A 57,671-nucleotide genomic window follows, 5' to 3' on the forward strand; every position below is an offset into this window, starting at 1 on the left:
CGGGAACTCTGCGGCGGCGCGGACGGGTGGATGCGGGTGCTCACCCACCCCGAGACGGGGATGGTGCTCTCCGTCGGCCGTGACCAGTACCGCACCCCGGCGGCGTTACGACGGCTCGTGGAATGGCGGGCGGCGACCTGTATGGCCCCCGGATGCGGAACACCCGCCCGCCGGTGTCAGATCGACCACCAACTCGCGTGGGAACACGGCGGCACCACCGAACTAACCAACCTCGGCCCCCTCTGCGTCGGGCACCACACCATCAAGCACCACGGCGGGTGGCGCGTGAGACAGATCCCCGACAGCGGCGGCGCACTCGAATGGAAATCCCCCGGGGGCAGACGATTCATCGTGCGACCGGAACGGAAAGTCCCCGTCTTCCGACCCGCACCCGACGACGACCGCTCACCCCAAGCCACCGCACCCTTCTGACCCGCGCCCTCCTGGCCCGCGCCCTCCTGGCCCGTGCCCTCCCGGCCCGTGCCCCCGCCCGCGCGAGCCAGTGCCCTTCTGAGCCGTGCCCTTCTGAGCCGCGTACCTCACCTCAACGCGGCCCACCTCACCTCGTGCGCGGGCAGAAAACACCGCGACGCCGCCCCCGGCTTCGAATCGGGGCGGCGTCGCGGTTGTGTTCAGTGTCAGATATTGATCATGTGTCCCGCAAGACCGTGGAACGCTTCTTGCACCGCCTCCGACAGGGTCGGGTGGGTGTGGACGTTGCGGGCGGCCTCGAGAGCGGTGAGATCCCACTTCTGCGCAAGCGTGAGCTCGGGGAGGAGCTCCGACACGTCGGGTCCGATGAGGTGGCCTCCGAGCAGCTCGAGGTGCTCGGCGTCGGCGATGAGCTTCACGAACCCGATGGGTTCGCCGAGGCCGTTCGCCTTGCCGTTCGCCGAGAAGGGGAACTTCGCGACCTTCACGTCGTGACCGGCGTCGCGTGCCTGCTGCTCGGTGAGTCCGAAGCTCGCGACCTGCGGCGAGCAGAACGTCGCGCGCGGCATCATGCGGTAGTCGCCCAGCGTCTGGGTCTCAGCCTTTCCGATCGTCTCGGCGGCCACGACGCCCTGCGCCTCGGCCACGTGCGCGAGCTGCAGCTTCGCGGTGACGTCACCGATCGCGTAGATGTGCGGCACGTTGGTGCGCATGTAGTCGTCGATCGCGATCGCGCCGCGCTCGGTGAGCTCGACACCCGTCTTGTCGAGACCGAAGCCCTCGACGCGGGGCGCGAAACCGATCGACATGAGCACGCGGTCGGCGTCGATGGAGCCCTGGGCGCCGTCTTTCCCTGTGTAGGTGACGGTGACCTTGTCGCCGGAGTCGACCACGGTCTCGACCTTGGTAGAGGTGAGGATGTCGACGCCGTACTTCTTGTACTGCTTCTGGATCTCCTTCGAGACCTCGACGTCCTCGTTGGGGAGGGCACGGTCGAGGAACTCGATGATCGTGACCTTGACGCCGTAGTTCGTCAGCACGTAGGCGAACTCCATGCCGATGGCGCCGGCGCCGACGACGACGATCGATTCGGGCAGATCGCGGTTGAGGATCTGCTCCTCGTAGGTGACGACGTTCTCGCTCAGCGTCACACCCGGGAGGAGGCGCACGGTCGACCCGGTCGAGATGATGGCGTTGTCGAAGGTGACCTTCTCGGTCGACCCGTCGGCCTTCGCGACCTCGATGCTGTTCGCGTCGAGGAAGGTACCGCGGCCCTCGTATTCGGTGACCTTGTTCTTCTTCATGAGGTAGTGGATGCCCTTGACGTGGGTATCCGCGACCTTACGGCTGCGGTCCCAGGCCACCCCGAAGTCGAACGAGACATCGCCGGAGATCCCGAACAGATCCGCCTGCGAGTGGAAGGTGTGAGCGAGGTCGGCGTTGCGGATGAGAGCCTTCGAGGGGATGCAGCCCACGTTGAGGCACACACCGCCCCAGTACTTCTCTTCGATGATCGCGGTGGACAGTCCGAGCTGGGCGCTTCGCACTGCCGCGACATACCCGCCGGGGCCCGCGCCGAGGATGACGACGTCGTAATGAGGCATGGTTCCAGCCTAGTCGTCGGTGGTCGGCCGGTCGCCCGTCGAGCCCCCGCCGTTGCGACCCCGGGGGCGCAGCACGAGCAGGTACAGCACGACACCGATCACGGCGAGCACGACGACGACCCCGATGATCCAGGGGAGGGGGTTCGAGGCGGATGCTTCGCTGTCGGGCGCGGTCGTCGTGGTCGGCTCGTCCGTCTCGGGCGGTGTCATCGTCGTCATGGTCGGCTCGGGAGTCTCGGGAGCCGTGGTCTCGGGAGCCGTGGTCTCGGTCGGCGCGGACGTCGGGGGCGCGGGGGCGTCGACCGTGAACGCGAACTCACCCGAGATCGGGTGTCCGTCGCTCGAGACGACGCGCCAGATCACCGAGATCGCACCGGACGCCGTGCCCGTGAGCGCCTGGGTCACGGTGACGCCGTCGACGACCGCCGTGCCCTCGATGAGCGACGTGCCCGCAGCATCCGTCACCTCCACCACGTTCGATGCGCCGTCGCCGAGCAGTTCGGCGCTGAACGACAGGGTGATCTCCGCCGGCAGCGCCGTGAGTACCGCATCGGCGGCCGGGTCGGTCGAAACGAGCTGATCGTGGGCGGAAACGGGCGACGCGGGCCCGAAGACGGCGAACAGGGCGAGGAGGGCCGCGGCCACCGCGAACGGTGCGCGGCGGCGGGTGCGCAGAGGGGAGGAAGTCACCCGTCCAGCGTATCCGGGGTGCTCGCGCGGGTCTGTGGACACTACTGTCATCGGATAAGGTTTGGGGAGCGAAGGAGGACCTGTGGACGAGACCCGTCGACCTGAGCCGGAGGACGTGCGCCGCGGCTCCGACGAGCGCGCTTCCGAGCGACTCCCGCACGACATGACGCAGACTTTCGGACACGATTCCGACCTGTCGTTCATCCCCTTCGGCGCCGACCTCAGCGAGGCCGAGCTCGAGGCGATCGGGGCGCTGCCGTCGCGCGCCGCTCTGCTGATCGTCCGCTCCGGTCCGACGGCGGGGGCGCGCTACCTGCTCGACACCGATGTCACGACCGTCGGACGCCACCCCGAGGCCGACATCTTCTTCGACGACGTCACCGTCTCGCGTCGGCACTCGGAAATCACCCGAGAGGGCACCCGATTCGACATCGTCGATCAGCGCTCGCTCAACGGCACGTACGTGAACGGCGAACGCGTCGACCGCGCAGCGCTGGTGAACGGCGCCGAGGTGCGCATCGGCAAATTCCGTCTCAACTTCTTCGTCTCGCCCGCCGACCTGCAGCAGGCGGCCGACGCCTGATGCCCGCCGCATCCGCCCGTGGCAGGTCCACGGCGACCGCGGGCCTTCTCAGCATCGGCCAGGTGCTCGCGCGTCTGACTCCCGACTTCCCGGCGCTCACCTCGAGCAAGCTGCGTTTCCTCGAGGTGCAGGGCATCATCACCCCGACGCGCACCGATTCGGGCTACCGCAAGTTCTCGGCCGCCGACCTGGAGCGGTTGCGCCTCGCTCTCACCCTGCAGCGTGATCACTACCTGCCGCTGTCGGTGATCCGCGAGTATCTCGCCGACGTCGATGCCGGTCGCGAGCCCGCCTCGCCGTCATCGGTGCCCTCGATCGTTCCTGCGCCGCGTCGATACCGCCGCGACGAACTGCTCTCCGCGGCCGGAGCCGCCCCTCAGCTGCTCAACGACGCGATCTCGACCGGTGTCATCGTGGGTGCAGACTCGTACACCGAGCAGACGGTCACGCTGTTGAGGGCGCTCGTCGCGCTCGACCGCCACGGCATCGAGCCTCGTCACATGCGGTCGCTGCGCCAGAGCGCAGAGCGCGAGGCCACGCTGATCGAATCGGCCCTGTCCGCGCTCCTGCGCCGCCCCGACACGGCGTCCCGGGCGCGCGCGAACGAGCTCGCGCCCGAGCTCGCCAAGCGCCTCGACGAGGTGCGTGCGATCTTCGTCCGCGGGGCGATCGATCGTCTGTTGTCGTGATGTTCTCGTGACCTTTGCGACACGCCGGGGCCCGGGGAGCGGATGTCATTGCCGGAGGGTCGGGGCTGTTCTAGCGTGGGGAGAGATCACATGAGGAGGCACGACGGCATGAACGCTGGCGACGCTGTCGGAGAACCTGGTTTCTCGGCGGAACTCCTCTTCACCGACGGTCTTCCCGGTCTCGACGACGAGGTGGGATACCGCGGAGCGGTGGCCGCTCGCGCCGCCGGCATCACGTACCGTCAGCTCGACTACTGGGCGCGCACCGAACTCGTCGAACCCACCGTCCGCGGTGCGAGCGGCTCGGGTTCGCAGCGGCTCTATGGTTTCCGCGACATCCTTGTCCTGAAGCTCGTCAAGCGCCTTCTCGACACCGGCATCTCGCTCCAGCAGATCCGCACGGCCGTCGAGCAGCTCCGGGCGTCGGGCATCCGCGATCTCGCGGGCACCACGCTCATGAGCGACGGGGCCTCCGTCTACCTGTGCACCTCCAACGACGAGGTCATCGACCTCGTCAGCCGCGGACAGGGTGTCTTCGGCATCGCGGTCGGCAAGGTGCTGCGCGAGGTCGAGACGACGCTCATCGACTTCGATGCCACCGTGATCGATCCCGTCGACGAGCTCGCCGCTCGCCGCACCAAGCGCACCGCGTAGACCCCCCGCCGGCACGTCGGGGGTCGGCACGTCCGCCTCTTCTTGCGCGCCGTCCAGGCCGTCGTCGATGCCAGCGGTCGCTGGGCGCGTCGAGCGGAGCGGGGGTGCCCGTCGAGACGTCACCGTCGAGTGCTGCTGCTGCCGACCGGGCGGCCGTGACGCCCGTCAGGCGCGGGCGTCGCCCGGTACCGGGATGCGGCCGGTGCGCATGATGCGGTCGAGCAGCGCGTCGAAGTCGGCCGCGAGCTCCTGCGCCGAATCGCCCGGCCAGACGTGCAATGGCTTCGCCGCGCCCTGAGCCTGCTGCAGCGACGTGCGCTCGGGCAGCTGGGGGTTCAGCACGAGGGGGCCGAACATGTCACGCAATTCCTTGATGCGGAACTGGTGCTCGATCGATTGGGGGCGTACGCGGTTGACGACGACACCGAGCGGCTGGAGACGGGGGGAGAGGCCTCGACGGATCTCTTCGATCGCGCGCAGCGCGCGGTCGGCGGCCGCGACGGAGAAGAGCCCGGGCTCGGTGACCACGATCACGCGGTCGGAGGCCGCCCACGCGGTGCGCGTGAGGGCGTTGAGCGACGGCGCGCAGTCGATGAGGACGAGGTCGTAGTCGGCCTCGATCGTCGCGAGTGCCTCCTCGAGCTTCCACACGTCGCGCACGCTCGGGTGCGGTCCGTCGAAGTTGATCGCCGAGGGACTGCCGATGAGAACGTCGATCGTTCCCGGGTGGACCTTCGCCCACCCCGACGAGGTGATCGCCTGACGAACGACCTTCTCTCGCGGATTGGCGAGGACGTCGGCGACATTGAGGCGCCCCGCGACCTGGATGTCCATGCCGGTGGAGACATCCGATTGGGGATCGAGATCCACGACGAGGGTGCGGACACCACGCGCGAACGCTGCTGAGGCGAGCCCGAGCGTCACGGTGGTCTTGCCGACCCCACCTTTGAGCGAGCTGACCGAGAGAACGTGCACGATCCCCTACGTTACCGTCCCCTAGGCTGTGAGCACACTTTGCCCCCTTAGGTCGTCTGCTCAGTGAGGTGCGAATGTTCCGGAAGATCCTCGTCGCCAACCGTGGGGAGATCGCGATCCGCGCGTTCCGTGCGGCGTATGAAGTCGGCGCCCGCACCGTCGCGGTGTTCCCCTACGAAGACCGCAGTTCCCTCCACCGGCTGAAGGCCGACGAGGCCTACCTGATCGGCGAGCGGGGTCACCCCGTGCGTGCGTACCTCGACGTCGCGGAGATCATCCGCGTCGCGAAGGAGTCGGGTGCCGACGCGATCTACCCGGGTTACGGCTTCCTCTCCGAGAACCCCGACCTCGCCGAGCAGGCCGCCGCGAACGGCATCGCCTTCATCGGCCCGCCTGCCGCGGTGCTCGAGATGGCGGGCAACAAGGTCACCGCGAAGCACCACGCCATCTCGGCGGGTGTTCCCGTTCTGCGATCCACCGAAGCATCCGACGACATCGACGCTCTCGTCGCCCACGCGGACGACATCGGATTCCCGCTGTTCGCGAAGGCGGTCGCCGGAGGCGGCGGGCGAGGAATGCGCCGCGTGGCGGATGCGGCGGAGCTCGCACCGGCGCTGGCGGAGGCCATGCGCGAGGCGCAGAGCGCCTTCGGCGACGCGAGGATGTTCCTCGAGCAGGCCGTGCAGCGGCCTCGCCACATCGAGGTGCAGATCCTCGCCGATCAGGCGGGCGAGACCGTGCACCTGTTCGAGCGCGACTGCTCGGTGCAGCGGCGTCACCAGAAGGTCATCGAGATCGCTCCCGCCCCGAATCTCGACGAGGGCATCCGCGACGATCTGCACCGGTACGCCGTGGCGTTCGCCCGGTCGATCGGCTACCAGAACGCCGGCACGGTCGAGTTCCTTCTCGAGACCGCCGGCCCCCGCACCGGCGACGTCGTCTTCATCGAGATGAACCCGCGCATCCAGGTCGAGCACACCGTGACCGAAGAGGTCACCGACGTCGACCTCGTGCAGTCGCAGATGCGGATCGCCGCAGGCCAGACCCTCGTCGACCTCGGCCTCACACAGGGCGACATCCGCCTGCGCGGCGCCGCCCTCCAGTGCCGCATCACGACGGAGGACCCCACGCAGGGGTTCCGCCCCGACACCGGCAAGATCACGACGTACCGCTCGCCCGGCGGCGCCGGCATCCGCCTCGACGGCGGCACGACGGCGGCCGGATCACAGGTCAGTCCCCACTTCGACTCGATGCTGGCGAAGCTGACGTGCCGCGGGCGCGACTTCGGCGCCGCCGTCGCGCGCGCGCGTCGTGCTCTCGCGGAGTTCCGCATCCGCGGTGTCTCCACGAACATCCCCTTCCTCCAGGCCGTGCTCGACGACCCGGCCTTCGTCGCCGGCGACGTGAGCACGTCCTTCATCGACGAGCGCCCCGGACTGCTGCGCGGCCGCGAGTCGAAAGACCGCGGTACGAAGATGCTGAACTGGCTCGTCGACGCCACGGTCAACCGGCCGAACGGGCAGAACCCGCTGTCGGTCGAGCCCCGCTCCAAGCTCCCCGCCCTCGACCTGCTGGCCCCGGCCCCCGCCGGGTCGCGCCAGCGACTGCACGAGCTCGGCCCCGCGGGATTCGCGCGGGCCCTGCGCGAACAGACCGCCCTCGCCGTCACCGACACCACGTTCCGTGACGCCCACCAGTCACTCCTCGCGACACGGGTGCGCACGAAAGACCTCGTCACCGTCGCGCCCTACGTGGCGCGAATGACCCCCGAGCTGCTCTCGGTCGAGGCGTGGGGCGGCGCGACCTACGACGTGGCACTGCGTTTCCTCGGCGAAGACCCGTGGGAACGCCTCGACGCCCTGCGCACGGCACTGCCGAACGTCGCCCTGCAGATGCTGCTGCGCGGACGCAATACCGTCGGCTACACGCCATACCCGTCCGAGGTCACCGACGCGTTCGTGGCCGAGGCCGCAGCATCCGGCGTCGACATCTTCCGCATCTTCGACGCCCTCAACGACATCTCGCAGATGCGCCCCGCCATCGACGCGGTGCTCGCGACGGGCGCGGCCGTCGCCGAGGTCGCCGTGTGCTACACCGGCGACCTGCTCGACCCCGCCGAGTCGCTCTACACGCTCGACTACTACCTCGGCCTCGCGGAGCAGATCGTCGACGCGGGCGCCCATGTGCTGGCGATCAAGGACATGGCGGGGCTTCTGCGACCTGCCGCGGCCTCGCGTCTGGTCACCGCGCTGCGCGAGCGCTTCGACCTTCCGGTGCACGTGCACACGCACGACACGGCCGGCGGACAGCTCGCAACTCTCCTGGCGGCGTCCGCGGCCGGGGCGGATGCTGTCGACGCGGCCGCCGCGCCCCTGTCGGGCACCACGAGCCAGCCGTCGCTGTCGGCCCTCGTGGCAGCGATGGCCCACACCGAGCGCGACACGGGGTTGAGCCTGGAGGCCGTCTCCGACCTCGAGCCGTACTGGGAGGCCGTGCGGCACCTGTACGGGCCGTTCGAGTCGGGCCTTCCCGGCCCCACCGGTCGCGTGTACCGCCATGAGATCCCGGGCGGTCAGCTGTCCAACCTCCGCCAGCAGGCGATCGCGCTCGGCCTGGCCGACGACTTCGAGCTGATCGAGGACATGTACGCGGCCGCGAACGCGATCCTGGGCCGCGTGCCGAAGGTGACACCGTCGTCGAAGGTGGTGGGCGATCTCGCACTGCACCTCGCGGCGGTGCGGGCCGACCCCGCCGACTTCGAGGTGAATCCCGGGAAGTACGACGTGCCCGACTCGGTCGTGGGCTTCATGGCCGGCGAACTCGGCGATCTGCCGGGAGGCTGGCCCGAGCCGTTCCGCACGAAGGTGCTCGCCGGGCGCGACGTGAAGATCGGCGTCACCCCGTTGACGCCCGAGCAGTCCGCAGCTCTGGAGGGCGCGTCCGCCGAGCGGCGCGTGGCGTTGAACACGCTGCTCTTCCCCGGCCCGACGAAGATCTTCCGCGAGATGCGCGACGCCTACGGCGACCTGAGCGTGCTGGACACCCCCGACTACCTCTACGGTCTCGTCCCCGGGGCGGAGCACGTCGTCGAGATCGAGAAGGGCGTTCAGCTCTTCGTCGGACTCGAAGCCATCGGCGAAGCCGACGACAAGGGCATGCGCACGGTCATGACGACCCTCAACGGGCAACTGCGTCCGGTGTTCGTGCGCGACCGTTCGATCGAGGTCGATGTGCGGCAGGCCGAGAAAGCCGACACGACTCGACCGGGCCAGGTCGCGGCTCCCTTCTCGGGCGTCGTGACACTGAAATCCGCGGAGGGCGACAGGGTCGAGGCGGGTCAGGCGGTCGCGTCGATCGAGGCCATGAAGATGGAGGCGGCGATCACCGCACCGGTCGCGGGAGTGGTCGAACGCCTCGCCGTGGGGTCGCCTCAGCAGGTCGACGCCGGAGACCTTTTGGTCGTGATCCGTCCCGCGCAGTAACCTGAGGGGATGGGCGCTCGCGCCCGATCCCCGTTTGGAGTACCCGCAGTGACGCTCGATCGACACGACGAGAACCCGCCCGAAGACGCCGAACACGGCGTCCTCTCCGACGCCGGCAGTCTCGACTCCGCCGGAATCGGCCTTCTCGGAACCCCCACGGCGCAGTTGCGCGTCGTCCTCCCCGTCGGTTCCGGCGACGACGATCTCGACGACGACGACGTCATCGGCGACGAGATCCGGATCGACGAGATCCCCACCGACGAGATCGTCGTGGAGGAGTTGCCGGCAGCCGAGACCGTCGACGACGAAGAGATCGCTGACGCCGAGGACATCGCTGACGCAGAGGACATCCACGACGCCGAGGTCATCGACGCCGAGGTCATCGACGACGAGCACGGTACTCCCGAGACATCCGGCGCCTCCGACGTCGCCGACGCCGAGAACGGATCCGAGGTGCCCGAGTCGGAGACAACGGAGCCCGAGGTGACGGTCGAGTCCGATGGGGCCGATGTCGAGCTCGACGGCGACTCCGACACGGCGGACCGCGCCGACATCGTCGCCGAGACGGATGCGCCGGAAGCGGATGCCGCCGCTGCGCCCGTCGAGCCGGAGCCCGAAACCGAGGTCGTCGATCTCGCGGACGACGCCGAGGAGGGCGCGGATTCGCCGGCCGAAGCGGACGAGCCCGCCGCTACGCCTGGGCCCGCGGCCGCTACGCCTGCCCCTGCTGCCGCTGCGCCTGCGACGGCGGACACGCCCGTCGCCGCCGTCGCGGTTTCCGCCGCGCCGCTCGCGCCGCGCACCGGGAGCGTGCCGACGACCCGCCGCGAGGCGAACAACACCGGCGCCCACCAGCGCATCGACCGCGACCACGCGTCGGAGCGCATCGTCACGCGCGACCCCGAGGTGACGATGGCCTCGAAGCGACTGGGCGAGTTCGACGGCAGTCGTGAGAGCTCCGACCTTCTGACGCCCGATCGTCTGCTCGACCCGTCGCAGCTCTCCCGCCCCGAGCCCGAGGGCCTGTGGCAGCAGCTCGTCTACTCGATCTCGGGCCACCGCATCAACCTGGGCGACGGGCCGAAAGCTCGCGCTCGCAAAGAGCTGGATCGTCTGATCTCCGCGCCGCTGTCGGGTGGGGCGCGTTTCGTCCCCGTGCTCTCGCGCAAGGGGGGAGTCGGCAAGACGACCATCACGGCGCTCCTGGGGATGGCCCTCGCCGACGCCCGCGACGACCGTGTCATCGCCGTCGACGCGAACCCCGACCGCGGGACCCTCGCCGACCGCATCTCGCGCACCAGTTCGCGCACGGTGCGAGACCTCGTGCGCGGCCGAGCCGACGTCACCGGCTACGCCGACATCTCGGCCCTCGTCGCCCGCGACGAGACGCGGCTCGACGTGCTGTCGTCTGATGCCGATCCGCGGGTCTCCGAGGCGTTCAACGACCGCGACTACCGTGATGTCGCGGAGCTGGCCGCCCACTACTACTCCCTCGTGCTGACCGACACGGGTACGGGCATCGTGCACTCCGTCATGGGAGCGACCCTCGACCTGTCCGACCAGCTCGTGATCGTCGCCGGTCTCAGCGTCGACGAGGCGCGCCTGGCGTCGGAGACGCTGACCTGGCTCGAGACGAACGGCTACGCGCGTCAGGCGCGCGAGGCGGTCGTCGTGCTCAACAACGCCCGCCCCGGTGCGCCGCTGGTGCGCGAGAGCGAGCTCGAGGGGCACTTCCGCACCCGCGTGCGTTCGGTGGTGCGCGTTCCCTACGACACCGCCATCGGCACGGGCAGCGCCATCGTGTTCCGCGACCTGCAGCCCGCGACCCGCAAGGCCGCGCGTGAGCTCGCAGCCGCCGTCATCGGCGGTCTCCGCGCCGCCCCCGAGGCCGCCTGACCATGGCCATCCGCACGATCCGCCTCTTCGGCGACCCCGTTCTCCGCGCCCCGAGCGTGCCCATCGACGAGATCGACGACGGCATACGCGCCCTCGTCGGCGACCTGGTCGAGGGGGTGGCCCTACCGAACCGCGCGGGCCTCGCCGCCCCGCAGATCGGCGTCGGCCTCCGCGCGTTCAGCTACAACGTCGACGGCGAGATCGGCTATATCCTCAACCCGGTGCTCGTCGAGACGCGCGGCGAGCCCGAGCTCGTGGGCGAGGGATGCCTGTCGATTCCGAACGTCTGGCACGAAGCGCTCCGCCACCCCTACGCCCGGGTCGTCGGCATGGACGTCAACGGCGACGAGCTCGTCCTGGAGGGCGAGGGGCTCATGGCCCAGGCGCTCCAGCACGAGACCGATCACCTCGAGGGGATGCTCTTCATCTCGCGTCTCCCGCCCGAGACGCGCCGTCAGGCGATGCGCGAGATCCGCGAATCCGACTGGTTCTGACGCGCGCGCAGCACGAGACATCGTTCCCGGCTAAAACCCCCCGTCTGGCGGTGGGTCTCGGCCGGAAACGATGTCTCAGCGGAGGCTGCGCTCAGGCCAGCGAGATGTTCGTGGTGTTGACGGGCGTGGCGTAGAGGTCCTCGATCTCGTCGGCGAAGTCCTCGACGATAACGTTGCGCTTGATGCTCATCTTGGGCGTGAGGTGCCCGCTCGCCTCGGTCCACTCGATGGGCAGGATCCTGAACTTGCGGATCGACTCGGCGCGCGACACGTGCGCGTTGGCCGCGTCGATCGCCCGCTGCACCTCGGCGTGGACGGCTTCGTGCTTCGCCGCATCCGTCAGCGCGATGTCGGCGGGCAGCCCGTTGTTGCCGAGCCAGGTGGGCAGCATCTCGGGGTCGAGGGTGATGAGGGCCGAGATGAACGGCTTCTGATCGCCGACGACGACGACCTGGCCCACGATCGGGTTGGCGCGGATGGGGTCTTCGAGCACGGCCGGGGCGACGTTCTTGCCGCCGGCGGTGACGATGATCTCCTTCTTGCGGCCCGTGATCGTGAGGAATCCGTCGTTGTCGAAGGCGCCGATGTCGCCGGTGCGGAACCAGTCGCCGTCGAACGCCTCGGCGGTCGCCTGCGGGTTGCGCCAGTACTCCTTGAACACGTTGATGCCGCGCACCTGGATCTCGCCCTCGTCGGTGAGACGCACGCCGACGCCCGGCAGCACGGGGCCGACGGTGCCGATCTTCGAGCGGGTGGCGAGGTTCACCGTCGCGGGAGCGGTGGTCTCGGTCAGGCCGTAGCCCTCGAGGATGACGACGCCCAGGCTGTGGAAGAAGTGCCCGAGGCGCGGACCGAGCGGGGCCGACCCGCTGACGGCGTAGACGACGCGGCCGCCCATGGCCTCGCGCAGCTTGCTGTAGACGAGCTTGTCGAAGAGGGCGAATTTCACTTTCAGCCCGAGCCGGATGCGCTTTCCGTCCTGCAGCAGCTGCGAGTGCTGGACGGCGGCCGCGGCGGCGGCGCGGAAGATCTTGCCCTTGCCTCCGGCTTCGGCCTTCTGCTCGGCGGAGTTGTAGACCTTCTCGAAGACGCGGGGGACGGCGAGGAGGTAGGTCGGCTTGAACGATCCGAGCGCGGGAAGGAGCTGCTTGGTATCGGGCTGGTGACCGGTCTTCACGCCGGCGTGCACGTTGAGGATCGAGATGAAGCGCGCGAACACGTGTGCGGTGGTGATGAACAGGAGCGTCGATGCTCCGGGGACGTCGACGACCTCTCGCAGCGCCTTGCCCGAGTTGCGCGACAGCTCGACGAAGTTGCTGTGGGTGAGCACGCAGCCCTTCGGACGGCCGGTCGAGCCCGACGTGTAGATGAGGGTCGCGATGTCGCTGCCGATCGCGAGGTTGCGGCGTCGCTCGATCTCGTCGTCCTCGACGCTCGCTCCCTGCGAGACGAGGCGGTCGAGGTCACCGCCGTGCATGGACCACACGTTGCGCAGGAGCGGGAGCTCGCCGCGAACCTCTTCCAGGCGGGCCGAGTGGTCGGGCGACTCGACGATGATCGCGATCGCGCCGGAGTCCGACAGGATCCACTGGATCTGCGCCGGCGAGCTCGTTTCATAGACGGGCACCATGACCGCCCCGGCGAAGAAGAGCGCGAAATCGACGAGGGTCCAGTCGTAGGTCGTGCGTGCGAGGAAGGCGACCTTGTCGCCGGGCTGGATGCCGACCGCCGCGAACCCCTTCGCCAGCGACACGACCTGGCGGTGGAACTCCTTGGCCGAGATGTCGCGCCACCCGGTGCCGTCGGGCACAGCGAACAGGGCACGGTCGGGGCTGGCCGCCACACGGTCGACGAGCAGATCGCTCACGTTCGCTTGCGGGTCTGCGGGGACGACGGGGGGTGCGTCGAACTGGATCACGGCAACTCCTTTGGTACCGGGCGGGTTTCGCTGGACGCTTCGAGTCTATCCGGAGGGTCTCGGGCATCATCCGGGGCCGCGCGCCTTGGCTAGACTTCACACGCCGTCGCGAGGGCGTCGGCCGGAAGGGACAACGAGGTGCTGAACGTCGGAATCGATATCGGCGGGACGAAGATCGCCGGAGGCGTCGTGGACGCCGAAGGCCGGATCGTCGAGAAACTCCGCGTCGACACCCCGATCGACGGCGAGGCTCTGCTGGATGCCGTCGTCGACATGGCCTCCCACTTCCGCCGCTCTCACCGCGTCGCCGGCATCGGCGTCGCCGCGGCGGGTTTCATCGACCGCGCGCGCCGCACCGTGATCTACGCGCCCAACATCGACTGGCGCAACGAGCCGCTGCGCGCCCGCCTCGAGGCCCGCCTGGAAGCGCCCGTCACGATCGAGAACGACGCCAATGCCGCCGGATGGGGCGAGTTCCGCTTCGGGGCCGGGCGGGGCGTCTCCGACATGGTCATGCTCACGATGGGCACGGGCGTCGGGGGAGCGATCGTGGCCGAGGGCAGCCTGTACCGGGGCGGCAACGGCATCGCCGCCGAACTCGGGCACATGAGATTCATCCGCGGCGGTCACCCGTGCGGGTGCGGGCAGAGCGGATGCCTGGAGCAGTACGCGTCGGGCAGGGCGCTGCAGCGCGAGGCACTCGAGATCGCCGACGATCCCGCGATCGGAGCCGGCCTCGCCGCCCTCCGCGACGAGCAGGGAACGATCGAGGGTCCGTCGATCTCGCGTTTGGTGCTCGCGGGCGACCCCGGTGCCGTTGAAGCGCTTCGCCGCGTGGCGACGGCGCTCGGCGAGGCCTGCGGCGGTTTCCAGGCGGTGCTGGATCCTGAGCTGTTCGTGATCGGCGGGGGAGTGGCCCAGCTCGGCGACGACCTGCTCGAGCCGGTGCGGCTGGCCTACGAGACGTCTCTGCCGGGATTCGGCGACCGGCCCGTGGCCGACTTCGTGATCGCTCGACTCGGCAACGACGCGGGTCTCATCGGCGTGGCCGACCTCGCCGGACGGGATCGCTGACGATGTTCTACTGGCTCATGAAGTACATCGTCATCGGACCCGTTCTGAAAGCGATCTTCCGGCCCTGGATCGTCGGACGCCGCAACATCCCCGCCGAAGGCGCCGCCATCCTGGCGAGCAACCATCTCTCCTTCGCCGACTCGATCTTCCTCCCGCTCATGATCGACCGGCCGATGGCGTTCCTCGCCAAGAGCGACTACTTCACCGGCAAGGGCATCAAGGGCTGGGCGACCCGCATCTTCTTCAAGGCCACCGGTCAGATCCCCATCGACCGGTCGGGCGGCAAGGCGTCGGAGGCGTCGCTCAACACCGGGCTGGCCGTCCTCGGACGCGACGATCTGCTGGGCATCTATCCCGAGGGCACCCGCAGCCCCGACGGGAAGCTCTACCGCGGCCGGACGGGTCTTGCCCGCATGGCGCTGGAGGCGCGCGTGCCCGTCGTGCCCGTCGTCATGGTCGACACCGACACGATCCAGCCGATCGGACAGCGCATCCCGCGCATCGGACGCGTGGGGATCGTCATCGGCGAGCCGCTGGACTTCTCCCGCTTCGCCGGCATGGAGGGCGACCGCTACATCCTGCGCTCGGTGACGGACGAGATCATGGTCGCTCTCCAACGACTGGGCGAGCAGGAATACGAGGACGTGTACGCCTCGACGGTGAAGGACAGACTCGCCGCCGCCCAGGCCGCAGCGACCCCCCTCTCGGCTCGCTAGACTTCAGGGATGCTCCCTCAGCTCGACGCACTCGATCACTGGCGTTCTCTGCCGATCAAGCAGCAGCCGCAGTGGTATGACGCCGACGCCGCCGCCGCAGCATCCGAAGAACTCGCCATCCTCCCTCCCCTCGTCTTCGCGGGCGAGGTCGACCAGCTCCGCGAGCGTCTCGCGCGCGCGGCGTCGGGCAAGGCGTTCCTCCTGCAGGGCGGCGACTGCGCCGAGACCTTCGCCGGCGCGACCGCCGAGCAGATCCGCAACCGCATCAAGACGGTGCTGCAGATGGCCGTGGTGCTCACCTACGGCGCCTCGATGCCGGTCGTGAAGATGGGGCGCATGGCGGGTCAGTTCGCCAAGCCCCGCTCCAGCGACACCGAGACGCGCGGCGACGTCACGCTGCCCGCCTACCGCGGCGACATCGTCAACGGGTACGACTTCACCGAGGCGTCGCGCCGGGCCGACCCCGCGCGACTGCTGAAGGGCTACCACACGGCCGCGTCGACGATCAATTTGATCCGCGCGTTCACCCAGGGCGGCTTCGCCGACCTCCGTGAGGTGCACAGCTGGAACCAGGGTTTCGCGAAGAATCCCGCCAACCAGCAGTACGAGCGCCTCGCGGGCGAGATCGACCGCGCCATCAAGTTCATGGAGGCGGCGGGCGCCGACTTCGACGAGCTCAAGCGCGTCGAGTTCTACACGGGCCACGAGGGTCTGCTGATGGATTACGAACGCCCGATGACGCGCATCGACTCGCGCACCGGAACGCCGTACAACACGTCGGCGCACTTCGTGTGGATCGGTGAGCGCACGCGAGACCTCGACGGCGCGCACATCGACTACTTCTCCAAGATCCGCAACCCCATCGGGGTGAAGCTCGGTCCGTCGACGACGCCCGAGACGGCACTCGCGCTGATCGACAAGCTCGACCCCGAGCGCGAGCCCGGACGCCTGACGTTCATCACGCGCATGGGGGCCGGCAAGATCCGCGACGCCCTGCCGCCGCTCCTGGAGGCCGTCCGCGACTCCGGCGCGACGCCGCTGTGGGTCACCGACCCGATGCACGGCAACGGCATCACCACGCCCACCGGCTACAAGACGCGTCGCTTCGACGACGTCGTCGACGAGGTGCGGGGCTTCTTCGAGGCGCACCGCGCCGCGGGCACGTTCCCGGGCGGCATCCACGTCGAGCTCACCGGCGACGACGTCACGGAGTGCCTCGGTGGTTCGGAGCACATCGACGAGGCGACTCTCGCGACGCGCTACGAGAGCCTCTGCGATCCGCGCCTGAACCACATGCAGAGCCTCGAGCTCGCGTTCCTCGTGGCTGAGGAGCTCGCGAAGATCTGACGCACATGCCGAGGTAGGACACGGCACGGAGGTAGGACGATACCGCGAGGGTCGTCCTACCTCCGTCGCATTTCCTGCACCGGGAACGGCGAACGGATGCTGCGCACCCGGCGTGCGCCGCCGGTCAGAGCGAGGCGGCGATCCGGATCGACACCTCGGTGCCCTTGACCCGCTGCGCTTCGGCGGCGGGCGTCTGCGACTCGACCTTCGTGAACGGGTCGGGGAAGGCGTCCCAGCGGGTGTCGTACTCGAGCGTGAAGCCCGCATTGGTGAGCGCAGCCTTCGCCTGATCGCGGGTCATGCCGACGACGTTCGGGATTGGGAAGAGCGGCGGCCCCTTCGACACGATGAGCGTGACGGTCTCGCCCGGGCGCCAGTTGCCGCCGTCGGTGCGCCCGGCCATGTCGATGACGCGGCCCTCGTTGACCGAGGTGCTGAAGTCTTCGCGTGTGTCGCCGGAGACGACGAGACCGGCCTGCGTCAGTGTCGACGTCGCGTCTCCGATGCTGAGGCCGCGGACGTTGGGGACGGGGCCCTTCGAGACGAGGAGCGACACGGTGTCGCCCTCGAGAGCGGCGCATCCGTCGGTGCACGGCACGGCCTCCCCGCCCGCGCGCGGAATGAGCGTGGCGCCGAGCACCGTGCCCGCGTCGGCGTCGGTGAATTCTTCCGCCCGGTCGCCGACGGCGAGGTTCAGGGCGGTGATGATCCCGCTCGCCTCGTCGGCGGTGCGTCCGTTCAGCGACTCGACCTGTTGCGGCCTCGGCCCCAGCGAGACCTGCACCGACACCGTCGACTCCTTGTCGACCCGCACGCCCGGCAGGGGGTCACTGCCGACAACGACTCCCGCGGGGATGTCGAGGTCGTAGACGTCTTGCTGCACGGCGACGAGCGATTGGGCGGCGATCGCCGCCTCGGCATCGGCGAACGAGCCGCCCTCGACGAACGGCACGGCCACCATCGAGCCCGGTCCGGATCCGAACCACCACCCCGTGCCGGCGGCGAGGCCGGCGAGCAGGATCACGAGGGTGAACAGCCAGGCGCCGCGCGCGGTCCGTCGTCGCGTCTTGCCGCGCAGGCGCGCCGCGTTGTCGATCTCGTCGACCGTGGCGGTGGGCCCGGTCGGCGTGGCGGCGTTCGCCGGCAGCACCTTCGTGTATCCGCCGGAGTCGAAGGCCTCGTCGTCGACGGCCGTCCCCACCGCGACGGCTCGGGCGACCTGCGGGGCGACCCCGAGCTCGCGCTCGATGTCGCGCAGCCGCTGCAGCATGACCGAGGCATCGGTCGGACGGTCGTCGGGCACCTTCTCGGTCGACCACAGCACGAGCTCGTCGAGCTGCTCGGGAACGCTGGGGTTCTTCGCGCTCGGGCGGGGGACCGAGTCGGTCGCGTGCTGGAACGCGATCTGCATGGGCTGCTCGCCCTTGTAGGGCTGCTCACCGACGAGCATCTCGTAGAGAAGGATGCCGAGGGAGTAGATGTCGCTGCGCGCATCGGCGGTGCCGCGGGTGACGAGCTCGGGTGCGAGGTAGGCGATGGTCCCCATGAGCATGGCGCCGCTGGCAGTGTTCGCGGTGGTCGCACGCGCGAGTCCGAAGTCGCCGATCTTGATGCGGCCGTCTTCGGCGAGCAGCACGTTCTCGGGCTTCACATCGCGGTGCACGATTCCGGCCCGGTGGGCAGCAGCAAGACCCGAGAGCACGGCGTCCATGATCGTGATGGTCTGCGGAACCGTCAGGCGCTTCTGCTCGCGCATGAGCTCGCGCAGCGTGATGCCGGGCAGGTATTCCATGACGAGGTAGGCCATCTCGCCGTCCTGGCCCTGGTCGAAGACGTTGACCACGTGCGGGTCTGCCAGCCGCGCGGCCGAGCGCGCCTCTTGGATGAACCGGCTCTGGAACACGGTGTCGTCGCTCAGATGGCCGTGCATCACCTTCAGCGCGACCCTGCGCTCGAGGCGCATGTCGGTGGCCACGTACACGGTAGCCATACCGCCGCGCGCGATGCGCGCGCGAACCCGGTATCGGCCGTCGACGAGACGGCCGATCAGCGGGTCGGTCTGCTGACTCGTGCTCACGCTCAGAGTCTACGGAGCGGCTCCTGTGAGCCGGGGGAGCGGCTCACCTCCGTTATCCACCTGTGCCCGAAGCGGATGCTGCGCATCACCGCAGCGCGGCGAGCCACAGGGCGGCGGGTGCCTCCCACTGCGCGTACCGCTCGGGGTAGGCCGAGATCTGCACGGCTTGCGCCGCGTCGGCGTAGCTCATGGCCTCCCACCCGGGGATGTCGAGCAGCCCTCGCGTGCGCGTGCCGTTCGGATCGGAGGAGCCGCCGTAGAAGACCCGCACCGAGCGCGTCGGGTCGCTGATCTCGGCGGCCGACCCCCAGCCCATGCTCGGTCGCTGCTGGAACAGGCCCAGCGAGTCGCGGTCGCCCCAGTCGAGATTGCGCAACCACGACTCCTGCATCGCCGTACCCAGTGCGATGGCGATCCCGCGCTCGGGCACGCCGAGCTCACGACCCACCCGCACGATGACCTGTGCGTTGGTGACCTGCTCGGCATCGAGTCCGTCGATGACCGGTGCCGCCGTTACCGCGGACACCGTTGCCGCGGTCACGGCGATGACCTGCCCGGGGTAGATGATCGACGAGCGGTCCAGCCCGTTCGCGGCGAGGACCGCATCGATGGTGGTGCCGTGCGTGCGGGCGATCCCGCTGATCGTGTCGCCCGCGCGGATCGTGTAGCCCGTCGCTGCGGGTGGCGCGGGAGCAGCGGCCTCGGGGGTCGGCGCGGGGGCGGGCGCAGCATCCGTGGAGCCCAGCTGGATCTTCTGACCGGGACGGATGATCGACGACCAGCCGAGCCCGTTGGTGCGAAGCAGGTCGGCCGTGGACAGGCCGTGGCGTGCGGCGATGCCGCTGACGGTGTCGCCGGGGGCGACGGTGTAGTCGGCGGCGTGGGCCGCCTCGGGCGCGCTCGCGAGGGCGAGGGCCCCGACGAGGGCGGCGGGCAAGCCCGCGAGGGCGCTCTTCGATCCACGAAGGGCAGGGGGAGCGACAGGTCGACGCATGGGGGGGACATCCGTTCTTCCGACTCCGGGTACCGTGTCACGGATGTGTACGTGTGTCAACGGAAGTGGCGCATGGGGCTGATGTGAAAGCCGGGGCCCACGTGCGGCGGAGGACTCCGCGTACGGATGAGATAGTGGCATCGTGAGCGGTGCGACCTACGAAACGACCTGGCTGTCCCTTCCCGAGCTGGTGGAGGCGACGGGCGAGACGCTCAGCCGCGTCCGGAGAATGCTCGACGAGCGTCAGCTCGTCGGCACGCGACGAGACGGCAAGCTGCTCGTCCCCTCGGTGTTCCTCGTCGACGGCGAGCCGCTCGGATCGCTGCGCGGCACGCTGATCGTGCTGCACGACCGCGGGTTCACCGACGACGAGGCGATCGAGTGGTTGCTCTCCCCGGAGGAGTCCATCGGCGTCTCGCCGATCGAGTCCCTGCTCGCCGGGCGCAAGAGCGAAGTGCGTCGCGTCGCGCAGTCGCTCGGCTGATCCCGGCGGCGGTTCAGGCAGACCGGGTCGTGGCCGCGCGAGCGAGATCGCGCAGCTCGCCCACCGCGGCGTTGCCGAGGCGTGCACCCGAGAGTGCGCGGTCGGCGGTGCGCGCGTAGTCGGCGATCAGTTCTTCGACGCGATCGAGCGCCCCGGTCTCGACGATCGTCTGCTGCAGCGAGGCGATCTGCCCGTCGTCCAGGGTCGGATCGCCGATGAGTTCGTCGAACACCCGGCGCGAACCCGCGGACAGGCCTTCGCGGGCGTAGGCCACGAGCACGGTGCGCTTGCCCTCGCGCAGGTCGTCTCCCGACGGCTTGCCGGTCACGGCCGCGTCGCCGAAGACGCCGAGCACGTCGTCGCGCAGCTGGAACGCCATTCCCACCGGGTGGCCGAACGCCGAGAGCGCGTCGTGCTGCGCTTCGTCTGCTTCGCCCAGGGCGGCGCCGATGAGCAGGGGCTGCTGGATGCTGTACCGCGCCGACTTGAACGATGCCACCCGCAGCGCGCGTTCCGCGTGGTGCTCATCGGGTTGGCGGACGAACGCCGATTCCTCCGCGATGTCGAGGAACTGCCCGATGGTGACGTCGCGGCGCATGCGCGCGTATTCGGCGCGGGCCGATGCCGCGGCCGCGGGGGGCCGCGTGGCGAGTCCTTCCTCGAGCAGGTCGTCGCTCCACGCCACGAGCAGGTCGCCGAGCAGGATCGCACCGGAGCGGCCGAAGGCGGCGGCGTCGCCGTGCCAGCCCGATTCGCGGTGCACGGATTCGAGGGCACGATGGGTCGCGGGGCGTCCGCGACGGGTGTCGGAGTTGTCGATGATGTCGTCGTGCACCAGGGCGGCGGCGTGGAAGATCTCCAGCGACGCGGCGGCGGCGATGATGCCGTCGGGGGCGGATGCGGCGGGGCGCCCGCCTGCCTCGACGACGGCCCGCCAGCCGGTCAGGCAGAAACGGGCGCGGAGGCGCTTGCCGCCGCGGAGCGCATCGGCGGCGACGTCGACGAAACGGCCCGCCTCGTCGCCCATCTCGTCGGAAGAGCGGGTCTGCGAACCCACGAAGTTGTCGAGTCGCTGGGAAACAGCCTCGATGGGATCCGGGGAGGGCAGCACGGGCCTAGCCTAGTGATCAGCGGCACGCGTACAATCGATGCCACGAGGACAAGAGGGGGATGCATGCCACTGTCAGAGCAGGAGCAGCGTCTGCTGGACGAGATGGAACGCCATCTCATGCGAAACGACGCCGATGTCGTCACGGCCCCGGGCCGTGCCCTCAGCTATCGGAACATCGTCTACGGCACGATCCTCGTGCTCGTCGGGATCGGCGCCCTCATCGCGGGCGTCGCGATCAACGTGCAGGCCGCGAGCATCGCGGTGGGTGTGATCGGCTTCGCCGTCATGCTCGGGGGAGTCATCCTCGCCCTGACGCCGCTTCGCGGATCGGCCCCGTCCCCGACCTCTCCGACGGCCGCCCCGTCGGCCGGCGCCTCGAAATCCCGCGCCGGCTCGTCGTTCATGGACCGGATGAACGACCGCTGGGATCGCCGTAACGATCCCTCCTAATCCACCCTGAGAAACCCCGACTCTGCGGAGTCGGGGTTTTTCTTTGCCCGGATCTTCCTCCACGATCCTCCCCGCACCTCCCTCTGCGAACCCCCGCCCCGGAACGGCGGGGGTTTTCCGCGTTCCGGGGTGCGCAGCATCCGCGTACCACATGGCCGAACTTCCCCGGAATATCGCCGGACATGATGGTCAAGTGGAGGAGAGTGGAGTAAAGTGGGGAACACTTCGCAGGCCGGACGAAGGGGGGAGAGCGGATGCTGCTCGGCACGCACACCCCCAAGCTCGACGACAAAGGGCGCGTCATCCTTCCGGCGAAGTTCCGCGACGACCTGAGCGGCGGCGTGGTGGTGACGCGTGGGCAGGAGCGCTGCCTCTACGTGTTCAGCGAGGCGGAGTTCGAGCGGGTGCACGAGCGCATCCGCGAGGCGCCGCTCAGCAACAAGCAGGCTCGCGACTTCCTGCGCATGTTCCTCTCGGGGGCCAGCGCCGAGAAGCCCGACAGCCAGAACCGGATCACGGTGCCGCCGGCACTGCGCACCTACGCCGGGCTCGAGCGCGAGCTCGTCGTGACCGGAGTCGGCGCCCACGCCGAGATCTGGAACGCCGACGCGTGGAACGCCTACGCCGAAGCGAACGAAGACACGTATTCCGAGATGGGGCAGGAGGTGATCCCGGGCTTGTTCTGATCCTCGGCCGTGATTCCCAGCCGCTCGCCCTGACGCACTTCCCCCGCGCCAGGTCGATGCGGAGGGGGATCAGGGTCCGGGACCACGAAGCCCTTCTTCCCATGGAAGCTCGCGATCTCCACACCCCCGTCCTCCTCGACCGCTGCGTCGAGCTCCTCGCCCCCGCCCTCGAGCGCGACGGAGCCGTCTTCGTCGATGCGACCCTCGGCATGGGAGGGCACTCCGAGGCGTTCCTCGAGCGCTTCCCCGGCGTCCGGCTCATCGGCCTCGACCGCGACACCGACGCCCTGCGCATCGCCGGTGACCGCCTCGCGCCCTTCGGCGACCGGGTGACACTCGTGCACACGGTCTACGACGGCATCGCCGAGGCGATCGCGTCGGCGGGCGCCGACCGCGTGGACGGGATCCTCTTCGACCTCGGCGTCTCGTCGCTGCAGCTCGACCTGGCCGACCGCGGTTTCGCCTACGCGCAGGACGCCCCGCTCGATATGCGGATGGATCAGAGCGGGGGAGTGACGGCGGCCGAGATCCTCGCAACCTACGGCGAAGGCGCGCTCCGACGCATCTTCGAGCGCTACGGCGAGGAGAAGCTCGCCGCGCGCTACGCCCGGGCGATCATCGCGGCGCGTCAGCAGGAGCCCATCCTTCGGTCGGGGCGCCTCGTCTCGATCCTCCACGACGCGACCCCCGCGGCCGTCCAGCGCGCGGGGCACCCCGCCAAGCGCGTCTTCCAGGCGCTGCGCATCGAGGTCAACCAGGAGCTCTCCGTGCTCGAGCGGGCGATGCCCGCCGCGCTCGACGCGCTTGCGGTGGGCGGGCGCATCGTCGTCATGGCCTATCAGTCGCTCGAAGACCGGCTGGTCAAGCACGTGCTGGCGGATGCTGCAGCCTCGACCGCCCCGCGCGGACTCCCCGTCGAGCTCCCCGAGCACACCCCCCGTTTCCGCCTGCTGGTCAAAGGCGCGGAGATCGCGAGCGACGAAGAACGCGCACGAAATCCCCGAGCCACACCGGTGCGTCTGCGCGCCGCCGAACGATTGAAGGAGGCCGCATGAGCGATCTCGCCTACGAGCTCTTCCCGGCCTCACCGCGCCGCGTCGAGAATCCCGAACGACGTCTCCGCCCGCTCGAAGCGCCGAAGCGTCGTCGTCGGCCCAAGCTCGCGTACGGCATCATCGCCGTCGCCGGCGCCGTGGCGATCGCGCTGGCGCAGATGACGTTCTCGATCCTCACCACTCAGGGCACGTTCGAGGTCGCCGCGCTCAACCAGCAGCAGCGCGACCTGAACTACGAGAAGCAGATGCTCTACGACGAGGTCGCCGGCCTCGGCTCGCCCCAATACCTCGCCGCGAACGCGTCGGCGCTGGGCATGGTGGTCGCCGACACGCCTTCCTACCTCCGACTCAGCGACGGCGCGCTGATCGGGGCGGGCCAGCCCGCGTCGGGCACCTCCTCCGTCGACGCGATCGGCCGCGGGGCGGTGCAGAACGCCCTCATCGCCGACACCCCGCTCGTCACGGCGCCCGACGCCACGATCCAGGGAGCGCCCATGGCCGAATCGACGGGCGATTCCGCGACACCCCCGCCCATCGCCGACGGTCTGCCGACTCCGGCGACACGCTAGCTCCATGACGACGCGCAGCACTCGCAGTTCACGCCGTCGCACGGTGGTCGCCCTCTCGGTCGTCCTCGCTGTGCTCATCGTCTTCGTCGTGCGACTCGTCGACATCCAGGTCGTCAACGCGCGCGAGCACATCGACGACTCGCTCGCCCTCGGGTTCGGCGCCTCGCAGACCCTCTACGGGGCGCGGGGCGAGATCGTCGACGAGAACGGCGACACGCTCGCCGGCAGCATCCTGCTCTACGACGCCCAGCTCGACCCGATGCTCGCGCAGGACGGCATCACCCGCAAGGACGAGAACGGCAAGCCCGTCAAGGTCTCCTGGCCCGACCTCGCGGCGCAGATGGCGCAGATCACCGGTCAGACGGCCGAGGAGGTCGAGAAGATCGTCACCGACGCCCTCGCCGTGAACGAGGAGTCGCGCTGGGCCTACCTCAAGCAGGGAATCACCACCGAGCAGCGCCTCGCGCTGGCCGACCTCGGTGCGCCCTTCCTGACCTTCGTGACGCACCCTGCCCGCACGTACCCCGACGGTGCGGTCGGCGGCAACCTCGTCGGGTTCGTCGGCCGCGACGGCGAGGCGCTCGCGGGTCTGGAACTGGCGCAGAACACCTGCCTCTCGTCGGAGAACGGCACGCGGAAATACCAGCGCGGCAAGGACGGCGTCATCCTGCCCGGCACCCAGGTGGACGACCCCGCCGTAGATGGAGGCACCCTCCAACTCACGATCAACCGCGACCTGCAGTGGTACCTGACGCAGCTGATCGCCGAGCAGGCGCAGAACGTCGGAGCGAAATCGGGAACCATCACCGTCGTCGACGCGAAGACCGGCAAGGTGCGCGCCGCCGCCGAGTGGCCCACCGTCGATCCGAACGCCTACGACGCCTCTGCCCCGGAGGACAGGTACAGCCGCATCTTCTCAGGGACGTTCGAGCCCGGCTCGACGTTCAAGGCGCTCACCGCCGCGATCGCGATCGATGCGGGGGGACAGAACCCCGGGTCGACGGTGACGGCCGCCAACCGCGAGACGTTCCCGAACGGCGCGACCGTGCGCGACCCCACGGCGCACCCCACGAACAACTACACCCTGACCGGGGTTCTCATCGATTCGTCGAACGTGGGTATCTCGAAGTTCGGCGACACCGTCTCGGCGCAGACGCGCTACGACTACCTGAAGAGCTTCGGCATCGGCGGGAGTGAGAACTTCGGGCTCGGCCAGGGGATCGGTGAACTGCGCACCCCTGACACGTGGGACAACCAGACCTTTTACAACACGAACTTCGGTCAGGGGCTCACCACGACCGTCCCCGAGCTCGTCGGCGCGTATCAGACCCTCGCGAACGGCGGGACGCGCATGCCTCTGTCGATCGTCGAGGGGTGCACCGCCTCGGACGGCACCGTCACCGACGTTCCGGATGCGACCGGTCAGCAGGTCGTCTCCCCGACGGCGGCGGACGACGTGTCACTGATGCTGGAGAACGTCGCCACCCAGGGCTCGCTCGCCAAGCAGGTGGCCGTACCCGGATACCGGCTCGCGGTGAAGACCGGAACCGGTGAGAAGAGCGATGGCATGGGCGGCTACAAGGCCGGCGCGTACTTCACGACGATGATCGGATTCGCCCCCGCGGAGGACCCGCAGTACGTCGTCGCCGTCACCCTCGACGAGCCCGTGACGGTAAAGTCGTCTGCGGCCAACGCGCCCGCATTCCAGAAGGCCATGACGCAGGTCCTCAAGACCTACCGCGTCATGCCGTCGGAATCGGAGACCCCCGAACTGCCCAAGTTCGGCTGACCGCTGCGGACCACGCACCTATGATCTCCCTCACACTCTCCCAGCTCGCCGACGCCGTCGCGGGCGACCTCCACCTCTTCGGCGACGACACGCCCGAGACGGTCGTCGCCGGACCCGTCGACACCGACTCCCGAGCCATCGTGAGCGGCGGCGTCTTCGTCGCCAAACCCGGCGAGCACACCGACGGCCACCACTTCGTCGACGCCGCGGTGGCCTCCGGTGCCGCGCTCGCGATCGTCGAGCGGACGGTCGACGCCGCCGTGTCGCAGATCGTCGTGGCCGACGCGGTCGCCTCCCTCGCCGACCTGGCGCGGTTCGTCGTCGCGCGCGTGCGCGAGCGCGGTGGCCTCCGCATCGTCGGGATCACCGGCTCCAACGGCAAGACGACGACGAAGAACCTCCTCGCCCGCATCCTCGAGGACGACGGCGAAACGGTCTCGCCGCACGCCTCGTTCAACAACGAGGTCGGCGCTCCGCTGACGATGCTGCGGGTGACCGAAGACACGAAATACCTTGTGAGCGAGTTCGGCGCGAGCGGCCCCGGTGAAATCGCGCGGCTCGCCGGTCTCGTCACCCCCGACATCGGGGTCGTCCTGATGGTCGGCATGGCCCACGCGGGCGGCTTCGGCGGCATCGAGGCCACGTTCCAGGCGAAGTCCGAGCTCGTGCGGGCCGTGCGCGCCGGCGGCCTCGCGATCCTGAACGCCGACGACCCTCGCGTCGCTGCGATGGCCCCGATCGCGGCCGAGAAGGGCATCGACGTCCGCTGGTTCGGACGAGGCGAGGCCGCCGAGGTGCGCGCCGTCGACGTGGAGGTCACCGCGACCGGCACGCGCGCCGAACTCGTCGTCGACGCAGACCCGCTGACCCTGAACCTGCGTGTGCTCGGCGAGCACCACGTCATGAACGCCCTCGCCGCGCTCGCGGCGGCAACGGCGCTCGGGATCGACGCGGCGACCGCGGTCGCGCGGCTCGAGACGGTCGAGCTGGCCGAGCGGTGGCGCATGCAGCCTCTCGGGTCCGAGCGCGTGCGCATCATCAACGACGCCTACAACGCCAGCCCCGACTCGATGGCGGCGGCGCTGCGCACCCTCGCGCAGATCACGGGTCCGCAGGAGCGCACCGTCGCCGTCCTCGGCGCGATGAGCGAGCTCGGCGAGTACGCCGAGGAGGAGCACGACCGTGTCGGACTCCTCGCGGTGCGCCTCGGCATCCAGCGCATCGTCGTGATCGGCGCAGACGCGCGGCGGATGTTCCTCGAAGCCGTCGCCCAGGGCTCCTGGGACAGCGAGGCGGTGTTCTTCGCGACCGCCGACGAGGCCTACGACTACCTGGTGACCGAGCTGCGAGACGGAGACCGCGTGCTGGTGAAGTCCTCCAACTCGGCGGGGCTGCGCTTCCTCGGTGACCGTCTCGGGGAGTTCTTCGCATGATCTCGTCATCCATGAAGACCGCGCACCTCGGGGCGCTCGGCGATCGTCTGGGAGAATCGTCCTCGTGAGATCACTCCTGACAGCGGCGGCGATCTCGCTCGCATTCACGCTTTTCCTGACCCCGGCCTTCCTGCGCCTGTTCCGCGCGTGGGGATGGGGGCAGGTCATCCGCACCCCCGAGAACATCCACAACCCCTCGCACGGCGCGAAGCGCGGCACCCCCACGATGGGTGGCACGATCTTCATCGCCGGCACGATCGTCGGCTATCTCGTCGGATCGTTCACCGGGAACAACCCGCCCACGATCTCGGGCATCCTCGTGCTCTGGATGATGGTCGGATTCGGAGCGGTCGGTTTCATCGACGACTACATGAAGCTGCGCCGACAGCGCAGCCTCGGCCTCGAGGGCTGGCCGAAGGTCATCGGCCAGGTGCTCGTCACCGTCCCGTTCGCGATCGTCGCGCTGAACTTCCCCAACTCCGTCGAGCAGACCCCCGCCTCGGCGTACATCTCCGTCTTCCGCGACGTTCCCGGCCTGTGGTTCATGGCGCTCGGCCCGATCATCGGCTGGCTGCTGTACCTGGCCTGGATCTCGCTCATCGGCGTCGCGTCGTCGAACTCGGTCAACGTCACCGACGGTCTCGACGGTCTCGCCGCGGGCTCGGGCATCTTCGTCGTCGGCGCCTACAGCCTCATCGCGTTCTGGCAGGTGCAGCAGGTCTGCACCAACGTGGCCTCGGCGGTGCAGTCGGCCTGCTACGGAACACGAGACCCGTTCGACCTCGCGATCATCTCCGCGTCGTTCGTCGGCGCTCTCGTCGGCTTCCTCTGGTGGAACGCGCCCAAGGCGAAGGTGTTCATGGGCGACGTCGGGTCGATGGCGATCGGTGGCGTCGTCGCGGCCATGGCGATCCTGACCCGCACCGAACTGCTCCTCGTGCTCGTCGCCGGCGTCTACGTGATCGCCTCCGGTTCGGTCATCCTCCAGCGCGTCTACTTCAAGCTCACCCGCGGCAAGCGGTTGTTCCTGATGAGCCCGCTGCATCACCACCTCGAGATGCGCGGGTGGTCGGAGATCACGATCGTCGTACGCATGTGGATCATCGCGGGGCTCCTCGCCGTGTCGGGCGTCGGCTTCTTCTACGTCGAATGGCTCACGCGCGCATGAGTTCGGCCCGGCTCGATCCGCTCACCAGCTGGCACGCCGACTGGCGGGGGCTCCGCGTCGCCGTGCTGGGCCTGTCGGTCACGGGCTTCTCGGTCGCCGACACCCTCGCCGAGCTCGGCGCCGACGTCCTCGTCGTGACCGAGTCGGCCGACGGCGAGTACGCGCGCCTGCTCCCGGTAATCGGTGCGGGCCTGCACGTCGGTTCCCTCGACGCCGTACCCTCCGAGCTCGTCGACTTCGCACCCGAGGTGGTCATCGCCTCACCCGGGTTCTCGCCGCAGCATCCGCTCGTCCTCTGGGCGCAGGAGTCGGGCGTGGCCCTCTGGGGCGACGTCGAGCTCGCGTGGCGCGTGCGTGACAAGGTCGTGCGCGCAGACGGTACGCCCGCGGACTGGGTGCTCGTCACCGGCACGAACGGCAAGACCACGACCACCCGACTCGCCGCGACCATGATGGTGCACGGCGGTCTGCGTGCGGCGCCGTGCGGCAACATCGGCGTACCGGTGCTCGACGCGGTGCGCGATCCGGCGGGCTTCGACGCGCTGGTGGTCGAGCTCTCCAGCCACCAGCTCTGGTACCTCGGTCTGCAGACGGGGCCCGAGCCCCTCTCGCCGCACGCCGCCGTCTGCCTGAACCTCGCCGACGACCACCTCGAATGGCACGGGTCGTTCGAGGCCTACCGTGACGCCAAAGCCGTCGTCTACGCGAACACGCGCGTCGCCTGCGTCTACAACAAGGCGGATGCGGCGACCCGCGCGATGGTCGAAGACGCCGAGGTGGTCGAAGGCGCCCGAGCGATCGGTTTCGACCTGGGCGTTCCCGGACCGAGCGATCTCGGGCTGGTGGACGGGATTCTCGTCGATCGCGCCTTCCTCGAGGAGCGCGGCACCTCGGCGCTCGAGCTGACGACGGTCGCCGATCTCGCGGCGCGCGGCCTCGCCGCCCCCCACGTCGTCGCGAACATCCTGGCGGCGTCGGCGCTGGCGCGTTCCGTCGGAGTGGAGCCCTCCTCGATCCGCGAGGCGCTGGACGAGTTCGCCCTCGACCCGCACCGCATCCAGGTCGTGGCCGTGTCCGGCGGCATCACCTGGGTCGACGATTCCAAAGCCACCAACCCGCACGCGGCGGCCTCCTCGCTCGCCGCCTACCCCGGCGCCGTGTGGGTCGTGGGGGGCCTGCTCAAGGGCGTCGACATCGGTGGGCTGATCGCTTCCCGAGGTGCGATCGCGAAGGCGGCGATCGTCATCGGGGTCGACCGCGGCGAGATCGTCGCGGCTTTCGCGCGACACGCCCCCGGGGTGCCGCTGTTCGAGGTCGACCACGCCGAGACTGAAGACGTCATGGCACGGGTCGTCGAACTGGCGGCGGGCGTCGCCGCGGACGGGGACGTCGTTCTCCTGGCTCCCGCGTCGGCATCGTTCGATCAGTTCGACTCCTACGCAGACCGCGGCAGGCGCTTCGCCCGGGCCGTGAACGACCGGATCGACAACGGGAAGGCACCGCGTGACAGCGATCATCCCGCCGAGGACGCCCCCGAGCAGTCCGGCTCCTGATCCGGCCGGACGGCGCGGACTGTCCGCCCGGGTCTCGCTGGGCAAGGTGTTCGCGCCCGTGCCGAGCGAGTTCCTCCTCATCGCCTCCACGGCGCTGCTCCTCACCGGCTTCGGGCTGGTCATGGTGCTGTCGGCGACCTCCGCGCTGAACGGCGGCACCGACCCCTACGATCACGTCATCAAGCAGGGCGTGTTCGCGCTTCTCGGAATCCCATTGATGTTCGTCGCCAGCCGCATGCCGGTCAGCTTCTGGCGCAAGATCGCCTGGGTGGCCCTGATCGGGGCGACCGCGTTCCAGCTCCTCGTCTTCGTGCCGGGACTCGGCGTCGAGTCGTACGGAAACCGCAACTGGGTGGTCATCGCGGGCTTCCAGTTCCAGCCCGCGGAGTTCCTGAAGATCGCCCTCGCCCTGTGGATGGGCGCCGTGCTCTACCGCAAGCGCACGCTCCTCACGTCGTGGAGCCACGTCTTCATCCCCGTCGTGCCGGTGGGGATCATGGTCGTCGCGACCGTGCTGGCCGGTAAAGACCTCGGTACCGCGATGATCCTCGTGCTGGTCATCCTCGCCGCGTTGTTCTTCTCGGGGGTCAAGCTCCGGATCTTCATCCTCCCGGCGATCGCCGCACTCGGCGCGGTCGCGTTCTTCGCCGTCAGCAGCCCCAACCGCATGGCGCGCATCATGAGCTTCCTCAACGCCGGCACGCTCGACTGCTACTACGACGACTGCTATCAGGCGCTCCACGGCGTCTGGGGGCTGGCGGGCGGCGGTGTGTTCGGTCTCGGTCTCGGTAACTCGAGGGAGAAGTACGACTGGCTCCCGGCCGCCGCGAACGACTACATCTTCGCCATCGTGGGCGAAGAGCTCGGACTCATCGGCTGCGCGGTCATCCTCGCCCTGTTCGCGCTGTTCGCCGTCGGTGCCTTCCACATCATCCGCAAGACCGACGACTCGTTCGTGCGCATCGTCGCGGGCGCGATCACGATCTGGATCGTCGGTCAGGCCCTCATCAACATCGGCGTCGTGCTGCGCGTGCTCCCGGTGCTCGGTGTGCCCTTGCCCTTCATGTCGCAGGGAGGCACCTCGCTACTCTCGGTGCTGCTCGCGTGCGGAGTGCTGTTGTCGTTCGCGCGCTCGCTTCCGGTGCAGGCCCGCTGACGCATCCGTCGGCGTCGGCCGCGCCCGTTCGGGCCGGCTGCGCCCGTTAGGGTCGATAGGTGACGACGTACCTTCTCGCCGGCGGTGGCACCGCCGGTCATGTGAACCCGCTGCTCGCCGTCGCCGACGGGCTCCGCGCACGTGATCCCGAGGCGGTCGTGCGGGTGCTCGGCACGAAGGAGGGGCTGGAGGCGCGCCTTGTTCCGCAACGCGGCTACGAGCTGCTGGTCGTCGACAAGGTCCCCTTCCCGAGGAGACTGGATGCTGCGGCCGCCGCCTTCCCGAACCGGTTCCGGCGAGCGATCTCCCAGGTGCGTCGGCACATCCTCGACCACCGCGTCGACGTCGTCGTCGGTTTCGGCGGCTACGCCTCGGCGCCGGCCTACATCGCGGCTCGCCGCGCGGGAATCCCCTTCGTCGTGCACGAGGCCAACGCGAAGCCGGGTCTGGCGAACGTCCTCGGCGCGCGCGCGGCCGCCGAGGTGGGCGTCGCCTTCGACGGAACGCCGCTGCGTCGATCCACGGTGGTCGGCATGCCCTTGCGCCGCGAGATCGTCGACCTCGACCGCGGCGCCCTGCGCGCGGAGGCCGCCGCACACTTCGGGCTCGATCCCGAGCGCCCGACGCTGCTGGTCTTCGGGGGGTCGCTCGGTGCTCTGCGGCTGAACGAGGCGTTCGGAGGAGCGTGGCGCGACGTGCTCGACGCCGGGTGGCAGCTCCTGCACGTCACGGGCGATCGATCCCAGCTGCCCGATCCGGGTGTCGACGGGTATGCGCTCCGTCGCTACGTCGACCGGATGGACCTGGCGTTCGCGATCGCCGATCTGATCGTCTCGCGCTCCGGCGCGGCCACGGTCAGCGAGATCAGCGCACTGGGAATCCCCGCCGTCTACGTCCCGTACGCGGTCGGCAACGGCGAGCAGAGCCTGAACGCCGCCTCCGCCGTCCGCGCCGGCGCGGCTTTCGTCATCCCCGACTCCGCGTTCACCCCCGAGCGCGTGCGTGCCGAGGTCGTGCCGCTCCTGACCGACGGCGACCGCATCGCCGCGATGCGCGACGCCGCCGCATCCGTCGGCACGCGCACCGGAACCGAGAACGTCATCGCCCTGATCGATCGCGCGCTCGCGCGCTGACGAGGCGTCACGCCTTCAGTGCGGCCGTGGCCAGGGCGAGGGCGTCGGCGGGGTCGATCCGCAGTGTGCGCATCTGGTCGGCGAAGACGGCCGCGGCGCGCTGAGCCTGCTCGCGGGCCGGGTCGTCCGAGAACGAGACGTAGGTGCCGTTGCGACCTCGGGTCTCGATGATTCCGGATGCCTCGAGCTCGCGATACGCGCGGGCGACCGTGCCGGGGGCGACCCCGAGGTCTTCCGCGAGGCGACGCACGGTGGGCAGCCGGTGCCCCGCGGCGAGGTCACCCGTCGACACGGCCGCGACGATCCCGGCGCGCAGCTGCTCGAACGGAGGGATGGCGGAAGCGGGGTCGATGTCGATCACGCCTTCGATTGTGCGGTGTTCGCGCCGGATGCGCGACGCGCCCCTCGCCCCGCGTGCCGCCGGTCCCCTCCCAGCAGCCCCGACTTAGGATTGACGCGCCATGATCAGACCCGACCTCAGCCTGCCCATCCCCGAGAACATCGAGGCGGCCCACTTCATCGGGATCGGCGGTTCCGGCATGTCGGGTCTCGCGCGGATGTTCCTCGCCCGCGGCATCCGCGTCTCGGGGTCCGATCGCGCCGACAGCCCGGGCCTGCGCGAACTCGCCGCCCTCGGCGCCACGGTCTTCGTCGGCCATGATGCGGCGCACCTGGGCGATGCCGACACCGTCGTGCACACCGGCGCGATCTGGCCGGAGAACCCCGAGTTCGTCACGGCCAAGGAGCGCGGCCTCGCCGTGATCCATCGCTCGCAGGCGCTGCACTGGCTGATCGGCGGGCGCCGACTCGTCTCGGTCGCCGGTGCCCACGGCAAGACGACCTCGACGGGGATGCTCGTCACCGCGCTGCGGTCTCTCGACGCCGACCCGACGTTCGTCAACGGCGGCGTCATCGCCGACCTCGGCGTCTCCAGCGGCACGGGCTCCGACGAGCTCTTCGTCATCGAGGCCGACGAGTCCGACGGCACGTTCGAGCTGTACGACACCTCGATCGCCCTCATCACGAACGTCGATCCCGACCACCTCGACCACTACGGCTCCGACGACGCGTTCTACGCCGCGTTCGCGCGGTTCGCCGACGGCGCGAGCGAGGGCGTCGTGATCTCGGCCGACGACACCGGTGCGCGACGGGTGCGCGAGGCGATGCAGCATCCGCGCGTGCTGACCTTCGGCGAATCGGATGCGGCCGACCTCCGCGTCAGCGACATCCGCACCGTCGGACCGGTCCGCTTCACCGTGACCCACGAGGGGCGCACCGTCGAGGCGTCGCTGCGCGTCCCGGGTGCGCACAACGCGATCAACGCCGCCGGTGCGGTCGGCGTGCTGCTGCAGCTGGGGTTCGAGCTCGAGGCGGCCGTTCGGGCGGTCGAGGGGTTCGGCGGCACCGCGCGGCGTTTCGAGCTGCACGGCGTCGAACGCGGAGTGAGCGTCTACGACGACTACGCGCACCACCCGACCGAAGTGGCCGCAGCGCTGTCGGCGGCGCGCACGGTCGTGGGTGAGGGGCGCATCATCGCCCTCCACCAGCCGCACACGTACTCGCGCACGGCAGCCATGTACCGAGAGTTCGCGAGAGTGCTCGAGTCGCACGCCGACCACACCGTGGTGCTCGATGTCTACGGTGCGCGCGAAGACCCGATCCCCGGGGTGACCGGCGAACTCGTCAGCGACGCGTTCACCGATCCGTCGCACGTGCACTTCGTGGCCGACTGGCAGGACGCCGCCGACTACGCCGCCGCGACGGCGCGTCCGGGCGATTACATCGTGACGCTGGGCTGCGGCAACGTGAACCTCATCATTCCGCAGGTGGTGGAGGCGCTCGGCCGGATCGAGCCCGCTGACGGCGAGAGCTGAGCCAGGGTGCGCCGGCCGACCCCGCTGCCCCCGCCGCCCGAGCCGCGCCCGCCCGCGCCGCCGGAGCCGTCCGTCGTCGCCCCCGGGGGCGACGCCGCGCCGGTGCTCCCGTTCGAGGCCGACCGCCGACGCCCCGCACCGATCGAGACCTCAGCCACCGCGCCGTCCGACGAGGCGGCCGACCTCGGCTTCCGCGACGTGTGGCGCGCCGCTCGTGCCCGGCGTCGCGCGCTACGTGCCGAGGTGCGGCGATTCACCGTGCGCCAGCGCCGTCGACGCATGGTCTGGCTGGGCGTGCTCGGGGCGTTCGTGGTGCTCGTGGCCGGCAGCTTCGGCGTGGCGTACAGCCCCCTGTTCGCCGTGCAGCGGATCGAGGTCATCGGCACCTCGCAGCTCGATCCCGCTGCCGTCGCGGCCGCCCTCGACGATCAGATCGGCACACCGCTTCCGCTGATCGACGACAGCGAGATCAAGGCCGCGCTGGTGACGTTCCCGCTCGTCGAGTCGTACAGCCTCGAGGCCCGCCCGCCGAACGACCTGGTCGTTCGCGTCGTCGAGCGTCAGCCTGTCGGCGTGGTGCAGTCGAGCGCGGGCTTCACGGTCGTCGACGCGGCCGGCGTCGCGCTCTCGACGAGCCCCGAGGCGCCCGCGGGGCTCCCGGCGTTCGACATCACCGGTGGCACGGGCTCCGAGGCGTTCCGTGCCGCGGGCCAGGTGATCCGTACGCTCCCCGACAGCATCCGCGCGCAGGTGACCGCCGTGACCGCCTCGACTCCCGACGACGTCTCGTTCACGCTGGGTGCGACGAACACGCGGGTGGTGTGGGGGAGCGCGGAGCAGTCGGCGCTCAAAGCCGAGACGCTTCTGAAGGTCATGATCAACCGTCCGCCCGACGGCGTGCGCAGCTATGACGTGTCGTCGCCCGAGGCCGTCGTCGTCAGTTGAGCGATCCGTCCGATGGATTTTGTCGCGACACGCCCGCCGCCTGGCGGCACGGCGCGGAAGCGCGGCTTACCTTCGGAATCAGGAATTGCATACCGGGCAATTCTTTAACCCTTTAGCTGAGGTTGAGGGTTTCGGGGTTCGATACAACGGAGGCCGGCATGAGCCAGAACCAGAACTACCTCGCCGTGATCAAGGTCGTCGGCGTGGGCGGCGGCGGCGTCAACGCGGTCAACCGCATGATCGAGCTCGGACTGCGCGGGGTCGAGTTCATCGCGATCAACACCGATGCGCAGGCACTGCTCATGAGCGACGCCGATGTGAAGCTCGACGTGGGCCGTGAGCTCACTCGCGGACTCGGCGCGGGTGCCGACCCCGAGGTGGGCCGCCGCGCCGCAGAAGACCACGCCGAGGAGATCGAAGAGGCCCTCTCGGGCGCCGACATGGTCTTCGTGACCGCCGGAGAAGGCGGCGGCACCGGCACGGGCGGCGCGCCGGTCGTGGCGCGCATCGCGAAGTCCATCGGTGCGCTGACCATCGGTGTCGTGACCAAGCCCTTCTCATTCGAGGGTCGTCGTCGCCAGAGCCAGGCCGAGGCGGGTGTCACGAAGCTCAAGGAAGAGGTCGACACCCTCATCGTGGTCCCGAACGACCGGCTGCTGGAGATCAGCGACCGCGGCATCTCGATGATCGAGGCGTTCGCCACCGCCGACCAGGTTCTCCTGGCCGGTGTGCAGGGCATCACCGACCTCATCACGACCCCCGGTCTGATCAACCTCGACTTCGCCGACGTCAAATCGGTCATGCAGGGGGCGGGGTCGGCCCTCATGGGCATCGGCTCGGCCCGGGGCGCCGACAGGGCGATCAAGGCCGCCGAGCTCGCGGTCGAATCGCCTCTTCTCGAAGCATCGATCGAGGGTGCGCACGGCGTGCTGCTGTCGATCCAGGGCGGTTCGAACCTCGGCATCTTCGAGATCAACGACGCCGCGCAGCTCGTCAAGGAGGCCGCGCACCCCGAGGCCAACATCATCTTCGGAACGGTCATCGACGACACCCTCGGAGACGAGGTGCGCGTGACCGTCATCGCCGCCGGCTTCGACGGGGGAGAGCCGTCGTTGCGGATCGACCCGGTCGTCGCGCAGCGCACCCCGGTGCCACCGGCGCTGCCCACGGTCCCCGCCGCCGACGAGGCGTCGCGCGAGCGCGACACCGTCGTCGAGGAGAAGAAGAAGGAGTCCGTCCCGGTCACCGCCAACGTGCCCGAGCCGGCGTACGACTCGGCGTTCGGTGACGACGACCTCGACATCCCCGACTTCCTGAAGTGACCCCGGGCGCCGCGGGCGTGGAGCCCGCGGCGATCGAGAAGGAGTGACGTGGACGATCAGCTCGCCGAGCGGCTCGCCGCCGTCGACGCGCGCATCGCCGAGGCGGCGCGCGCGGCGCATCGCGATCCGGCGGAGATCACCCGCATCGTCGTGACGAAGTTCCACCCGGCCAGCCTCGTCGAGGCGCTGTACGCCCTCGGGGTGCGCGACGTCGGAGAGAACCGTCAGCAGGAGCTCACGTCGAAGAGGGCCGAGGTCGGTCCGCTCGGCGGGCTCTCGTGGCACTTCATCGGGCAGGCGCAGACGAACAAGGCGCGAGCCGTGCGCGACGCGGCCTCTGTCGTCCACTCGGTCGATCGCGCACGGATCGCCGACGCCCTGGATGCTGCGGGCCAGCCGGAATCCGGCGTGCTCGACGTCCTCGTGCAGGTCAACCTCACCGACGACCTCGGCCGGGGCGGGGTGTCTCCCGAAGGCGTCGTCGAGCTGGCCGAGCGCGTGGCCGGTCTCGCCGGGCTCCGCCTCAGGGGAGTCATGGCGGTCGCCCCGCTCGACGAGGAGCCCGCTCGTGCGTTCGAGCGTCTCGCCGAGGCCAGTGCCAAGGTGCGCACGATAGTTCCCGATTCCGACTGGATCTCAGCCGGAATGACCGCAGATTTTCCCGAGGCGATCTCGATGGGTGCGACACACCTACGGATCGGCTCGGCAATAACGGGTCCGCGCCCTACTCGCGGATAGCCTCAAACCACACGAGCGAACGGAGGATGCGATGTCGAACCCGCTCAAGAAAACCATGGTGTACCTGGGCCTCGCCGACGAGGAGGAGACGTTCGATGAGCCGGCACCGCAGCCCACGAGCCGCAAGCAGCAGCAGCCCGCAGTCGTCGAGAAGACGGCGACGGTGACCCCGTTGCACCGGCCGACCGTCGTGCGCCAGCCCACCGCCGGACCGATCAGCGAGATCCTGACGGTGCACCCCAAGCAGTACCGGGATGCCCAGACGATCGCCGAGAACTTCCGCGACGGCATCCCCGTGATCATCAACCTCTCGCAGATGTCCGACGCCGACGCCCGTCGTCTCATCGACTTCGCGAGCGGTCTGTCGTTGGGCCTCTACGGTCGCATCGAGCGCGTCACCAGCAAGGTCTTCCTGCTGTCGCCCGAGAACGTCGCCGTCTCCGGCGAAGGCGCGGTCGCACAGGCCGACCCCGAGGCGACGCCGTTCGCCCCGGCCTCGTTCGCCCCGTAATCCACGGTGAACGTCGTCGGCCTCGTCGCCTCGATCCTCAACGTCCTGTTGTTCCTGTACGTGCTCGTGCTTCTCGCGCGGCTCGTGCTGGAGTACATCCCGATGTTCAACAGATCGTGGCGACCGACCGGAGCAGGTCTCGTGGCGGCGGAGCTCGTTTACACCGTCACCGACCCGCCCATCAAGCTGTTCCGCCGGTTCATCCCGCCCCTGCGGGTCGGGCCGGTGGCGATCGATTTCGCCTTCATGCTGACGATGCTGCTCTGCTTCATCCTGCTCAGCGTCACCCGCGCTCTGGCGTCGTGAACTGACGCGTCGTCGACGCGCCGCATCACGGATTCGCACTTCGACATGCCGTTGAGGCTGAGACTATGCTGGTCCGAAGCGGCACGCGGCGGTGTGCCACCCCCGACATCGGCCCCGCGACCAGATCTCTCGGAAGAGGAACCACCATGGCATTGACACCCGATGACGTCGTCACGAAGCAGTTTCAGCACGTCCGCTTCAAAGAGGGTTTCGACCCCGACGAGGTCGACGACTTCCTCGACGAGATCGTCGTCGAGTGGCGCAAGACGATCGCCGAGAACGAAGAACTGAAGGCGAAGCTCGCCGCGTTCGAGTCCGGCGAGTCGGCCCCCGCTGCCGCGCCCGAGGCCGTCGAGGAGCCCGCCGCGGCTGAGCCCGTCGCCGAGGCGGAGGTCATCGAAGAGGTTCCCGCTCCGGCGCCCGCAGCCTCGAACGAAGGCCCCGCCGCCGCATCCGCCGGAATCATCGAGCTGGCCCAGCGCCTGCACGACGAGCACGTCGCCGAGGGCAAGGCGCAGCGCGACCAGCTCATCTCCGACGCGCAGTCGCAGGCCGCGAGCATCGTGAACGAGGCCGAGGCGAAGGGCCGCGAAGAGATGGCACGCCTCGACCGCGAGCGCGCCACGCTCGAAACCCGCATCACCGAGCTGCGCACGTTCGAGCGCGACTACCGCACGCAGCTGCGCAGCTACATCGAGGGCAAGCTCCGCGACCTCGACACCACCGCCACGCCGTCGGGTTCCACCCCGGTTTCGGCGATCGGTCTCTAGGCCGGCTCGGTGCCACGCCGAGACCCCCTGCGTAAGGCGGCGGCCGGCGCCATCATCGCGATCCTCGCGGTGCTGGTGCTGGCCGCCGACCAGTTCGCGAAGTACCTCGCGATCGAGAACCTCCCGCCCGAACGGGTGGTTCCGGTGCTGGGCGACTTCCTGCAGCTCTACCTGATCCGAAACCCCGGAGCGGCGTTCTCGCTGGGCGAGGGCGTCACCTGGATCTTCACCATCGCCCTTGCTGCCGTCGCCGTGGCGATCGTCTGGATCGCCGTCACCCGCCTGCGTTCGCGGGCGTGGGCGATCGTGCTCGGTCTGCTGCTCGGCGGCGTGCTGGGCAACCTCACCGATCGGCTCTTCCGCGAACCGGGGTTCGCGGTCGGTCACGTCGTCGACTACATCTCCACGCCGTGGATGATGCCGGCGATCTACAACATCGCCGACATGTTCATCGTGACGATGATGATCGGCGTCGCCATCATCGTTCTCGTGGGTCTGCGATTCGACGGCACCCGTGAGCCGCGTCGCGGATCCGACGACGCCGAGGCCGAAGCATCCGACCCCGCCTCCGACACGACGGTGGCCGGAACCGGCGCTCCGGCACGCGGCGCGGCCGAACCCGGCGACCCGGCCGAGCGCTGATCGTGGAGTCACGCTCTTTCCCCGTTCCCGACGGGCTCGACGGCACGCGCGTCGACGCGGCCCTCGCCAAGATGCTCGGCTTCTCGCGCACCTTCGCCGCGGACGTCGCCGACGCCGGTGGGGTGACCCAGGACGGCCGCGCGGTCGAGAAGTCGGATCGACTCCGCGCGGGTGCCTGGCTGAGCGTCGAGTGGACGCCCCGGCGCGAACCCGAGATCGTGCCGACCGCCGTCCCCGACCTCGGCATCGTGTACGACGACGACGACATGGTCGTTGTCGACAAGCCCGCCGGCGTCGCGGCGCACCCGTCGGTCGGGTGGGAGGGGCCGACGGTGCTGGGCGCCCTCGCGGCGGCGGGCTTCCGCATCGCCACGACCGGCGCCGCGGAACGGCAGGGCGTCGTGCACCGCCTGGACGTCGGCACGAGCGGGCTCATGGTGGTCGCGAAGAGCGAGACCGCCTACACCGCTCTGAAGCGCGCGTTCAAAGAGCGTGAGGTGGAGAAGATCTACCACGCCATCGTGCAGGGGCACCCCGACCCTCTCTCGGGCACGATCGACGCCCCCATCGGCCGACACCCCACGCACTCCTGGAAGTTCGCGGTCACCCCGTCGGGCAAGGACTCCGTCACCCATTACGAGACGATCGAGGCGTTCCCGGGGGCGTCGCTCCTCGAGATCCACCTCGAGACCGGTCGCACTCACCAGATCCGTGTGCACATGGCCGCCCACCGTCATCCGTGCGTCGGCGACCCGCTGTACGGCGCCGACCCCACGATCTCCGCCCGCCTCGGGCTCACCCGGCAGTGGCTGCACGCCCACCGTCTCGCCTTCGCGCACCCTGCGACCGGCGAGTGGTCGACCTTCTCTTCGGACTACCCCGCGGATCTGGCCCGCGCGCTCGAGATCCTCCGCGCCGACTGACCCGCCCTTTCGCAGGAATGTGGCGCATTCCGGCGAATGACCGCAGCGGACTCCGGTGTCATACGCAGGGACGTGGCGCAGTCGCCCGGCGAAGAGTCTGGCGGATGCTGCGCATGGCGACGAGGTCGTCGGATCGAGGTCGTCGGATGCGCGCCGACGCTCAGGCCCCCTGCTCGAACCTCGCCTCGGGGCGGTCGGCGAGGGCCGACGCGATCCGGGCGCGCATCTCGTCGCCGACGTCGGCGAGGTCGTCGAGGCGGTACCAGCCGACCTCGGTCATCTCGCCGTCCGCCGGGTACGGGTCACCCGAGACCCAGGTGCAGCGGAAGGTCAGGTCGAGGTAGTCGCTCTGGTCGCCGTTGTCGTAGGTGACCCGCGGGATCTGGTGCACCCAGGCCAGGCGATCGGCGCGGATCACGACCCCTGCCTCCTCGAGAGCCTCGCGGCACGCGGCGTCGGCGGGTTCTTCTCCGGGGTCGACGATGCCGGTCACGGGTGTCAGCGCGCCGTTGTCGGACCGGCGGCCGAGGAGCACCTCGTCGTCGCGGACGACGACGGCGGTGACACCGACGAGGGGGAGCGGGCGCGTGCCGACCAGCTCACGCAGTTCGAGGACGAAATCGGGGGTGGGCATGCCACAACGGTAGCGGGGGAGGGCGACCGTGTCAGAGCCCGAACGTAGACTCGGGGCGTGGCAGCAGACTCCTTCGTTCACCTCCATGTGCACAGCGAGTACTCGATGCTCGACGGCGCGGCCCGGATCGGGCCGATGGTCCAGGAGGCGGCCCGGCTCGACATGCCGGCGATCGCCGTCACCGACCACGGCAACACCTTCGCGGCCTACGAGTTCTACAAGACCGCGAAAGATGCCGGCATCAAGCCGATCATCGGCATCGAGGCCTACGTCACCCCGGGCACGCACCGCTCCGACAAGGCCCGCGTGCGGTGGGGCAGCCCCGAGCAGCAGAGCGACGACGTCTCGGGCTCGGGCGCGTACACCCACATGACTCTGCTCTCCGAGACGACCCAGGGCATGCACAACCTGTTCCGGTTGTCGTCGAAAGCGAGCATGGAGGGCTACTACTTCAAGCCCCGCATGGACCGCGAACTGCTCCAGACCTACTCCAAGGGGCTCATCGCCACCACCGGCTGCCCCTCGGGCGAGGTGCAGACCCGCCTGCGTCTCGGCCAGTACGACGCCGCGAAGGCCGCCGCCGCCGAGTTCCAAGACATCTTCGGCCGCGACAACTACTTCGTCGAGCTGATGGACCACGGTCTCTCGATCGAGCGCCGCGTGATGGGTGATCTGTTGAAGATCGCCAAGGAACTCAGCATCCCGCTCGTCGGCACGAACGACCTCCATTACACGCACCAGCATGACGCGACGAGTCACGCCGCCCTGCTCTGCGTGCAGTCCGGATCCACCCTCGACGACCCGAAGCGCTTCAAGTTCGACGGCGACGGCTACTACGTCAAGACCGCCGCCGAGATGCGGCAGGTCTTCCGCGACCACCCCGAGGCCTGCGACAACACGCTCCTCATCGCCGAGCGCTGCGACGTCGAGTTCGACACCTCGGCCAACTACATGCCGCGCTTCCCCGTGCCCGCGGGCGAGACAGAAGAGTCGTGGTTCGTCAAAGAGGTCGAGAAGGGCCTCGAGTACCGCTACCCCGAGGGCATCTCCGACGAGGTGCGCAAGCAGGCCGAGTACGAGACCGGCGTCATCGTGCAGATGGGCTTCCCCGGCTACTTCCTCGTCGTCGCCGACTTCATCAACTGGGCGAAAGAAAACGGCATCCGCGTGGGGCCCGGGCGAGGTTCCGGTGCGGGATCGATGGCGGCGTACGCGATGCGCATCACCGACCTCGACCCGCTGCAGCACGGTCTCATCTTCGAGCGCTTCCTCAACCCCGACCGCGTCTCGATGCCCGACTTCGATGTCGACTTCGACGACCGTCGCCGCGGCGAGGTCATCCAGTACGTCACCGAGAAGTACGGCAGCGAGCGGGTCGCGCAGATCGTGACCTACGGCACGATCAAGGCGAAGCAGGCGCTGAAAGACGCCGGGCGCGTGCTCGGCTTCCCCTTCAGCATGGGGGAGCGGCTCACGAAGGCCATGCCCCCGGCGGTGATGGGTAAAGACATGCCCCTCGGCGGCATGTTCGACAAGAACCACCCCCGGTACAAGGAGGCGTCGGAGTTCCGCACCGTCATCGAGACCGACGCCGAGGCCAAGACGGTCTTCGACACGGCGGTCGGCCTCGAGAACCTGAAGCGCCAGTGGGGCGTCCACGCGGCCGGCGTCATCATGTCGAGCGAGCCGCTCATCGACATCATCCCGATCATGCGCCGCGAGCAGGACGGCCAGATCGTCACGCAGTTCGACTACCCCGCGTGCGAGTCGCTCGGCCTGATCAAGATGGACTTCCTGGGGTTGCGCAACCTCACGATCATCAACGACGCACTCGACAACATCGAAGCGAACCGGGGGCACCCGCTCGTTCTCGAAGACCTGCCCCTCGATGATCGCGGCGCCTACGACCTGCTCACGCGCGGTGATTCGCTCGGCGTGTTCCAGCTCGACGGCGGCCCGCTTCGAAGCCTCATGCGGCTCATGCGGCCCGACAACTTCGAAGACATCTCCGCCCTCATCGCGCTGTACCGTCCGGGCCCCATGGGCGCGAACTCGCACATCAACTACGCGCTGCGCAAAACGGGTCAGCAGGAGATCACGCCGATCCACCCCGAGCTCGAAGAGGCGCTGTCCGACATCCTCGACACGAGCTACGGCCTGATCATCTACCAGGAGCAGGTGATGGCGATCGCGCAGCGCGTGGCCGGCTTCACCCTCGGCGAGGCCGACATCCTCCGCCGAGCGATGGGCAAGAAGAAGAAGTCCGAGCTCGACAAGCAGTACGCGGGCTTCGAGGGCGGCATGAAGAAGAACGGCTTCAGCGAAGCGGCCGTGAAGACCCTCTGGGACATCCTGCTGCCGTTCTCCGACTACGCCTTCAACAAGGCGCACTCGGCCGCCTACGGGATGATCTCGTACTGGACCGCCTACTTGAAGGCGCACTATCCGGCCGAGTACATGGCCGCGCTCCTCACGAGCGTCGGTGACTCGAAAGACAAGATGGCCGTCTACCTCAACGAGTGCCGTCGCATGGGCATCAAGGTGCTGCCGCCCGACGTCGGTCAGTCGATCCGCTACTTCGCGGCCGTCGGTGAAGACATCCGCTTCGGACTCGGCGCCGTGCGCAACGTCGGCGCGAACGTGGTCGACGGAATCGTCGCAGCCCGCGCTGACGGACCCTTCACGTCGTTCCACGACTACCTCGCCCGCGTGCCCGGACCCGCGGCGAACAAGCGCACGGTCGAATCGCTCATCAAGGCGGGCGCGTTCGACTCGATGGGGGCGACGCGCCGTGCGCTCCACGAGATCCACGAGGATGCCGCGGAGGCGGCGGTCGACGTGAAGCGGAAGGAAGCGACGGGGGCCATCGGCTTCGACTTCGACAGCCTGTACGACGAGGCCGAGGAGGCCGTGCCGGCCAAGGTGCCCGATCGCCCGGAATGGACCAAGAAGGACAAGCTCGCCTTCGAGCGCGAGATGCTCGGGCTCTACGTGTCCGATCACCCGCTGGCCGGCCTCGAGGTACCCCTGGCCAAGCACGCGTCGACCAGCATCCACGACCTCCTGGCCTCCGAGAGCATCGAAGACGGCGACCAGGTGACCGTCGCGGGCCTTGTGACGAGCGTGCAGCATCGCGTGGCGAAGGCGAGCGGCAATCCCTACGGCATGATCACGGTCGAGGATTTCGACGGTGAGGTCACGGTCATGTTCATGGGCAAGACCTACCAGGAGTTCTCACCCGTCCTGCAGCAGGACTCGATTCTCGTGGTGCGCGGGCGCGTGTCCCGACGGGATGACGGGCTGAACCTGCACGCGCAGTCCGCCCTGTCTCCCGACCTCGGCGCCGTCGATGCCTCCGGCCCGCTCGTGCTGCTGATGCCCGAGCAGCGGGCCACGGAGGTGCTCGTGAAAGACCTCGCGGAAGTGCTCGAGCGGCATCGCGGCGAGACCGAGGTGTCTCTCCGACTGCACCGCGGAGGCACCGCGAAGGTCTTCGAGGTGCCCATGCCCGTGCGAGTCACGGCCGATCTGTACGGCGAGCTGAAGGGGCTGCTGGGCCCGAACTGCCTCGGCTGAGACCCCGCTCGCGCGAACCCCGAGAGCAGCCAGACCGTCGTCGTCGAGAGTGACGTCGAACGTCGCGCCGCGCAGGGATTCGACACAGCGCGCGACTAAGATCGGACGGCGCGCACCCCCGGCGCGACAGCGGAGAGGACCATCGTGACCGACGAGAATCTGAACGACAAGACCCTGGCAGACACCTCCGTGGACGAACCCACGGCACAGGCGAACGACCAGGTTGCGGCGACCGAGAGCGCGAGCAGTGAGCCCGAGGCCGCGTCGTCGACGGATGCCGATGACGCGAAGGCCACGGGTGCTCCGCCGCAGTACGGCGTCGGACCCTTCTCGGTGCGCGAAGTCGCCCTGGGCGGGGTGTGGCTCGTCGCGTTCATCGTGTCGTTCTTCCCCGTGAACCTCCTCGTCGGGGCGCCGGCCGCTCTCGTCGGAGGACTGAACGTGTGGGTGTCCGGCCTGGCTTGGATCCTCTCGATCGGCGTGCCGACGGTCGCCGTCTTCCTCGTCATCCTCCGACGACTCTCGCCGCAGGGCATCCCGCGCGTCGGGTCGCTCGGCATCGACCAGTTCGCCTCGGTCGCCTTCTCCGTCGCCGCGATCTACTGGCTGCAGTCGGTGTGGGAGACCGTCGCGATCTCGATCGAGACGGGCGCCTGGGTGCGTTCGTGGGTGATCTGGGTCGAGCTCGTGCTGATGCTCGCCGGCGTCGTGCTCACCGTCTTCGCGCCGTTCATCCCCTCCCTCGAGCAGGACTTCCAGGATCGCCGCGAGGTGCCCGCCCACCGCAACGCCCGTCCGATCCGCGCGGTCGTCGCCCGGCCGAAGACCCCGCGTCCGGAGCGCCCCACCCCGGCACCCGCCGAGCAGCACGCGGCTCCGGCCTACGTTCCGCCGGCATCGCACGACACCGGCTCGTACGACACCGGCGTCCAGCCGGCCGCCGATCAGTCCGACACCGGCGCTTTCAGCAGCCCGACCGCCGACACCGGCGCCTACGGCACCGACGTCTTCGCCCCGCTGCACACCGGGGAGACGACGCAGATCTCCGACGACGACGGGGCTCCCGCGAACGACGACACCGTCCGCACCACCCAGTTCCCCGCACAGGCGCAGACGCAGGCCTTCTGGGCGCTCGTGCCGGTGGAGCGCGACGTCGTCGACGACTACGGCAACCCGCTCTTCCGCATCGGCCCGACAGCCTGGGCGCTCGTCATCGAAGACCGGGGCGAAGCCTTCGTCGTCCGGCACGAAGACGGTCGCGTGGGCTATCTGCACGACGTCACCGGCGTCACGCGCGGCTGAGGGCCACCGGCTCCAGCCGGTAGCCTTGACGGATGCTTCGAACCATCGATCTGCGCGGTCGCACCCTGTCACCGGCCGAGTTGCTCGCCGCCGTTCCGCGTGCCGAAGGAGCCCGTGACGAGGCGCTGAGTGTCGCCTCGGAGATCGTCGCCGACGTCGCGGAGCGCGGAGAGGCCGCGCTCCGCGAACAGGCCACCGCGTTCGACGGGGTGAGCGACCACGACCTCCGGGTTCCGGCATCCCACCTCGTGGAGGCACTCGGCCAGCTCGCCCCTGATGTGCGAGCCGCTCTCGAGGAGGCCATCGCGCGGGTGCGCCGGGCATCCGCCGCGCAGGTGCCCGCACCGGTCGTGACCGAACTCGCGCCGGGCGCCCGGGTGGCGCAGCGCTGGCAGCCCGTGCGCCGGGTGGGCGTCTACGTGCCGGGCGGCAAGGCCGTGTACCCGTCGAGCGTTGTGATGAATGTGGTTCCCGCGCAGGTCGCGGGCGTATCCGAGGTCGCCCTCACGTCGCCGCCCCAGCGCGAGTTCGGCGGACGGGTGCACCCCACGATCCTCGCGGCCGCCCACCTCCTCGGTGTCACCGAGGTGTACGCGCTGGGCGGTGCCGGCGCGATCGGGGCTCTCGCCCACGGTGTGCCGGCCATCGGGCTCGAGCCCGTCGACGTCGTGACCGGCCCGGGAAACAACTTCGTCGCCGCCGCCAAGCGCGTTGTCGCCGGTCGGGTCGGCACGGACTCGGAGGCCGGTGCGACCGAGATCCTCGTCGTCGCCGATGCCTCGGCCGATGCCCGGTTGGTCGCCGCCGATCTCGTGAGCCAGGCCGAGCACGACGAACAGGCCTCCGCGGTGCTCGTGACCGATTCTCCCGAGCTCGCCCTCGCCGTCTCGGCCGCCGTCGACGCGCGAGCCGCCGCGACCCGCCACAGCGCACGAGTGGCGGCTGCGCTCACCGGTCCGCAGTCGGCGATCGTCCTCGTCGACGACATCGATGCGGCAACCGCGTTCAGCAACGCCTACGCACCCGAGCACCTCGAGTTGCAGCTCGCGGACGCCCGCCCGGAGGAATTCGTGCACGCCGGAGCGATCTTCGTCGGCCCGCACACCCCGGTCAGCCTGGGGGATTACCTCGCGGGCAGCAATCACGTGCTCCCGACGGGCGGTCAGGCGCGCTTCCAGCCGGGTCTGTCGGCCGCCACGTTCCTTCGTCCGCAGCAGGTCATCGAGTACGACCGTGCCGCTCTCGCGACCGTGCGCGACGGAATCGTCGCCCTCGCCGAGGCCGAGGCCCTGCCGGCGCACGGCGAGGCCGTCGTGGCCCGGTTCGAGGCGTAGTCTTTCGGTGCCATGCACTGCCCCTTCTGTCGCCACCCCGATTCCCGTGTCATCGACTCCCGAACGAGCGATGACGGCCTCAGCATCCGTCGTCGACGCCAGTGCCCCCAGTGCGGCGGTCGGTTCTCGACCGTCGAGACGGCGAGCCTTAACGTCATCAAGCGCTCCGGCGTGATCGAACCGTTCAGTCGCGAGAAGGTCATGTCGGGCGTTCGCAAAGCCTGCCAGGGCCGCCCCGTGACCGACGCCGATCTCGCGATGCTGGCACAGTCGGTCGAAGAGGCCGTACGCCAGACCGGTTCGTCGCAGATCGACGCGAACGAGATCGGTCTGGCGATCCTGGGTCCTCTCCGCGAGCTCGACGAGGTGGCGTTCCTGCGCTTCGCCAGCGTCTACCAGGCGTTCGAGTCGCTGGAGGACTTCGAGACGGCCATCGAGCAGCTGCGTGTGGATCACCGTGATCGTCGCCGGGCGCGCGACGCGGCGCAGGTCGACTGACGCGGTCCAGTAATCTGGCGGGGATGTATCCCCTTCTCTTCCGGCACGTGCTGTCGCGGATCGATCCCGAGCGCGCCCACCACCTCGCCGTGCCGGTGATCCGGCTGTTCGGCGTGCGCCCGTTCTCCTGGGCCGTGCGCGCCGTGACGGCACCCGCCCCCGAACTGCGCACGCGGGCCCTCGGCCTCGAGTTCGATTCGCCGTTCGGCGTGGCGGCCGGGTTCGACAAAGACGTGCGCATGGTGCGCGGCCTCGGAGCGCTCGGCTTCGGACATGTCGAGGTCGGCACGCTCACGGCTCTCGCGCAGCCAGGCAACCCGCGTCCGCGCCTGTTCCGCCTCGTGGCCGATCGAGCCGTCATCAACCGGATGGGGTTCAACAACTCGGGTGCCGCTGCGGCCGCGGAACGCCTGGGCCGGCTGCGCCGGCGTGGCGGGCGCACCGTCGTCGGTGTGAACATCGGCAAGAGCCGCGCGGTCGACGTCGAGGCCGCGACCGCCGATTACGTGCGCAGCACCGAACTCCTGGCGCCGTTGGCCGACTACCTCGTCGTCAACGTGTCGTCACCGAACACCCCCGGCCTGCGCGGTCTGCAGGCGGTCGAGACCCTGCGTCCTCTGCTGCAGGCGGTGAGGGATGCTGCGGGCGGCACGCCGTTGCTGGTCAAGATCGCCCCCGACCTCCCCGACGACGAGGTGCACGCGGTCTCGCGTCTCGCGGTGGACCTGGGCCTTGCCGGCCTCATCGCCACGAACACGACGATCTCGCGAGAGGGTCTCCTCACCCCCGCGGGTGTCGTCGAGGCGGCGGGCGCGGGCGGGCTCTCGGGAGCGCCGCTGAAGGAACGTGCTCTCGCGGTGCTGCGTCTCGTGCGCGAGGTCGTTCCGGCGGAGTTCGCCGTGATCTCGGCCGGCGGGGTCGAGACGGCCGACGACGTACGAGAGCGCCTCGCCGCGGGCGCGACCCTGGTGCAGGGCTACACGGCTTTCCTGTATCGCGGGCCCTTCTGGGCTCGACAGATCAACCGCGGACTGCGCCGCGGGTGAGCGGGATCAGACCGGGTAGCCGCCGCGCTTGACCTGGGGCTTGGGCAGGCGCATGAAGCGCATCTGCACGGTGCGCATCGCCGCGTACCAGCCGAGGCCCTTCTCCATGCGGGCCTCGCCGAACTTGTTGCGGGCTTCCTTCTTCACGCGGCGCCCGGTGAGCACCATGTCACCGATCGTCAGCAGCACGAAGACCATGAGCACCGGGTAGGCGAAGAGCTGGATGTAGACGTTCGGGATCAGGGTGAACAGGATCACGAGGATCGCCATCGGCATGAGCGCCTCACCGAGGTGCCAACCGGCGTCGACCCAGTCACGGGCGAACCGGCGCTGCGGGCCCTTGTCGCGCAGCGGGAGGTACTTGTCCTCACCGGCTGCCATGCCGGCTCGAGCGCGGTCGCGTGCGACGGCGAGTTCGGCGCGGGCGCGGGCGCGGGCTTCCTTCGTGTCGGCCACGAGCGGGCGCTTGCGCGCGGCCTCCTGCTCGGCGCGCGTGGGCGTTGCGCGGCCCTTGCCGCTGCCGGAAGCGAACTCCTCTTCGGGAGCTTCGTTCGATGCGGGGGCGGGGGACTTGGCCACGGTGAACCTCGAAAACGTCGTTGCGGGAGCCTTAAGATTACCCGCATGACCCCCGAAACTTCCCGACAGGACGCTGTGCGCTCCGCCGCGACCGAAGGTATCCCGACCGCTCTCGCCGATCTCGGCGCCCTGGTGCGGATCCCGTCCATCGCCTGGCCGGCGTTCGACCAGACGCAGCTGGAGCGCAGCGCCGAGGCCGTGGCGGATCTCGCCCGTGAGATCGGGGTGTTCGATTCCGTCGAGATCGCCCGCGCGGCGATCCCCGGAACCGACGAACTCGGCCAGCCCGCCGTCCTCGCGGTCCGCCGCGCGCGCAACGGCCGCCCGACCGTCCTGCTCTACGCCCACCACGACGTGCAGCCCCCCGGAGACGAGTCGCTCTGGGAGTCGCCGCCGTTCGAGCCGACGGTGCGCGGCGGCCGCCTCTACGGTCGCGGTGCCGCCGACGACAAGGCCGGCGTCATGGCGCACCTGGCCTCCCTGCGCGCGCTCACGGCCGCCGTTGGGGGCGACTTCGACCTCGGTGTCGCGCTCTTCATCGAGGGGGAGGAGGAGTACGGTTCGCGCTCGTTCGCGACGTTCCTCTCCGACCACGCCGACGTGCTGCGCTCCGACGTGATCGTCGTGGCCGATTCGGGCAACTGGGACGAGAAGACCCCGGCCCTCACGGTGTCCCTCCGTGGCAACGCGCGGTTCACGCTGCGCGTGCGCACGCTCGACCACGCCTCGCACTCGGGCATGTTCGGCGGCGCCGTCCCCGACGCGATGCTCGCCACGGTCAAGCTCCTGGCGACCCTGTGGGACGACGACGGCGCGGTCGCGGTCGAGGGATTGCAGGAGAGGGATGCTGCCACCCCCGACTACACGGAGCAGACGCTCCGCTCGGAGACGGGGCTCCTCGACGGCGTCTCGCCGATCGGTACGGGCTCGTTCCTCGGCCGCATCTGGAACAAGCCGTCCGTGACGATCACGGGCATCGACGCCACGAGCGTGGAGGCGGCGTCGAACACGCTCGCGCCCGAGACCTCGGTCGTCATCAGCGCGCGCGTCGCGCCCGGGCAGCGCGCGGAGGACGCCTATGCCGCGATCGAGGCGCACCTGCGCGCGCACGCCCCCTTCGGAGCGCAGCTCGAATTCACCGACGTCGACTGCGGTGACGCGTTCCTCGTCGACACCAGCGGATGGGCCGTCGACGACGTGCGCGACGCCTTCCGCGAAGGGTACGGCGTCGAGCCGGTCGACGTGGGCGTGGGCGGTTCCATCCCGTTCATCGCCGACCTGGTCCGCGAGAACCCCGGCGCGCAGATCCTCGTCACCGGCGTGGAAGACCCGCACTCCCGGGCGCACAGTCCGAACGAGTCGCTGCACCTCGACACCTTCCGCAAAGCCGTGGTGTCGGAGGCGCTCCTGCTCGAGAAGCTCGACGCGCGGACGATCTGATCGAGCCCGCGCCGCCGGGGGCGGCGTACAATTGCAGCATCCGTTCGCCCCACACGCCTGAGGAGAGTCATGACCGACACTGCCCTGTCGACCGAGCCGACCGTCCGTGACCACGGTGTGTCGCTGACCGATACCGCCGCCGAGAAGGTCAAGAGCCTGCTCAGCCAGGAGGGTCGCGACGACCTCCGCCTGCGCGTGGCGGTCCAGCCCGGCGGCTGCTCCGGACTCATCTACCAGCTCTACTTCGACGAGCGCTTCCTCGACGGCGACAAGGCCGTCGACTTCGACGGTGTCGAGGTCATCGTCGACGACATGAGCGTCCCGTACCTCGACGGCGCGAAGATCGATTTCAAGGACACGATCTCCGAGCAGGGCTTCACCATCGACAACCCGAACGCTGCGGGCAGCTGCGCCTGCGGCGACTCGTTCCACTGAGACGAGCCCGCGGCCGTCAGGCCGTTCGACGTCGAGAGATCTCGACGTCCCGTCGATAGCAGACGACACGCGCAGACCCGCGGAAGTGCCCGGAAATCCGGCGGCTTCCGCGGGTTTCGTCGTTTCGTACCTGAATGCTTGGCCCGAGAACCATAAGAGGTTGCTCTAGACTGAGACAGCAATATTCTCGACCCGGAAAGGTGCACTGTGCCCTTGAAGACAGCGCCCTCCAGACGACGCCTCCGCCTGGCCGCACTTCCCGTCGGGATCGCCACGGCGCTCGTCCTGGCCGGCTGCACGACGACCGAGCTCAACGGGTTCCTCCCCGGCTTCACCGATGACGGTGTGCAGGCGACGAACCACACCGAGATGATCTCGGGCCTGTGGGTGAACTCCTGGCTCGTCCTCCTCGCGGTGGGCATCGTGACCTGGGCCCTCATGCTCTGGTCTGTCATCGTGTACCGCCGCCGCAAGGGCCAGACCGGTCTCCCCGTGCAGTTGCGCTACAACATGCCGATCGAGATCTTCTACACCGTCGTACCCCTGATCCTCGTGGTCGGCTTCTTCGCGTTCACCGCGCGTGACCAGACCATCCTCGAGACGCAGTACGACGATCCCGACGTCTCGATCACCGCGTTCGGCAAGCAGTGGGCGTGGGACTTCCAGTACAACGGCGACCGCGAGGACAACTCCGACGCCGTCTGGACGATGGGCGTCCAGGCCGAACCCGCCTCGAACGGCGACGTCGACCAGGAAGCACTGCCGACGCTGTACCTCCCGGTGAACAAGACCGTGAAGATCGAGCTGCAGTCGCGCGACGTGATCCACTCCTTCTGGATCATCGACTTCCTGTACAAGAAAGACATGTACATCGGTCGCGACAACTACATGTCGTTCATGCCGACGCGCGAGGGAACCTACGCCGGCAAGTGCGCCGAGCTCTGCGGCGAGTACCACTCGGCGATGCTTTTCAACGTCAAGGTCGTCAGCGAGACGGAGTACGAGAGCTACCTCTCGACCCTCCGTTCCGACGGACAGACCGGCGACATCGATGACGCCTACGACCGGTTGCAGAACAACACCGGCTTCGGCACTGCTGTGGAAGGTTAAGGCTGATGACGACCACACTTCCCCCGGAAGAGGCGACGGGCCCGTCGCGTCCGACGACTCTTCCCCCTCGGCAGGCGGCGCTGCTCACCTCCTCGCGCATCGAGCAGAAGGGCAACGTCTTCGTCAAGTGGATCACCTCCACTGACCACAAGACCATCGGGTACATGTACCTGATCGCCTCGGTGATCTTCTTCTGCCTCGGCGGCGTCATGGCGCTGATCATCCGCGCCGAGCTCTTCGAGCCCGGCATGCAGATCGTGCCCACGAAAGAGCAGTACAACCAGCTCTTCACCATGCACGGCACGATCATGCTCCTCATGTTCGCGACGCCGTTGTTCGCTGGCTTCGCGAACGCGATCCTGCCGCTGCAGATCGGCGCACCCGACGTGGCGTTCCCGCGTCTGAACTCCTTCGCCTTCTGGCTCTTCCTCTTCGGCTCGACCATTGCGGTCGCCGGCTTCCTCACCCCGGCCGGTGCGGCAGGCTTCGGGTGGTTCGCGTATCAACCGCTCGCGAACGCCAGCTTCTCGCCCGGCGTCGGAGGAAACCTCTGGATGCTCGGCCTCGGCATGAGCGGGTTCGGAACCATCCTCGGAGCGGTGAACTTCATCACCACGATCCTGACGATGCGTGCCCCGGGTATGACGATGTGGCGCATGCCGATCTTCACGTGGAACACGCTGATCACCAGCATCCTGATCCTTCTCGCGTTCCCCGTGCTGGCCGCCGCGATCTTCGCCGCCGCCGCCGACCGCGTTCTGGGTGCGCACATCTACGATCCGCAGAACGGTGGTGTTCTGCTCTGGCAGCACCTCTTCTGGTTCTTCGGACACCCCGAGGTCTACATCATCGCGCTGCCGTTCTTCGGCATCGTGTCGGAGATCTTCCCGGTCTTCAGCCGCAAGCCGATCTTCGGCTACAAGACGCTCGTCTACGCGACGATCGCGATCGCCGCCCTGTCGGTGGCCGTCTGGGCCCACCACATGTACGTGACGGGCGCGGTGCTGCTGCCGTTCTTCGCGCTCATGACGATGCTGATCGCCGTGCCTACCGGTGTGAAGATCTTCAACTGGATCGGCACGATGTGGCGGGGCTCGGTGACCTTCGAGACGCCGATGGTCTTCGCCCTCGGCTTCCTCCTCACCTTCGTCTTCGGTGGTCTGACCGGCGTCATCCTCGCGTCGCCGCCGCTGGACTTCCACCTGTCCGACTCCTACTTCGTCGTCGCCCACTTCCACTACGTGGTGTTCGGCACGGTCGTGTTCGCGATGTTCGCCGGCTTCTACTTCTGGTGGCCGAAGTGGACGGGGCGGATGCTGAACGAGCGTCTCGGCTTCGTGCACTTCTGGATGCTGTTCATCGGCTTCCACATGACGTTCCTCATCCAGCACTGGCTGGGCGTCGACGGCATGGTGCGTCGCTACGCCGACTACTCGGCAGCCGACGGCTGGACCTGGCAGAACCAGGTCTCGACCGTGGGTGCGATGATCCTCGGTGCGTCGATGATCCCGTTCTTCCTCAACGTCTGGATCACCTCCCGCAAGGCTGCCCGGATCACGGTCAACGACCCGTGGGGTTACGGCGCATCGCTCGAGTGGGCGACGTCGTGCCCGCCGCCGCGTCACAACTTCACGTCCATCCCGCGCATCCGCAGCGAGCGGCCCGCGTTCGACCTGAACCACCCCGAGGCCGGCATCCCGGTCGGCGTGGGTCCGGCGAAGGATGCACCCGAAGCGCCGGTCGTCGATGCGGACCAGGGAAAGGTCAAGTAAGTGCGTACGAACGTCGGTCTCTGGTGGATGCTGTCCGCCTTCTTCCTCCTCCTCGCGGTCGTCTACACCGTGTGGTCGCTGCTCTACTATCAGGGTGATTTCGTCAACCGCGTCGAGTGGGTCGGCTCGACGGCGCTGCTGTTCACCTCGATCATGTCCGCGCTCATCGCGTTCTACGTGCAGCACGTGCACCGTGCGCAGGGAGGCGAGCTCCCGGAGGACGTGCTCACCGCCGACATCGACGACGGAGACCCCGAGCTCGGCGAGTTCAGCCCATGGTCGTGGTGGCCGCTCGTGCTGGCGGGGTCCGCCGCCGTAGCGGTCCTGGGTCTGGCTGTCGGCACGTTCTTGATGCCCATCGGGCTTGCTCTGTTCGCTGTCGCCATCGTCGGCTGGGTGTTCGAGTACTACCGCGGGTACTTCGCGCGCTGACCTCGTGCCCATCCGGCTGAGAGCGGCCGCCGTCTCCGATGTCGGCGTTCACCGCGAGACGAATCAGGATGGGGCGTTCACCGCACCCTGGGGAGCAGCGGTCGCCGACGGCGTCGGGGGCGGCCCGTCGGGCGATCTCGCGTCAGCCGCCCTCATACATCGGTTGGTGGCAGAGGGAGCCATGATCCCCGACCCTGAGACGCTGGTCGTCCGCATTCGCGAGGCGAACTGGGACATCCGCGCCCACGTGGAGCGCGACCCCGCCCTGCGCGGCATGGCGACCACCTTCACGGGTCTTTTCCTCGGAGCCGCCGGCGATCTGCTGGTGGCTCACACGGGCGACTCTCGCGCCTACCTGCTGCGAGACGGCTGGTTCACGCGCGAGACCCGCGATGACTCGTACGTGCAAGCGCTGGTGGATCACGGGCTCCTCGCCCCCGAGGCCGCAGCATCGCACCCCCGACGCAACATCATCACGGCGTCGCTCGGGGGTGGCGAGGACGACACGATCTCGGTGCTCGAACGCCAGCCTGTCGTCGGAGACCGGTGGCTGCTGTGCAGCGACGGCCTGACCGATTACGTGCCGGAGCTCGACATCGTCGAACTGCTGCGCTCGGCCGGTACCGCGGTCGACGCCGCGGCCGACATCGTCGCTCTCGCTCTCGAAGCCGGCACGCGCGACAATGTGACGGCCGTCGTCTGCGATGTCGTCGACACCGAGGCGGGGGCGGAGCCCCCCGTCTTCTACGGCTCCGCCGGCCGCTACTTCACCGAGGACGTCGAAACGGCCTGAACGCGGCCTTCGCGCGCGGTCCTCACCACAGTGACGAGCGGGTCGAAGACACGGGGGAGCGGACCGTCGTCGTCTTCGGTGGGTTGTCCCTCGCGCACCCAATACTCGTACCCGCCGATCATCTCCTTCACGGTGAATCCGAGTTGAGCGAACGCGAGGGCCCCCCGCACGCCGCCGTTGCAGCCGGGGCTCCAGCAGTACACGACCACGGGGATCGCGGGGTCGAGCTCATCGAGCGCCCGGGACGATATCTCAGCGTGGGGGAGGTGCAGGGCCCCGCTGATGCGTCCCTGGCGCCAGGCCTCGTCGTTGCGGACGTCGACGAGCACGACGTCGCGGCCGGCGCGCTGGTCGGCGTAGACGTCGGCGGGATCAGTTTCGTGCGCAAGCCGGGCGACGAAGAAGGCGGGGTCGGTCATGGTTCGACGTTAGGGCCCGCGTGAGCGCGGCACGAGCGGCCGAGGTGCCAGTCGCCGCAGGATTCCTGACACGGCGGAGGACGGGGGGAGGGGGAGAACGGCGAATGCCCCGGCCCTCGCCTCAGAAGAGGCAGGGACGGGGCATTCGGATCGGGAGGACTACTTCTCGTCGTCCTTCTGAGGATCCTTCTTCTCGGACGAATCGGTCTCGTCGAGGATCTTCGGGGCGCGCATCTCCACGTCGGCGCGCTCGTCATGCGGTGCCATCGCGGGACGGCCGTCTTCGGCTGCGCGCTCGCGAGCGCCCTCGATCTCACGCGCCTCTTCGTCGGCGAGGTGCTCGATCTCATGGTGCTGATGCGCGGCCGCGGCGTCGAGTTCGGCCTGCGAGAGCGGTGCAAGGCGGTCTTCGAAGAACCAGCGCGAGATGCCGGCACGAAGGTTCTCGTGCCATGGGATCTGGCCCTTGGCGTTCGGTCGCACGACGAGCGGCTCATAGCCGTCGTTCGAGACGAGCTTCCACCGGTCGAACTCGTCGACCGGCTGGTGCACCTCGATGTACTCGCCACCGGGGAGGCGGACGATACGGCCCGACTCGTAGCCGTGCAGGACGATCTCGCGGTCCTTCTTCTGCAGCGCGATGCAGATGCGCTTGGTGACGAAGTAGGCGATGATCGGGCCGATGATCAGCAGGGCCTGCAGGGTGTGGATGACGCCCTCCATCGTGACCCAGAAGTGCGTCGCGATGATGTCGGACGATGCCGCTGCCCACAGCACGGCGTAGAACGTGACGCCGGCGGCGCCGATCGCGGTGCGGGTCGCGGCGTTGCGCGGACGCTGGGCGATGTGGTGCTCGCGCTTGTCGCCCGTGACCCACGCCTCGATGAAGGGGTAGATCATGACGAGAACGATGAACAGGCCCAGGACGGCGAGCGGCAGGATGATGTTCCACGAGAAGGTGTGGTCGAACAGCACCGTCTCGAGGTGCGGCGGCACCAGACGCAGCGCTCCGTCGGCGAAACCGATGTACCAGTCGGGCTGCGTACCCGCTGACACCGGCGACGGGTCGTAGGGGCCGTAGTTCCAGATCGGGTTGATCGTGAACATCGCAGCGATCGTGACGATCACACCGAAGACGATGAAGAAGAATCCACCCATCTTCGACGCGTACACCGGGAGGATCGGGTAGCCCACGACGTTGCTGTTCGTGCGGGCGGGGCCGGCGAACTGCGTGTGCTTGTTGACGATCATCAGCATGAGGTGCACGGCGAGCAGCGCCACGAGGATCGCCGGGAGCAGCAGGATGTGCAGCGTGTAGAGGCGTCCGACGATCGCCGTGCCCGGGAACTCTCCACCGAACAGGAGGAACGAGATCCAGGTGCCCACGAGCGGGATGCCCTTGACCATGCCGTCGATGATGCGCAGACCGTTGCCGGAGAGCAGATCGTCGGGGAGCGAGTAGCCGGTGAAGCCCTCTGCCATCGCGAGGATGAAGAGGATGAAGCCGATCACCCAGTTGAGCTCGCGGGGCTTGCGGAACGCACCCGTGAAGAAGACGCGCAGCATGTGCACGCCGATGCCGGCGATGAACGTGAGAGCGGCCCAGTGGTGGATCTGCCGGACGAGCAGACCGCCGCGCATGTCGAACGAGATGCGCAGTGTCGAATCCATCGCGGCCGACATGGCGATTCCGCGCATCGGCTCGTAGGCGCCGTCATAGTGCGTCTCGACCATGGAGGCCTGGAAGAAGAACGTCAGGAACGTTCCCGACAGCAGCACGACGACGAAGCTCCACAGAGCGACCTCGCCGAGCATGAACGACCAGTGGTCGGGGAAGATCTTGCGCCCGAGCTCCTTGACGAGGCCCGAGATGCTCGTGCGCTCGTCGAGGTAGTTGGCTGCGGCGCCGACGAAGCGGCCGCCCAGCGGCTTGCCGTCGCGCCCGGCCTCGGGCTTCGGCGTCTCGGTCACCGCCGGCTCGAGGGTGACGTTATCGGTGGGGTGAGATCCGGTACTCAATGACGCTCCCAGAAGCTCGGTCCGACGGGTTCGGTGAAG

54 protein-coding genes (1 of these 54 running past the window's edge) are annotated in these 57,671 nt (G+C 69.1%); 41 read left to right on the plus strand and 13 right to left on the minus strand.

Features of this window, described 5'->3' with window-relative positions:
• Positions 1-432 (plus strand): HNH endonuclease signature motif containing protein (locus tag DEA06_RS16735; RefSeq protein WP_133241767.1); only part of this gene is annotated, 432 nt, incomplete at its 5' end.
• Positions 433-638: 206 nt separating this feature from the next.
• Here the strand turns inward: DEA06_RS16735 and lpdA are convergent.
• Both lpdA and DEA06_RS12765 read right to left on the minus strand, forming a co-directional pair.
• Positions 639-2,036 carry a dihydrolipoyl dehydrogenase gene (gene lpdA / locus DEA06_RS12760; protein WP_116648392.1) on the minus strand — a complete coding sequence of 466 codons (1,398 nt, stop codon included), beginning with the start codon at positions 2,034-2,036 and terminating at the stop codon, positions 639-641.
• Positions 2,037-2,045: 9 nt separating this feature from the next.
• The gene (locus tag DEA06_RS12765; protein ID WP_240606940.1) at positions 2,046-2,726 is read right to left on the minus strand and encodes a copper resistance CopC family protein; all 681 of its coding nucleotides are present in this window, start codon (positions 2,724-2,726) and stop codon (positions 2,046-2,048) included.
• Between the two features lie 82 nt (positions 2,727-2,808).
• Between DEA06_RS12765 and DEA06_RS12770 the strand changes: the two genes are divergently transcribed.
• The 3 genes from DEA06_RS12770 (at position 2,809) to DEA06_RS12780 (ending at position 4,652) form a co-directional block, all read left to right on the plus strand.
• On the plus strand, positions 2,809-3,309 hold the full coding sequence (locus tag DEA06_RS12770; RefSeq protein WP_116648394.1) for an FHA domain-containing protein: 501 nt from the start codon (positions 2,809-2,811) through the stop codon (positions 3,307-3,309).
• Positions 3,309-3,998: a MerR family transcriptional regulator gene (locus DEA06_RS12775; RefSeq protein WP_116648395.1), complete on the plus strand. Its 690-nt coding sequence runs from the start codon at positions 3,309-3,311 to the stop codon at positions 3,996-3,998. Before DEA06_RS12770 ends, DEA06_RS12775 begins: the two co-directional genes overlap by 1 nt.
• 108 nt (positions 3,999-4,106) lie before the next feature.
• On the plus strand, positions 4,107-4,652 hold the full coding sequence (locus DEA06_RS12780) for a MerR family transcriptional regulator (protein WP_116648396.1): 546 nt from the start codon (positions 4,107-4,109) through the stop codon (positions 4,650-4,652).
• 165 nt (positions 4,653-4,817) lie between these two features.
• On the opposite strand, the gene DEA06_RS12785 is transcribed toward DEA06_RS12780, so the two are convergent.
• Positions 4,818-5,627 (minus strand): ParA family protein, encoded by an 810-nt coding sequence (locus DEA06_RS12785; RefSeq protein ID WP_116648397.1) that lies wholly within the window; start codon positions 5,625-5,627, stop codon positions 4,818-4,820.
• A gap of 74 nt (positions 5,628-5,701) precedes the next feature.
• On the opposite strand from DEA06_RS12785, the gene DEA06_RS12790 reads away from it, so the two are divergent.
• The 3 genes from DEA06_RS12790 to DEA06_RS12800 are packed head-to-tail and all read left to right on the plus strand — an operon-like array spanning position 5,702 to position 11,499.
• Positions 5,702-9,109, plus strand: a complete 3,408-nt coding sequence (locus DEA06_RS12790) for a pyruvate carboxylase (RefSeq protein WP_116648398.1) — start codon at positions 5,702-5,704, stop codon at positions 9,107-9,109.
• A gap of 48 nt (positions 9,110-9,157) precedes the next feature.
• Positions 9,158-11,005, plus strand: coding sequence for a MinD/ParA family protein (locus tag DEA06_RS12795; RefSeq protein WP_240606941.1), 1,848 nt, complete (start codon positions 9,158-9,160; stop codon positions 11,003-11,005).
• A 2-nt stretch (positions 11,006-11,007) separates the two neighbouring features.
• Positions 11,008-11,499 (plus strand): peptide deformylase, encoded by a 492-nt coding sequence (locus DEA06_RS12800; protein ID WP_116648400.1) that lies wholly within the window; start codon positions 11,008-11,010, stop codon positions 11,497-11,499.
• A 91-nt stretch (positions 11,500-11,590) separates the two neighbouring features.
• Here DEA06_RS12800 and DEA06_RS12805 read toward each other — a convergent pair whose 3' ends face one another.
• On the minus strand, positions 11,591-13,417 hold the full coding sequence (locus tag DEA06_RS12805) for an AMP-dependent synthetase/ligase (protein ID WP_116648401.1): 1,827 nt from the start codon (positions 13,415-13,417) through the stop codon (positions 11,591-11,593).
• Between the two features lie 138 nt (positions 13,418-13,555).
• On the opposite strand from DEA06_RS12805, the gene DEA06_RS12810 reads away from it, so the two are divergent.
• From DEA06_RS12810 to DEA06_RS12820, 3 genes are read left to right on the plus strand one after another with little or no spacing between them, the layout of a single operon-like run.
• Positions 13,556-14,491: an ROK family glucokinase gene (locus DEA06_RS12810; protein WP_116648402.1), complete on the plus strand. Its 936-nt coding sequence runs from the start codon at positions 13,556-13,558 to the stop codon at positions 14,489-14,491.
• A 2-nt stretch (positions 14,492-14,493) separates the two neighbouring features.
• Positions 14,494-15,207 (plus strand): lysophospholipid acyltransferase family protein, encoded by a 714-nt coding sequence (locus DEA06_RS12815; protein ID WP_116648403.1) that lies wholly within the window; start codon positions 14,494-14,496, stop codon positions 15,205-15,207.
• Between the two features lie 9 nt (positions 15,208-15,216).
• Positions 15,217-16,554 carry a 3-deoxy-7-phosphoheptulonate synthase class II gene (locus DEA06_RS12820; protein ID WP_116648404.1) on the plus strand — a complete coding sequence of 446 codons (1,338 nt, stop codon included), beginning with the start codon at positions 15,217-15,219 and terminating at the stop codon, positions 16,552-16,554.
• Between the two features lie 124 nt (positions 16,555-16,678).
• On the opposite strand, the gene pknB is transcribed toward DEA06_RS12820, so the two are convergent.
• Both pknB and DEA06_RS12830 read right to left on the minus strand, forming a co-directional pair.
• Entirely contained in the window at positions 16,679-18,631 is a 1,953-nt protein-coding gene (pknB, locus tag DEA06_RS12825; RefSeq protein ID WP_116648405.1) for a Stk1 family PASTA domain-containing Ser/Thr kinase, read from the minus strand.
• Between the two features lie 85 nt (positions 18,632-18,716).
• Positions 18,717-19,625: a LysM peptidoglycan-binding domain-containing protein gene (locus DEA06_RS12830; RefSeq protein WP_240606942.1), complete on the minus strand. Its 909-nt coding sequence runs from the start codon at positions 19,623-19,625 to the stop codon at positions 18,717-18,719.
• Between the two features lie 142 nt (positions 19,626-19,767).
• Between DEA06_RS12830 and DEA06_RS12835 the strand changes: the two genes are divergently transcribed.
• Positions 19,768-20,109: an Rv2175c family DNA-binding protein gene (locus tag DEA06_RS12835; RefSeq protein ID WP_116648407.1), complete on the plus strand. Its 342-nt coding sequence runs from the start codon at positions 19,768-19,770 to the stop codon at positions 20,107-20,109.
• 13 nt (positions 20,110-20,122) lie between these two features.
• Here DEA06_RS12835 and DEA06_RS12840 read toward each other — a convergent pair whose 3' ends face one another.
• Positions 20,123-21,220: a polyprenyl synthetase family protein gene (locus DEA06_RS12840; protein WP_116648408.1), complete on the minus strand. Its 1,098-nt coding sequence runs from the start codon at positions 21,218-21,220 to the stop codon at positions 20,123-20,125.
• 63 nt (positions 21,221-21,283) lie between these two features.
• On the opposite strand from DEA06_RS12840, the gene DEA06_RS12845 reads away from it, so the two are divergent.
• The 10 genes from DEA06_RS12845 (at position 21,284) to DEA06_RS12890 (ending at position 32,212) form a co-directional block, all read left to right on the plus strand.
• On the plus strand, positions 21,284-21,670 hold the full coding sequence (locus DEA06_RS12845; protein WP_116648409.1) for a DUF3040 domain-containing protein: 387 nt from the start codon (positions 21,284-21,286) through the stop codon (positions 21,668-21,670).
• 254 nt (positions 21,671-21,924) lie between these two features.
• The gene (gene mraZ / locus DEA06_RS12850; RefSeq protein ID WP_116648410.1) at positions 21,925-22,356 is read left to right on the plus strand and encodes a division/cell wall cluster transcriptional repressor MraZ; all 432 of its coding nucleotides are present in this window, start codon (positions 21,925-21,927) and stop codon (positions 22,354-22,356) included.
• 101 nt (positions 22,357-22,457) lie between these two features.
• Positions 22,458-23,411: a 16S rRNA (cytosine(1402)-N(4))-methyltransferase RsmH gene (gene rsmH, locus DEA06_RS12855; protein ID WP_116648411.1), complete on the plus strand. Its 954-nt coding sequence runs from the start codon at positions 22,458-22,460 to the stop codon at positions 23,409-23,411.
• On the plus strand, positions 23,408-23,980 hold the full coding sequence (locus tag DEA06_RS12860; RefSeq protein WP_116648412.1) for a hypothetical protein: 573 nt from the start codon (positions 23,408-23,410) through the stop codon (positions 23,978-23,980). The genes rsmH and DEA06_RS12860 overlap by 4 nt, the downstream gene beginning before the upstream one ends.
• A 4-nt stretch (positions 23,981-23,984) precedes the next feature.
• The gene (locus DEA06_RS12865; protein ID WP_116648413.1) at positions 23,985-25,769 is read left to right on the plus strand and encodes a penicillin-binding protein 2; all 1,785 of its coding nucleotides are present in this window, start codon (positions 23,985-23,987) and stop codon (positions 25,767-25,769) included.
• Positions 25,770-25,789: 20 nt separating this feature from the next.
• The gene (gene murF, locus DEA06_RS12870; protein ID WP_116648414.1) at positions 25,790-27,202 is read left to right on the plus strand and encodes a UDP-N-acetylmuramoyl-tripeptide--D-alanyl-D-alanine ligase; all 1,413 of its coding nucleotides are present in this window, start codon (positions 25,790-25,792) and stop codon (positions 27,200-27,202) included.
• A 64-nt stretch (positions 27,203-27,266) separates the two neighbouring features.
• Positions 27,267-28,370, plus strand: a complete 1,104-nt coding sequence (gene mraY / locus DEA06_RS12875) for a phospho-N-acetylmuramoyl-pentapeptide-transferase (RefSeq protein ID WP_116648415.1) — start codon at positions 27,267-27,269, stop codon at positions 28,368-28,370.
• The gene (murD, locus tag DEA06_RS12880) at positions 28,367-29,923 is read left to right on the plus strand and encodes a UDP-N-acetylmuramoyl-L-alanine--D-glutamate ligase (protein WP_116648416.1); all 1,557 of its coding nucleotides are present in this window, start codon (positions 28,367-28,369) and stop codon (positions 29,921-29,923) included. Before mraY ends, murD begins: the two co-directional genes overlap by 4 nt.
• Positions 29,874-31,079 carry a putative lipid II flippase FtsW gene (gene ftsW / locus DEA06_RS12885; RefSeq protein WP_165818006.1) on the plus strand — a complete coding sequence of 402 codons (1,206 nt, stop codon included), beginning with the start codon at positions 29,874-29,876 and terminating at the stop codon, positions 31,077-31,079. Before murD ends, ftsW begins: the two co-directional genes overlap by 50 nt.
• 59 nt (positions 31,080-31,138) lie before the next feature.
• On the plus strand, positions 31,139-32,212 hold the full coding sequence (locus tag DEA06_RS12890; protein WP_116648417.1) for a UDP-N-acetylglucosamine--N-acetylmuramyl-(pentapeptide) pyrophosphoryl-undecaprenol N-acetylglucosamine transferase: 1,074 nt from the start codon (positions 31,139-31,141) through the stop codon (positions 32,210-32,212).
• A 7-nt stretch (positions 32,213-32,219) separates the two neighbouring features.
• On the opposite strand, the gene DEA06_RS12895 is transcribed toward DEA06_RS12890, so the two are convergent.
• Complete coding sequence (locus tag DEA06_RS12895) at positions 32,220-32,573, minus strand: GntR family transcriptional regulator (RefSeq protein ID WP_116648418.1); 354 nt, start codon at positions 32,571-32,573, stop codon at positions 32,220-32,222.
• A gap of 100 nt (positions 32,574-32,673) precedes the next feature.
• Here DEA06_RS12895 and murC point away from each other — a divergent pair, with 100 nt between their 5' ends.
• The 9 genes from murC (at position 32,674) to DEA06_RS12940 (ending at position 40,243) form a co-directional block, all read left to right on the plus strand.
• Entirely contained in the window at positions 32,674-34,086 is a 1,413-nt protein-coding gene (gene murC / locus DEA06_RS12900) for a UDP-N-acetylmuramate--L-alanine ligase (RefSeq protein ID WP_116648419.1), read from the plus strand.
• 6 nt (positions 34,087-34,092) lie between these two features.
• A complete protein-coding gene (locus DEA06_RS12905; RefSeq protein WP_116648420.1) occupies positions 34,093-35,031 on the plus strand; it encodes an FtsQ-type POTRA domain-containing protein in 939 nt (312 codons plus the stop codon).
• A gap of 158 nt (positions 35,032-35,189) precedes the next feature.
• Positions 35,190-36,353 (plus strand): cell division protein FtsZ, encoded by a 1,164-nt coding sequence (gene ftsZ, locus DEA06_RS12910; protein WP_116648421.1) that lies wholly within the window; start codon positions 35,190-35,192, stop codon positions 36,351-36,353.
• Between the two features lie 48 nt (positions 36,354-36,401).
• Complete coding sequence (locus DEA06_RS12915; RefSeq protein WP_116648422.1) at positions 36,402-37,091, plus strand: YggS family pyridoxal phosphate-dependent enzyme; 690 nt, start codon at positions 36,402-36,404, stop codon at positions 37,089-37,091.
• A gap of 31 nt (positions 37,092-37,122) precedes the next feature.
• Positions 37,123-37,602 carry a cell division protein SepF gene (gene sepF / locus DEA06_RS12920; RefSeq protein WP_116648423.1) on the plus strand — a complete coding sequence of 160 codons (480 nt, stop codon included), beginning with the start codon at positions 37,123-37,125 and terminating at the stop codon, positions 37,600-37,602.
• A 6-nt stretch (positions 37,603-37,608) separates the two neighbouring features.
• The gene (locus tag DEA06_RS12925) at positions 37,609-37,908 is read left to right on the plus strand and encodes a YggT family protein (protein WP_116648424.1); all 300 of its coding nucleotides are present in this window, start codon (positions 37,609-37,611) and stop codon (positions 37,906-37,908) included.
• Between the two features lie 146 nt (positions 37,909-38,054).
• Positions 38,055-38,678 (plus strand): DivIVA domain-containing protein, encoded by a 624-nt coding sequence (locus DEA06_RS12930; RefSeq protein WP_116648425.1) that lies wholly within the window; start codon positions 38,055-38,057, stop codon positions 38,676-38,678.
• 9 nt (positions 38,679-38,687) lie between these two features.
• Complete coding sequence (gene lspA / locus DEA06_RS12935; RefSeq protein ID WP_116648426.1) at positions 38,688-39,320, plus strand: signal peptidase II; 633 nt, start codon at positions 38,688-38,690, stop codon at positions 39,318-39,320.
• 2 nt (positions 39,321-39,322) lie between these two features.
• Positions 39,323-40,243, plus strand: a complete 921-nt coding sequence (locus DEA06_RS12940; protein WP_116648427.1) for an RluA family pseudouridine synthase — start codon at positions 39,323-39,325, stop codon at positions 40,241-40,243.
• A 160-nt stretch (positions 40,244-40,403) separates the two neighbouring features.
• Here DEA06_RS12940 and DEA06_RS12945 read toward each other — a convergent pair whose 3' ends face one another.
• Complete coding sequence (locus DEA06_RS12945) at positions 40,404-40,877, minus strand: NUDIX domain-containing protein (protein WP_116648428.1); 474 nt, start codon at positions 40,875-40,877, stop codon at positions 40,404-40,406.
• A gap of 57 nt (positions 40,878-40,934) precedes the next feature.
• Between DEA06_RS12945 and dnaE the strand changes: the two genes are divergently transcribed.
• The 5 genes from dnaE (at position 40,935) to DEA06_RS12970 (ending at position 48,633) form a co-directional block, all read left to right on the plus strand.
• Positions 40,935-44,453: a DNA polymerase III subunit alpha gene (gene dnaE, locus DEA06_RS12950; RefSeq protein ID WP_116648429.1), complete on the plus strand. Its 3,519-nt coding sequence runs from the start codon at positions 40,935-40,937 to the stop codon at positions 44,451-44,453.
• A gap of 144 nt (positions 44,454-44,597) precedes the next feature.
• Positions 44,598-45,755, plus strand: coding sequence for a hypothetical protein (locus DEA06_RS12955; protein ID WP_116648430.1), 1,158 nt, complete (start codon positions 44,598-44,600; stop codon positions 45,753-45,755).
• 32 nt (positions 45,756-45,787) lie between these two features.
• Positions 45,788-47,089, plus strand: coding sequence for a histidinol dehydrogenase (gene hisD / locus DEA06_RS12960; protein WP_116648431.1), 1,302 nt, complete (start codon positions 45,788-45,790; stop codon positions 47,087-47,089).
• Positions 47,090-47,101: 12 nt separating this feature from the next.
• Positions 47,102-47,587: a transcriptional regulator NrdR gene (nrdR, locus tag DEA06_RS12965; protein WP_116648432.1), complete on the plus strand. Its 486-nt coding sequence runs from the start codon at positions 47,102-47,104 to the stop codon at positions 47,585-47,587.
• Positions 47,588-47,610: 23 nt separating this feature from the next.
• Positions 47,611-48,633, plus strand: a complete 1,023-nt coding sequence (locus tag DEA06_RS12970) for a quinone-dependent dihydroorotate dehydrogenase (protein ID WP_116648433.1) — start codon at positions 47,611-47,613, stop codon at positions 48,631-48,633.
• Between the two features lie 6 nt (positions 48,634-48,639).
• Here the strand turns inward: DEA06_RS12970 and DEA06_RS12975 are convergent, their stop codons facing one another.
• Positions 48,640-49,212: a DUF3043 domain-containing protein gene (locus DEA06_RS12975; RefSeq protein WP_116648434.1), complete on the minus strand. Its 573-nt coding sequence runs from the start codon at positions 49,210-49,212 to the stop codon at positions 48,640-48,642.
• A gap of 45 nt (positions 49,213-49,257) precedes the next feature.
• Here DEA06_RS12975 and DEA06_RS12980 point away from each other — a divergent pair, with 45 nt between their 5' ends.
• The 6 genes from DEA06_RS12980 (at position 49,258) to DEA06_RS13005 (ending at position 55,194) form a co-directional block, all read left to right on the plus strand.
• Positions 49,258-50,652 (plus strand): dipeptidase, encoded by a 1,395-nt coding sequence (locus DEA06_RS12980; protein WP_116648435.1) that lies wholly within the window; start codon positions 49,258-49,260, stop codon positions 50,650-50,652.
• Between the two features lie 69 nt (positions 50,653-50,721).
• Positions 50,722-51,087 (plus strand): iron-sulfur cluster insertion protein ErpA, encoded by a 366-nt coding sequence (erpA, locus tag DEA06_RS12985; RefSeq protein WP_116648436.1) that lies wholly within the window; start codon positions 50,722-50,724, stop codon positions 51,085-51,087.
• A 213-nt stretch (positions 51,088-51,300) separates the two neighbouring features.
• Positions 51,301-52,197, plus strand: a complete 897-nt coding sequence (gene coxB / locus DEA06_RS12990; protein ID WP_116648546.1) for a cytochrome c oxidase subunit II — start codon at positions 51,301-51,303, stop codon at positions 52,195-52,197.
• Positions 52,198-52,202: 5 nt separating this feature from the next.
• A complete protein-coding gene (ctaD, locus tag DEA06_RS12995; protein ID WP_116648437.1) occupies positions 52,203-53,969 on the plus strand; it encodes a cytochrome c oxidase subunit I in 1,767 nt (588 codons plus the stop codon).
• Positions 53,970-54,401, plus strand: a complete 432-nt coding sequence (locus tag DEA06_RS13000; RefSeq protein WP_116648438.1) for a cytochrome c oxidase subunit 4 — start codon at positions 53,970-53,972, stop codon at positions 54,399-54,401.
• A gap of 4 nt (positions 54,402-54,405) precedes the next feature.
• Positions 54,406-55,194 carry a protein phosphatase 2C domain-containing protein gene (locus DEA06_RS13005; protein ID WP_116648439.1) on the plus strand — a complete coding sequence of 263 codons (789 nt, stop codon included), beginning with the start codon at positions 54,406-54,408 and terminating at the stop codon, positions 55,192-55,194.
• Here DEA06_RS13005 and DEA06_RS13010 read toward each other — a convergent pair.
• The 3 genes from DEA06_RS13010 to DEA06_RS13020 all read right to left on the minus strand — a co-directional run.
• On the minus strand, positions 55,164-55,613 hold the full coding sequence (locus DEA06_RS13010) for a rhodanese-like domain-containing protein (protein WP_116648440.1): 450 nt from the start codon (positions 55,611-55,613) through the stop codon (positions 55,164-55,166). The genes DEA06_RS13005 and DEA06_RS13010 overlap by 31 nt on opposite strands.
• A 159-nt stretch (positions 55,614-55,772) precedes the next feature.
• Positions 55,773-57,539 carry a cytochrome bc complex cytochrome b subunit gene (locus DEA06_RS13015; RefSeq protein WP_240606955.1) on the minus strand — a complete coding sequence of 589 codons (1,767 nt, stop codon included), beginning with the start codon at positions 57,537-57,539 and terminating at the stop codon, positions 55,773-55,775.
• A gap of 89 nt (positions 57,540-57,628) precedes the next feature.
• Positions 57,629-57,671 carry the end of a Rieske 2Fe-2S domain-containing protein gene (locus DEA06_RS13020; protein WP_116648442.1) on the minus strand. Its footprint extends 1,037 nt past the window's final position, so only the last 43 of its 1,080 coding nucleotides appear in the window; its start codon lies beyond the right edge, outside the window — the gene reads right to left on this strand; it ends in the stop codon at positions 57,629-57,631.

It is taken from the genome of Microbacterium sp. Gd 4-13 (assembly GCF_003095395.1).
Lineage (GTDB): Bacteria > Actinomycetota > Actinomycetes > Actinomycetales > Microbacteriaceae > Microbacterium.

What these genes read in the sequence shown, in the direction of transcription:
- DEA06_RS12945 (WP_116648428.1), bottom strand. Translation starts at nt 40,877, where the DNA reads ATGCCCACCCCCGATTTCGTCCTCGAACTGCGTGAGCTGGTCGGCACG.
- murC (WP_116648419.1), top strand. Translation starts at nt 32,674, where the DNA reads ATGATCAGACCCGACCTCAGCCTGCCCATCCCCGAGAACATCGAGGCG.
- erpA (WP_116648436.1), top strand. Translation starts at nt 50,722, where the DNA reads ATGACCGACACTGCCCTGTCGACCGAGCCGACCGTCCGTGACCACGGT.
- rsmH (WP_116648411.1), top strand. Translation starts at nt 22,458, where the DNA reads ATGGAAGCTCGCGATCTCCACACCCCCGTCCTCCTCGACCGCTGCGTC.
- ftsZ (WP_116648421.1), top strand. Translation starts at nt 35,190, where the DNA reads ATGAGCCAGAACCAGAACTACCTCGCCGTGATCAAGGTCGTCGGCGTG.
- DEA06_RS12775 (WP_116648395.1), top strand. Translation starts at nt 3,309, where the DNA reads ATGCCCGCCGCATCCGCCCGTGGCAGGTCCACGGCGACCGCGGGCCTT.
- murF (WP_116648414.1), top strand. Translation starts at nt 25,790, where the DNA reads ATGATCTCCCTCACACTCTCCCAGCTCGCCGACGCCGTCGCGGGCGAC.
- murD (WP_116648416.1), top strand. Translation starts at nt 28,367, where the DNA reads ATGAGTTCGGCCCGGCTCGATCCGCTCACCAGCTGGCACGCCGACTGG.
- DEA06_RS12860 (WP_116648412.1), top strand. Translation starts at nt 23,408, where the DNA reads ATGAGCGATCTCGCCTACGAGCTCTTCCCGGCCTCACCGCGCCGCGTC.
- DEA06_RS13010 (WP_116648440.1), bottom strand. Translation starts at nt 55,613, where the DNA reads ATGACCGACCCCGCCTTCTTCGTCGCCCGGCTTGCGCACGAAACTGAT.
- DEA06_RS12930 (WP_116648425.1), top strand. Translation starts at nt 38,055, where the DNA reads ATGGCATTGACACCCGATGACGTCGTCACGAAGCAGTTTCAGCACGTC.
- DEA06_RS12865 (WP_116648413.1), top strand. Translation starts at nt 23,985, where the DNA reads ATGACGACGCGCAGCACTCGCAGTTCACGCCGTCGCACGGTGGTCGCC.
- DEA06_RS12845 (WP_116648409.1), top strand. Translation starts at nt 21,284, where the DNA reads ATGCCACTGTCAGAGCAGGAGCAGCGTCTGCTGGACGAGATGGAACGC.
- nrdR (WP_116648432.1), top strand. Translation starts at nt 47,102, where the DNA reads ATGCACTGCCCCTTCTGTCGCCACCCCGATTCCCGTGTCATCGACTCC.
- DEA06_RS12780 (WP_116648396.1), top strand. Translation starts at nt 4,107, where the DNA reads ATGAACGCTGGCGACGCTGTCGGAGAACCTGGTTTCTCGGCGGAACTC.
- DEA06_RS12970 (WP_116648433.1), top strand. Translation starts at nt 47,611, where the DNA reads ATGTATCCCCTTCTCTTCCGGCACGTGCTGTCGCGGATCGATCCCGAG.
- ctaD (WP_116648437.1), top strand. Translation starts at nt 52,203, where the DNA reads ATGACGACCACACTTCCCCCGGAAGAGGCGACGGGCCCGTCGCGTCCG.
- DEA06_RS12815 (WP_116648403.1), top strand. Translation starts at nt 14,494, where the DNA reads ATGTTCTACTGGCTCATGAAGTACATCGTCATCGGACCCGTTCTGAAA.
- DEA06_RS12820 (WP_116648404.1), top strand. Translation starts at nt 15,217, where the DNA reads ATGCTCCCTCAGCTCGACGCACTCGATCACTGGCGTTCTCTGCCGATC.
- sepF (WP_116648423.1), top strand. Translation starts at nt 37,123, where the DNA reads ATGTCGAACCCGCTCAAGAAAACCATGGTGTACCTGGGCCTCGCCGAC.
- DEA06_RS12830 (WP_240606942.1), bottom strand. Translation starts at nt 19,625, where the DNA reads ATGCGTCGACCTGTCGCTCCCCCTGCCCTTCGTGGATCGAAGAGCGCC.
- hisD (WP_116648431.1), top strand. Translation starts at nt 45,788, where the DNA reads ATGCTTCGAACCATCGATCTGCGCGGTCGCACCCTGTCACCGGCCGAG.
- lpdA (WP_116648392.1), bottom strand. Translation starts at nt 2,036, where the DNA reads ATGCCTCATTACGACGTCGTCATCCTCGGCGCGGGCCCCGGCGGGTAT.
- DEA06_RS12800 (WP_116648400.1), top strand. Translation starts at nt 11,008, where the DNA reads ATGGCCATCCGCACGATCCGCCTCTTCGGCGACCCCGTTCTCCGCGCC.
- DEA06_RS12790 (WP_116648398.1), top strand. Translation starts at nt 5,702, where the DNA reads ATGTTCCGGAAGATCCTCGTCGCCAACCGTGGGGAGATCGCGATCCGC.
- mraZ (WP_116648410.1), top strand. Translation starts at nt 21,925, where the DNA reads ATGCTGCTCGGCACGCACACCCCCAAGCTCGACGACAAAGGGCGCGTC.
- DEA06_RS12980 (WP_116648435.1), top strand. Translation starts at nt 49,258, where the DNA reads ATGACCCCCGAAACTTCCCGACAGGACGCTGTGCGCTCCGCCGCGACC.